This window comes from Paenibacillus solani (assembly GCF_001277345.1).
Lineage (GTDB): Bacteria > Bacillota > Bacilli > Paenibacillales > Paenibacillaceae > Paenibacillus_AQ > Paenibacillus_AQ solani.
In genome coordinates this window covers 124,155-181,825 of the sequence record NZ_LIUT01000008.1, presented here as the reverse complement: position 1 = coordinate 181,825, position 57,671 = coordinate 124,155, and the positions used below count along the sequence as shown (strand labels likewise).

Sequence of the window (57,671 nt, the reverse complement as noted above, 5' to 3'; positions counted from 1 at the left end):
CCGAGGGAGCTGCTGTTTCGGATCAAGGCGCTGCTGCGCCGATATCAGATGGTCAGCGCCGATAAGATCCATCTGAACGAAACCATCATCGACCGCAAAAGCTATGAAATCCAGGGACACGGGAAAGTGCTGATGCTGCCGATGAAGGAATTTGAGCTGCTCTCGCAGCTTGCAAGCTATCCTGATCGAACATTCTCACGGGAAGAATTGATTGAGCTCATCTGGGGTTCCGACTTTGACGGAGATGATCGGACCGTAGATGTTCATATCAAACGGCTGCGGGAACGCTTCGCTGACCGCACCGGGGATTTCCACATCCGAACCGTCCGTGGGGTGGGGTATAAACTGGAGGCGGGGCCGCAGTGAAAACTCTCTATTCACGCATCGTCCTTACAACCATTGCCATCATGGTGGTTAGCAGCTTTATTGCTTTTGTGCTGTCAAATCTCTACTATCAATACAATCTCAAACCTTTCAATGATCAAAAAGTAACCGCGATGGCCAAGGATATCGGACATTTCTATGACAGCCACCCTGAGATCGATATTCATGAATATCTCCATCATCTCGGGCAGCTCGGCTATCAATTCTATCTGGTGAACGACCAAGGGAAAGAATGGCTTTATGGAGGCATTTTCCGTAAGCAGGACCTCCCTCGTGAGACAGTCCAACAGGTTCTCGGCGGCACCGTCTACCATGGTATCGCTGAGTTCCCGTCGGGGCTTTTCATTACCGGGTTTTTTGACAATGTGCTAAGCAACTCCATCGGCATTCCATTGCAGGTAGACGGCACACCGCAGGCGCTTTTCATCAGGCCCGATATCACGGTTCAGTTCGGGGAGATGCGCATCTTCTTCTCCATTATCATGGTGATTGCTATCCTGCTGAGCATTCTGCTAGTCGGTATCATTACGCGCTTTATCGTGAAACCGATCGTGAAGTTAACCGAGGCGACCCAGAGCGTTGCACAGGGTCAATACAACATCGAGCTGAATGTCACGCGGCGGGATGAGCTGGGGCAGCTCGCGGATCGTTTCTCTCAAATGGCCAAAAGCCTGGCACAGCTGGAGCAGATGCGCCAGGAGTTTGTGTCTAATGTATCGCATGAGATCCAATCGCCGCTTGCCTCGATTCAGGGCTTTTCGCAGACCCTGCAAACCAAGCGCTTGTCTGAGGAACAGCAGCAGCATTACTTATCCATCATCGAAGCGGAAAGCCGCAGGATGTCCCAGCTCAGCAAACAATTGCTTATGCTGGCATCCCTGGATAAGGAAGAGAACATTTTGGAGAGGACCACCTTCGACGTTGCCGAGCAAATCAAGCAGGTATTGTTCCATACCGAATGGAGCTGGCGCAGCAAGGATCTCACCATCGATATGTCGCTGCCCTCCACCTATATCTATGGTGATCAGCAGATGCTGCATCAAGTATGGACGAACCTCATCACCAACAGCATTAAATTTACGCCTGCGGAAGGCGTCATCTCACTACGTATTTCCGAGCAGAACAAACATTGCCGCATTGAAGTTTCCGATACCGGTATCGGGATTCCGCAAGAACATCTGCCCCATATCTTCAATCGCTTCTATCGTGTGGATGAAGCTAGGGACCGCTCCGAGGGCAGCAGCGGACTGGGCTTATCCATCACATTGAAGATTGTAGAGCTGCATGGCGGACACATCGAAGTGACAAGTGAGCCGGGCATGGGCACCACCTTCACGGTGACCCTCCCGATCATTTAATGCCCCACTGCTTCAGTTCATGCTCTGTTCATATTCCATTCCTATACTTGAGGCATGTCCCGCTAGATATAAAACCAAGGGATAATTTGCAACCATTACAGGAATGGAGATGAGACCCATGTTTCTTGCATTGCGTGAATTTCGACATGCGAAGCTGCGCTATCTGTTGATCGGTTTTATTATGGTACTGATCGCCTGGCTCGTCCTGTTCGTGACGGGACTGGCTCAGGGACTATCCTCTGATAACGCCTCTTCCATCCAAAATATGAAGGCCGATTACCTCGTGCTTCAGGAAGAGTCCGACCATCGGATCAACCGATCGGTGCTTACAGACGAGCTCTGGAACGAAGTCCGTAGTCACCCCGGTGGAAGCGATGCTGCTCAGCTGGGCGTGCATATGAGCACCTTGACTCAGGAAGGCTCCTCCACCAAATTCGATGCGGCCTTTTTTGCTATCGATATGGAGAGCTTCCTGGCTCCCAAGGTTGTGGAAGGCTCCCGGATTAGCAATACAGATGCAGGTGTTGTCATGGCCGACAGTTCTTTGAAGGATGATGGCTACCGTCTGGGCGATCGGATTGTCGATCAGGCTTCTGGCACATCCTTTGAGATCGCGGCATTTACGGAAGGACAATCCTTCAGTCATGCACCGGTCATCCACATGAATTTCGAGGGCTGGAAATCCCTTCAGCCCGGCAGCTCGAAGCACGGCGCCATCTATAATGCGATTGCTTTGAATGGCAGCACGGAGCAGATGGAAGCCCTCGTTTCGGACATACCCGGCATCGAGCTCATAACTAAGAAGGAAGCACTGCAGGGCATCCCCGGTTTCCAAGAAGAACAGGGCTCGCTCATTATGATGATTGTTTTCTTATTTGTCATCGCAGCTTTTGTGCTCGCTGTGTTCTTCTACGTCATTACGATTCAAAAAATGAACCAGTTCGGCGTCCTGAAGGCGATTGGAGCTGGAACCGGATACCTGGCGAGGAATTTAATACTTCAAGTCCTGTCCCTCACTCTGGTTAGTCTTGCGATTAGCATCGGGCTGACGTATGGGGTTTCCTACCTGTTAGCCGGCGTTGTACCGTTTTCGCTAACCCCGTCTGTTGTTCTGCTCTGTTCTTTACTGTTCCTGGCGGTATCCCTCTTGGGGTCGCTATTGTCGCTCTATCGGGTCATCAAGATTGATGCAATTGAAGCTATCGGGAGGGCTGCATAATGACACAATCCAAACTGTTGCTTGATCAGGTAAGTAAAGAATTCGGTGATGGCGATACATCCGTGAAAGTGCTGGATCATATATCGCTGGATATCAAAAGTGGGGAGTTTGTCGCGGTCGTTGGACCTTCAGGCTCGGGCAAGAGTACCTTTCTCTCCATCGCAGGCGCGCTGTTATCCCCTTCGAAGGGGCGTATATGGATGTATGATCAGGAGATCACCAAGTTATCCGCTAAAAAAATGAATCAGCTGCGGCTGAGCCATATCGGCTTTATCTTCCAATCTTCCAACCTCATCCCGTATTTAACCGTTCGCGATCAGCTGCTCTTGATGGCCAAGCTTGCAGGCCAGCATGGTCAGGAGCCGAAGCAGCGGGCAGATGATCTGCTCCACCGGCTGGGTTTATCCCACCGCAAGTCTCATTACCCTGAGAGCCTGTCCGGCGGCGAGCGTCAACGCGTTGCCATTGCTCGGGCATGGATGAGTGATCCAGAGCTTATACTGGCAGATGAGCCTACAGCAAGTCTGGATTCCGAACGGGGTCGAACCGTTGTCCAAATGCTCGCCGATGAGGTAAAGCTGCGCCAGAAAGCTGCCGTCATGGTTACGCATGACCAGCGTATGCTTGATCTGTGCGACCGGATCGTCTATATCGAAGACGGCAAGCTCTCCGAGCAGCCGCGGCCGATTCAGCTATAACAACAAAAAGACCGGATTTATCCCGGGTACCTGAGTACCTAAACGGATGAATCCGGTCTTTATTCATGATTATAGAATTTATACCTTTCCAGTATAGCTGAAGCTCATTCGATAATCGCAAGTGAAGCTACCATATTAAACGGTATGGCTTCTGTCCCTCCTAAGTGAATCTGACTGCATCATACGCTGTCTTTAGCCCCAATTCCAAATGTTCAGCGTGCTGTCCTCTATGTCTCTTTCCATTATAGGGTTCATGGACGGTTTACTTAGGGATAATATTGTGAGGAGCGGGGACAAATTCGTCCAAAAAAGAAAACCCGCCGACTCCATGGTCAGCAGGTTGAGCGCAAAACTTAGGGTATAGGTTAGGGGGCGAACCCTTCTTATCCTTATATCTTAAATTGATTTATTTCTCATAGATCGGAAGCACCTGATTGGTCTGCTCCCGGTTGCGGCCGACGGAGAAGATGGCAATTGGAATGCCGGTCAGTTCGGATACACGTTCTACATAACGACGCGTGTTCTCTGGCAGGTCCTCCAGTATCTTCGCTCTCGTAATATCTTCACTCCAGCCTGGCAGCTCTTCATAGATGGCTTCGCACTCGGCAAGCATTTTCAAGCTTGCTGGGTAATGCGTAATTTCCTCACCGCGGAATTTATACGCAGTACAGATCTTAACCGTCTCCAGTCCGCTGAGCACATCCAACGAATTCAGGGACAAGCCGGTAATTCCGCTTACGCGGCGGGCATGGCGAACAACGACGCTATCGAACCAGCCAACGCGGCGGGCACGCCCTGTTACCGTACCATATTCATGTCCTTTTTCACGGATATATTCGCCGATTTCATTATCCAGCTCTGTCGGGAAAGGTCCGTCTCCTACACGCGTTGTATAGGATTTAGCCACACCGATGACCTGCTGAATCTTCGAAGGTCCCACCCCGGAGCCGATACATACGCCACCAGCCGAAGGATTCGAAGAGGTTACGAATGGATACGTACCTTGGTCGATATCCAGCATAACGCCCTGCGCGCCTTCGAATAGAACTTTTTGATTCTCATCAATCGCATCATTCAAGACAACGGAAGTATCACGCACATATTTACGAATAACTTCAGCGTGCTCCAGGTATTGCTTCAGGATTTCTTCAACATCAAGTGCTTCTCCCCCGTACACCTGAGTAATCACCTGGTTCTTCTCCTTCACCAGATGGCGAAGTTTAAGCTCGAACTCTTCTGCATCCATCAGATCTGCGATCCGGATGCCGTTACGTGCTGCTTTATCCATGTAGCAAGGGCCAATCCCCTTGCGCGTTGTACCGATTTTGTTCGGACCCTTGCGGTCCTCTTCAAGAGCGTCCAATACCATATGATAAGGCATGATAACATGAGCACGGTCGCTGATCACCAGATTATCTGTGCTAAACCCGTTGTCATGAATATAATTAATCTCTTCAATAAGTGCAGCCGGATTAACGACCATACCGTTTCCGATTACACAAGTTTTATCTTTATAGAATACTCCGGATGGAATCAAACTAAGCTTGAATTTTTTACCGTCAATCAGAATGGTGTGGCCGGCATTGTTGCCGCCTTGGTAACGGGCTACCACGTCAGCGCTTTCCGCCAAATAATCCGTGATTTTCCCTTTCCCTTCATCTCCCCATTGTGTTCCCACAACGACTACCGTTGACATATTCATTCCTCCGCCCGGGCTTGTTACACCCTTTAGATTTCATCAAACAATCTTTTAGATAAGTCTGTACATATTGATTAACCAATATCCGCCGCATAAGGCAGCAATTAAAGTGTAACAGTCCCTTTTTTTAAAGTCAAACACAAAAACGAACAATCGCACACCACTGTGTGCGATTGTTCGGGAATAGGACGAGATTATGGAATGATAACCGTAGTTTTCGGGGACTTGCCATATGAAATGCCCTATATTTACAGCGAGCGGCAAGTGTTGGCATAATCTCCGAACGTTACTTTAGGAGCTTCCTGTTTCGTTAAGTAACTACGAAAGCCCGGCCAAGGGCGACTACCGTTGCTATCCAGCAGCAAAGGCATCGGCATGCGTTCGCTCATAATTGACGAATTTATTGAAGTTCTTCAGGAAGACCAATTCTACCGTACCTACAGGACCATTACGCTGTTTGGCAATGATAATCTCGATGATATTCTTCTTTTCGGTTTCCTGATTGTAATAATCATCCCGGTAGAGGAACGCAACAATATCGGCATCCTGCTCGATCGAACCGGATTCCCGCAGGTCACTCATCATCGGACGCTTGTCCTGACGCTGCTCCACGCCCCGGCTAAGCTGTGACAGTGCAATAACCGGCACTTCGAGCTCACGTGCAATCTGCTTCAGTGTACGCGAGATCTCGGATACCTCCTGCTGCCGGTTCTCCCCAGGCTTGCCGCGCCCATGAATGAGCTGGAGGTAATCGATCAGAATCATGCCAAGCCCCTTCTCTTTCTTCAGACGGCGGCACTTCGCACGAATATCGGCTACCGTTACACCCGGTGTATCATCAATATAAATCTCCGCTTCGGATAGAGCGGCGATGCCCATCGTAAGCTTGGACCAATCCTCATCGCCTTTAAAGTCACCATTCCGCATTACGCCTGCATCCAGGTTAGCCTCCGCACAGATCATACGCTGAACGAGCTGCGGTGCGGACATCTCCAGACTAAAGATGGCTACCGTTTCTTTGGCGCGTATGGCCACATTCTGGGCAATATTCAACGCGAAGGCTGTTTTACCTACGGAAGGACGGGCAGCCACGATGATCAAGTCATTGCGCTGGAATCCACTTGTCATTTTATCTAGATCCACAAATCCGGAAGGAATACCCGTTGTATTCCCCCGGTTCTGATGCAGAACCTCCACCTTCTCGAATACTTCCATCAGCACATCGCGGATCGCAATAAATCCACTGCCTGTGCGTCGATTGGAGATCTCCAGAATGCGGCGCTCCGCCTCGCTGAGCATACCGGATACATCTTCTCCTCCGGTATAACCTTCACTGACAATCTGCGTTGCCGTTCGGATCAAACGCCGCAGCATCGACTTCTCTTCGATGATTTGGGCGTAATAATCCACGTTCGCAGCCGTCGGAACGGCATGGGCCAGCTTCGCTAAATAGCTGACTCCACCGATCTCTTCCAGCTGCCCTTTATCTTGCAGAAGAGATGTAAGGGTCACCAGATCGATCGGCTGACTGCCTTCCCCGAGCTGCACCATGACTTCATAAATCATCTGATGCGACTTGTCGTAGAAGTCCTCGGATTGTACCCGCTCCATCGCTGTGATCAGCGCTTCACTTTGCAGCAGAATGGCACCCAGCACCGCCTGTTCTGCTTCAAGGTTCTGTGGAGGGACCCGATCGAAATAGAGTTCTCCTCCCATATTACTCCTCCGTAATTTGAACCTTGAGCGTCGCCTTGACGTCAGGGTGGAGCTTCACCGGAATCTGGGTCACGCCCAGGCTGCGGATCGGATCGCTAAGTTCAATTTTGCGTTTGTCGATTTTGATTTTCTGTGCGGCCAATGCTTCAGCAATTTGTTTGCTGGTGATCGCGCCAAACAAGCGGCCGCCCTCTCCGGCTTTGGCTTTGAGGACTACCGTCATCTCTTCCAGCTTTTTACCTAACGCCTGTGCATCTTCCTTCTCTTGCGCTTTGCGCTTATCCTCTGAAGCCTGCTGCTGTTCGAGCGTCTTCATGTTGCCGTCCGTTGCCGGGCGGGCAACGCCTCGCGGAAACAGAAAGTTCGTTGCATACCCTTCCGATACTTCCTTCACTTCACCTTTCTTGCCTTGACCCTTCATATCTTTAATGAAAATAACCTTCATTCGAATAACCCCTCTTTCGCTTCAATGTCCTTCAGTACCTCCATCAACATCTCTTCCGCCTTCTCAGGCGTTGTGTCGAGTTGTACTGCGGCATTCGTCAAATGTCCGCCTCCCCCGAGACGTTCCATAATCATCTGAACATTCATCTTGCCCATGGAACGGGCGCTAATGCCAATCTTGCCGTCCGTGCGCTGACCAATAACAAATGATGCCTGCACATCCGTCATATTCAGCAGCATATCCGCTACTTGAGCGATGAGCAGCTGCGGCATAGGCTCCCCGCTCTTCGATACCGCAATAGCGATATGGCCATATACCATTTTAGCATGTTTCACGATTTCTGCCTTGGCTATAAATTCTGTCAGATCTTCCTTCAGCACCCGCTGAATCATCATCGTATCGGCTCCGTGACGCCGCAGGAATCCGGCCGCTTCAAACGTTCTTGATCCTGTATGAAGGGCAAAATGCTTGGTGTCCACCGTAATACCAGCCAATAATGCCGTGGCCTCCACCGGGGTAAGAGATACCCGCTCGTGAATATATTGCAGCACCTCGGTCACCAGCTCGCAGGTGGAGGAAGCATACGGTTCAAGATAGATCAGCACCGCGTCATTGATAAACTCTTCGCCGCGCCGGTGATGATCCATGACAACGACCCGGCTTGCACGCTGCACCAGCCTGGGCTCCATCGTCATGGAAGCTTTATGCGTATCCACGACCACGAGCAGCGTATGCTCTGTCATCATCTGCATCGCTTGCTCTGTCGAGATGAATCGGCTAATCAAGGCCTCGTCCTTACGGACCTCTTCCATGATTCTTGAAATGGACGGATTCATTCCCTCCATCACGATATAAGCTTCCACCTTAAACATACGAGCAGCTTTCAATATGCCGATTGCTGCGCCGACGACATCCATATCCGGCAGTTTGTGACCCATAATAATCACATTGTCGCTCTCCTGCATCAGATCACGCAGCGCATGAGAGATGACGCGTGCTCTTACGCGCGTTCTTTTCTCGACTGCATTGGATTTACCGCCATAGAAGGAGAGCCTCTGACCTGCCTTCACAGCTGCCTGATCGCCGCCACGGCCCAGGGCCATATCGAGGCTGGATTGTGCCAGCTGGCCAAGCTCGTTAATGTCGTCTGAACCGAAGGCGAGCCCTACGCTGAGCGTTAGCGGCACCTTCAGATCCGCGGTCATTTCCCGAACTTCATCCAAGATAAGAAAGCGGCTGTTCTCCAGCGCTTCGAGCGACCTGTGATTCAACATCATTAAATAGCGATCGGAAGAAAGCCTCTTTAAATAGACATTGAATTCACGAGCCCAATTGGTGATTTCACTGGTCACTTTTGCAATCAATGCCGTCCGCTGCTGATCATCCATACCCTGTGAGGCTTCATCGATGTTATCCATCATGATAATGCCCAGAGCCAACCGCTCATCTTCATACCGCTGTCTCAGCACCACCAGCTCGGTAATTTCATCCAGATAGATCAGCCGCTCATCCGGGATGACCGTAGCTCCATAAAACTTATCCTCATGGGAAATTTCAAGTCGAATCTCCTTCGGCAGCTTATCCTTGGGGTCCTTCTTCTCCTGGCCTTCCTTCATCGCTGCCACCAATTGAGGGAATAGTTCCTGTAAGGACATGCCTACCAGCGACTGATGCGGAAACATGTTGACCACGAAGCGGTTATGCCATTCGACCGTCTTGTCTTCGCTGTACAGCACAATTCCGAATGGAAGCACGCTGACCGCTTCACCTTCAACCCGCTGAATTCGAAACGACAAATCCCCGATATAATCCACCAGATCGCGGCGGAATTTCATCTCTGCCCTCAGCATGGCATAGCCGCCTACCACCGCAAGCAGCAGTCCGACCAGTCCGAGAATCGTATTGTAATACGACAGGAAAATAACTAGCAGAAGCACCAGCGCAAACGCCCAGACGGTATGATAGCCGTGCCAGCGTTTCTGCAGGAATTTAGGCATGACTCCTCACCCTATCTTTTGTTTTTACTAAATGCCTGGCGAAGTGGAAACGCCAGATCCAGGATTCCGATAATCATAGCCGGCGGAAACAAAACAATCGGTATGGCTGTCAATAGAGGTACAATGGGATTCCATTTCCGCTCATGAGCGAGATAGTAGAAGAATCCCAGCGCTTGGATCATAAAACAAATCTGAAGCAAAGGTGTGGCATTAGCGACGATTGTCTTCATGAAAGCATTGTCCGATTTGTAGGTAGCTATATTGATGAAGAATATCAGCAGATAGTACCAGAACAGGGAGCGCGGCAGCATCCATTCTCTGGCAGGCTTCAACCGTGGTACAGACAACCCCATGCTATTGAGTGTGGGCCGTGCTATAGCATGGGTCACCACAGTCATGAGGAATGAACTGATGATCATCGCAAATGGAACCAAGCGCATCGTCTGGTCTTTGATTAGCTGTGTATCGAGCTCGCCGCCAAGAAACTGACCGCCAATGCCTCCTTCAACGCCCATGCCGCTAAGCGGTGCTGTCGTCATCTGCACAATTTCATCCACATATTCCGACAGGTTCATTTGGAAGAAAGCTGTGCTGACCATCAGCAGAACGAGCATTTCAACCAGCATAACAGCCATTCCATACTTCAACACTTGCATGGCAGCTTTCCGCTTTCGATATAAATACCCCATAACGATCCCCGGAATCGCAAAATAGATTGCGAGCAGCAAATAAATGGGATGAATCAGAAGAGCGATCAGCCATACTGGCACAATATGAATGATAAAAGACTTTGTATTCAAAGCCGTAAATAGAACCGCAACGGGTACAACCAACAAGAATGCCGTTACGATCGAAAAGGGTGTGAGCAGTGATAGCAGCAGAAGCAAATATATAACGCTCCATGCCGCTGTAGTCCAGCGCAATTTCAATAGGTTCACCTCTTACGCAAATGTTCTTCGAGCGCGGAAATATCCTGGTACCAATCTTCCAGTTGATGTCCTTCCTGCTTATGCTTCTTCAATTTCTCTAACAAGAGATCATCCAAATCCCGATAGGTCAAGCCGAGCCTTCGGCCCAGTATGTACGAGCTCATCATCAGGCTTACCAAACTGTCTCCAACCTTTGTAGTGCTGCCTTCCCATAGAGCTTTGAATAACCGGGATACATTGTCAATTACTTCGGTTTTGAGCCATTCAATTACTTTGGCGCGTTTAGCTACGTCCAAGTCCTTCGGCATATTTGGCATTCCCATCTCTCCCTGAAAACAGCTTTATTCTCCATTATAGCATAAAAAAAAGCCGCTCACACAAAGGCCGGGGGGACCCCGTCTCCCCCTTAAGACCCAGTGGAGCAAGAGTCGAGCTTTGCTAAAACCTTCTACATCCTATGATGTTAAGAACAGGGCATGTTACCCCGCAGTTCTCGTGGTCCCATGCCCTGAATTTTTACATCTCACTATAGATTATGATGCCCCGTGCGACTCCATTGTCTCCTTGGAGACAAACCGTTCACAATACTCAATAATCAGGCTTCTGCGTACAATCCCGATGAAGCGGTTCATGTCGTCTACGACAGGGACAAAGTTTTGCACCTTAGCCAGATTAATGAGATCCTCCATCCGGGCATCAATCGACACCGGCTTGATATCCATACGGAATGGGACATCCTTTAACAAAAATTTAGAAGCGTTCTCAAAAGTGATTTTGCCTTCGGAATTCTTCATATGCCACAACAGATCACCCTCGGTCACTGTCCCTGCATACTGACCGTTCTTGTCGAGTACTGGCACAGCCGTATACCGGTGAAATTCCATCCGTTCCAGCGTCTGCCTTAGCGTCGAGTCCAGCGTTAAACAGATCACTTCCTGTTTGGGCAATAGAAAAAAAGCGATATTCATAATGCATTATCCTCCTTATGACTCCATCGTTATGCAGTCATGTTAAGTAACCCTCTGATATTAGTCCTTAAGTGTACAGGTTACTCCTTCCCCTATCCATACTCATACATACGTTGACATCGTCATTCTGATTCCCTTGTATAGGGCACAAAATCAGCAGCCTGGCAATCCGGACTGCTGATTGAGATGAAGCAACGTACTATGACAACATCCGGGCTGTGCCGGGTTTACTTATTTCAACTTCTGCTTCTCTGCATCTTGAGGCTGCAGCAGCTGGTCTGCCGGCGTATCCGGGTTCATCCAGTTGTCAATAAGATCACGGGCTTCCTGCACATCTTCCATGTCAGGATCACTATAATAAACGCCTCGAATCTTCATATCTTTTCCCATAATCGTGTAGCTGGTCATATCCACCTTGCCGCCAGTCAGCATCTGTTTCGCCAAATCAATGATGAACTTGGGCGGCATATCCGTCTGGAAATTATCCCCCATGATCTCAATCAGTTCCGGCACCTTGCCGATCTGATCCAGCTTCATCACCCGTTTGGCCGCTACATCCAGGAACACCTGTTGTCTCTTCGCTCGATTAAAGTCGCTATCTTCCCGATAACGAACATAATTCAAGGCTTCTTCCCCATTGTATATTGGCTTGTTCGCCTTAATCGTAAACTTCTCATGGTCTTTGCCTTTATTGACGATATCCTTGCCGATCGGAAGCTCTACCCCGCCAATAGCGTCAACAACATCCTTCAGTCCCTGAAAGTTAATGGAAGCATAATAATCAATTTCTTCATCGAAAAAAGCCTCCATCGTATCTTTGGCCATTTGGTGGCCGCCAAATGCATACGCGTGGTTAATCTTGTCTTTACGGTCCTTGCCGACAATGTCGACATACGTATCCCTTGGAACCGAAACCAAGAGCACTTTGGATTCCATGGGACGTACAACCGCATAGATCAACGTGTCCGAACGCGCTGGTTCATCCTTCCGCTGGTCGCTCCCAAGCAGCATAACCGAGAACGGCTTGCTTTGAAGTACGACCGGTTCAGGCGCCTTGTCTCCCTGAAGCGGCTTATATGATTTTTGTAATGATTCCTCTACATCCTTTGCCATAAACAGGTCAAAAGCCACGACCGCAAGCTGCGTTCTAAACAAGAATGCGCATGAACCCAGCAATATGACAACGGCAAGAGTAATATATATTGATTTCCTCTTCATGAGTTCAATTCCTTCTTTATTATAAAATTTAATTAATGTTGGGATAAGTCAGATCGTCAAAAGTACCTGCATGTACCTGAAGCTACTTGGCTCACCCTCCTTTCCTTATTAAACGGGAAGCCGCCCTGTTGACTCACTTCCGCCTCGAAGGCCAGTTTAACCCATGATCTATTGTAAACCAGATGATTGCCAAATGTGAACCCTTCACGTACAGTTCTATAAAACTACCATATTTCACACTAACGATTATGCCCGCTAATTATACAAAAGAGCAGCTGCGGTTTCCGAGAATTGAAACCAGTCATCCAGCCGCTCTTTCCATGTTAAGGTTTTGGCGAATCCGTAGTCAAACAGCTTTCGCGTCTCTTCAAATCTTGCTTCTCTGGACTCCGTCCCCATGACGACAGCAATAAGCCTGCTGCCTTGCTTCTCCGCTGTTCCCGTGAAGCAGTATCCTGCGCTTGCCGTATACCCTGTCTTTAATCCATCGGTTCCTTCGTAGGAATAGGGGCCTCCCAGCGAGGGGAGCATCCAATTCGTATTGCTTAAATATAAATTTCGTCCATTGATTTTCGTCTGTGTCTTGCTCGAGGTATTCAGAATATCCGGGTGGCTCTTGATCAGATGCGCTGCCAGCTTAGCCGTATCTGAGGCAGTCATTACGGTTTCTCCATCGGATGACCAAGCTTCATTGTTGGACGTTCGCCTCTCTACACCCGAAGCGTTCACAAAGTGAGTCCCCTGGGTTAGGCCAATCTCTTGTGCCTTGGCATTCATCTTCCGGACGAAGGCCTCTTCCGAGCCAGCAAAATGCTCAGCGAGGGCAACAGCTGCATCATTGGCTGAATAGACCGTTATGCTCTGAAACAATTCACGAACGGTCAGCGTATCACCGGATTTCAGAGCGATCCTCACCCCACTTACATTCGTAGCATGATCGCTTATTTTTACTTCGTCGTCCCAGGATCTCTTTCCGGTCTTAATATCGTCCAATATCACCAGTTCGGTCATCAGCTTGGACATGCTTGCAGGCGGCAAAGGCACATCCCCATTCTCGCTGAGCAAAATACGCCCGGTGTTTAAGTCCATCAAGACAACCGCTCGCGCGTCCACCCTGGGCTTAAACCCCGCTCGTTCAACATTTCCTATGATAACCGACCCTACGGGTACGGTAATTAGCAACAACATGATTAACCAAAGCCACCGTTTTCGCATAGAATTTAGCCCTCCATAATAATAGACGGATGAAAAGGGCTTTTGGTCTGCTTTTTTTTGAAAATATTTATCTAGAAATTTCTGTAAGCTCAATTACAGCACATCAAAATAACGAAAAGGACCCCGCCCGTCCGCAGACGGAGGAAGTCCTCTTATGAATATGATAACTCTAGTACTCTATTATCCCATTTACAACCTGGGTCAGAAGAATCCTATTACGCGTAGTGACAAGCAACAAAGTGGTCATTGCCTACATCGCGGTATTCCGGCACTTGCTGTTTACACAGGTCTGAAGCCAGCGGACAGCGAGTATGGAACTTGCAGCCAGATGGCGGATTCGCCGGGCTAGGAATGTCGCCCTTGAGTACGATCCGATCGCGCTTCAAAGTTGGATCCGGTACCGGCACCGCTGACAGCAGTGCTTTGGTATATGGATGCAGCGGATTGCGGAACAATTCTTCCTTGCTAGCCATTTCTACCATCGAGCCCAGATACATAACCCCAATTCGGTTGCACAAATGCTCAACCACGCTGAGGTCATGAGAAATGAACAAGTAGGTCAGCTGCTTCTCACGCTGCAAATCACTGAGCAAGTTGATGATCTGCGCTTGGATCGAAACATCCAATGCAGATACTGGCTCATCCGCTACAATAAATTCAGGGTTCAGAATCAACGCACGGGCAATCCCGATCCGTTGGCGCTGTCCACCAGAGAACTCATGCGGATAACGATCATAGTGATAAGCGGCAAGACCGCAAATCTCAAGTGTTTCGATAACACGGTCTTTAAGTTCCCGGCGGTTAACCAAGCCATGGTCGATTAATGCTTCACCGATAGCCTCGCCTACCTTAATTCTCGGGTTCAGGGAACTGAATGGATCCTGGAACACGATCTGCATCTTGGGACGCATTTCGCGCATTTTGGTCTTGGATAATGAATGGATATCCTGACCGTTAAAGATCACTTTACCTTCCGTCTTCTCCAGCAAGCGAAGGATCGTCCGTCCAATGGTGCTCTTGCCACAGCCGGATTCACCTACAAGCCCGAAGGATTCTCCCTTGTTGATGGAAAAGCTGACCCCATCAACGGCTCTGACATTTCCGACCGTCCGTTGGAAGACGCCGCCGGTGATGGGAAAGTATTTTTTCAAACCGTCAACTTCAATTAATGCCTGACTCATTATGCTTTCCCCTCCTCTTCATACAACCAGCAAGCGACCTTGTGGCCGTTAGGATCGGTACCGAGCGGAGGCGTTTTCTCTTTACAGATCTGCATACAGAACTCGCAGCGATCATGGAAATGACAGTTGTCTCCAAGATCCACCGGGTTTGGTACCTGTCCCGGAATGGAATACAGTCGTTCCTGTGTCTGATTAATGACCGGCTTCGCTTTCAAAAGTCCCTTCGTGTATGGATGCTTCGGCTCCTTGAAGAGCTCAATAACAGGTGCTTCTTCAATAACCTTCCCAGCATACATAACAACAACATAATCCGCCATCTCGGCTACAACACCAAGATCATGCGTAATCAGCATAATGGACGTATTCAGCTTTTCTTTGATATCCCGCATCAGATCTAGGATCTGTGCCTGAATCGTAACGTCCAGCGCGGTTGTCGGCTCATCTGCGATCAGCAGCTTCGGATTACAGCTGAGCGCAATAGCGATCATGATCCTTTGGCGCATACCGCCGCTGAGCTCATGCGGATAAGAATCGAAAATCTTCTCCGCACGCGGAATGCCGACCAGATTGATCAGATCGATGGCGCGTTTTTTGGCCTCTTTCCGATCAACAAGCTGATGCAGCAGAATAGGCTCAACAATCTGCTCCCCGATCGTTAATACCGGGTTGAGCGAGGTCATCGGCTCCTGGAATATCATAGCGATATCATTACCGCGTATAAAACTCATCTCGCGCTTGCTCATCTTGAGCAGGTCTTTGCCTTCGTACAGTATTTCTCCGCCTACCGGAGGCGTATCAATTAAACGCATAAGAGACATGGCTGTCACACTCTTACCACAGCCTGACTCGCCTACCACGCACAGTGTTTCACCTTCACGGATGGTAAAGCTTACATCGTCGACGGCTTTCACGGTACCTGCGGAGGTTTGAAAATGCGTTTTTAAATTACGAAATTCTACTAAATCTTTTGCCATATTCGCATCTCCTACTTCTTCATTTTCGGGTCAAGCGCGTCGCGAAGCCCGTCACCGATCAAGTTAATCGCAACCACGGTAACAAGAATACACATCCCTGGTGGAATCCATAGCCATGGCCGTTTGCGGAAGTCAATGAGATTGTTGGCGGAAGAGATCATATTTCCCCATGACGGTGTAGGTGGAACAACACCGATTCCAAGAAAGCTTAGTGAAGATTCAAAAATAATCGCCCCTGCTACCCCTAAGGTTGCCGATACGATAATGATCGGAATCGTGTTAGGAAGCAGATGACGGAAGATTTTCCGGCGATCTTTGAGCCCTAAAGCTTCGGTCGCTTGCATAAACTCCTGCTCGCGGAGTCCTAAGATTTGACCGCGAACGAGACGGGATATACTACTCCAGCCGAGCACCCCGATAATCAGCATCAAGTAATAGATACGATCCGATGGCTCCACCTTCAGGTCCGACAAGATCGCACCTAGGATAATCAGGATCGGCAGTGTAGGCAGTGCCATAAAAATATCAGCAATACGCATAATCAGCGTGTCCACCCATTTACGATAAAAACCCGCTAAAGCTCCCATGGTTGCTCCGATGATGACCGAAATGCTTGTCGCAACAAGCCCCACCAAAAGAGATATCTGGCCTGCAAGCATCATGCGCAGCAGGATGTCGCGCCCCAGCTTATCGGTGCCCAGCCAATATTTCGAGCTAGGAGGCAAGTTCTTATCGAGCTTATTGTAATCGTACAGATCATAAGGTGAAAAATGTGGGCCAATAAAACAGAGTAAAAACATAAATACAACGATAAAAAGTCCGATAACAGCAAGACGGTTTCTGGCAAAACGGCGAATCGCAATTCGCCACGGGGAATCCGGCCGCTTCTTCGGAACTGGTAGATTCGTTTTTAATGGTGCAGTCTCTGCGGACAATTGAATCTCCTCCTACTTTAAGCGAATTCTTGGATCAGCAGCTCCATACAGAACGTCAGACAACAGGTTGCCCAGAAGTGTCAGTACGGATATGAATACTGTGAAACCAAGCATGAACGGATAGTCCCGCATATTGATCGATTCCAGATAAACTTGACCGACCCCAGGCCAGATGAAAATCTTCTCCATGATGATAGCTCCGCCAAACAAGGACGGGAGTTCAAAGCCCATGAGAGTTATTGCAGGCAGCATCGCATTGCGAAGCGCATGCTTGAATATTACCGTACGTTCCTTCAATCCCTTTGCACGGGCTGTTCGGATGTAATCCTGACGGATAACCTCCAGCATGCTTGTACGGAAATATCGCGTCAAACCGCCTGTGCTCAGCATCGTAAGCACAGTAACTGGCATGACCATATGCCATGCAATATCGACCAGTTGATCCCATGTGCTTCCATTCAATCCTGAAGTCTTCATGCTGCCAACAGGGAACCATCCTAAATCCAAGGCAAAAAACTTGATGAAGAGGAGTCCGATAAAGAAAGAAGGCAGTGACATACACAAGAAGATTACCAGAGTTACGATCTTATCGAATAATGAGTACTGAAACTTCGCCGAGAAGACCCCAGCAAATGTAGCTATAATCCAACTGAAAATTAAAGCGAAAATCGCAATAAAAAATGAATTCCATACGTAATTATTCATTACGGTTGTAACCGGTTGTTTGTGCACAAGGGAATCTCCGAGATTACCCTTTAACATATTGCCAACCCATGTAAAATAACGTTCTACAGGGGGCTTATCTAAACCATAAATTTCCCGAAGCTGAGCTGCTTTTTCAGCAGTCATCGTCGGGTTATCCACTGCAGTGATATAATCACCTGGCACTAAAGATGATATGGCAAATATGATAATCGAAATCCCGATCAAGGTCGGGATGATCTGCAGCAGCCTCCGGATAATGTACTGCTTCATAATATTCCTCCCGGCTTATAAGTGCATATGCCCAGCTCTTGCGAGCTGAGCATATGGTTCCTGATGCTATTGTTGAATTTCTGCTTTGTACAGATCAACTGCAAAGTTTTTGTAAGGTGTGATATCAACGCCGCTCAATCTGGAGTTGATGGTCCATGCGTCACGTCTTTGATAGATCGGAAGATCCGGAACGTTCTTGTTCAGCGCTTGATATGCTTCTGCATAAGCCGCTTTACGCTCTTCCAGGTCAAAGGCGTTCAGACCTTTCTTCATAGCAGCATCATATTCAGGGCTGGAGAATCCAATGTCATTTTGCTGTCCGTCCGTAATATATACGGTGGAGTCTGGATCTGGAGTCAAGCCCCATGCAGCAAAGAACATTTCGAACTCGCCTTTATCCTTTTTATCCATGATCGCATTAAAGTCCAGAGTCTCTGTTGTCAATTTGATACCGAGTTCTTGGTAGTTCTGTGTCATGATCGGAATCAGTGCATCTATTACCGGGTTGTCAGCCGTTGCAGAGAAGTGAATATCGAGTTTCTTGCCGTCTTTTTCGCGAATGCCATCCGCACCTGGTACCCAGCCTGCTTCATCAAGAAGCTGCTTCGCTTTCTCGATATCAAATTCATACGGTTCAATACCTTCATTTGTGTAAGCCCATGATTCACTGGATTGTGGAACATTGATTACGTTCGCATATGGGCCATAAATGATTTCAACAATTTCAGCACGGTTCAAACCGTAGAGCAGAGCCTGACGAACTTTAACATCTTGGAATTTAGGATCTTTATGGTTCAGTGCAACATAGCCGTAGCCATTCGTTGGGAAAATATTAATATCCAAGAAGCCCATCTCTTTCAAAGCTTCTACATTATCTTCGTTAACAGTAACCATATCCATATCGATTTCACCGGATTGGAACATAGCCAATTTGGTTTCATCGGTTGTAGTCTTGTAGATGACGTTCTTAATTTTTGGTACACCCAAGAAATAGTTAGGATTAGCTTCCAATACTACCTCTTGTCCAGGAGAGAAGTTCTTCAGTACATATTGACCACTGCCGACTGGCTTGGCATGCAGGTCTTTCATGTACTCCAGGTTGCCTTGCTTGTAACCTTTGCCATAAACGGATTCTGGAGCAAAATACACAGTACCCAGATTATCCTTGGTCATTGCATTCGCTTCTGTAACTTCGATTTCAATGGTATTGTCATCGATGACTTTAATACCGGAGATATCGTCCGCTTTGCCTTCGTTATACTCTTTTCCGCCTTTAATGTGAACGGACAGTAGGTCAGATTGACCGTCGTAGCTCTTGTCATGATAAACTTTCATAGCGAAAGCATAGTCTTTTACAGTAACTGGGTCGCCATTAGAGTAAGTCACACCTGGCTTCAGTTTGAACGTGTATTTCAATTTGTCTTCGGATACTTCAACACTCTCAGCTAGGCGATTACTATAAGTTCCATCCCCGTTCAGAGCGAAGAATTGATCAAAGATAGCGTCTACAACATAACGGTCGTAGGCTGTTTGCATGTAGAATGGATTAAATACCCCTTTGGGTGCTGTCATACCAACTACAAGCGTATCTTTACGATTTAATGCTGCTTTTGGGTTAGCAGATGGATCTTCTGCTTTGAAATAACCTTGGCCTGCGTCTTCGCCTTCAGCTGGCGGTTCTTTAGTCTCTTCGCCATTGCCTTCAGCTGGTGGTGTTTCTTGCTGCTCCCCTTGACTTGGTGGCTGTTCTGCTGTTTTCCCGCCGCCGCATGCTGCTAGAACCGTGATGGTCAGAAGCATGAGAGCCAGCAGGAGTGACATTCTTTTCTTCATGCGAATCCTCCTCTTAAAAAGTGTTGTTGCATATAAATTATCAGGACGAATATTGAAATCATCCTTAAATAATTTCGGTATTTGCTCTAAAACTTCTCGGGTGTCATCGCATGATGAAAGAACTTGAAAGTTTTACAGAAAATATACCATTGGTCAATTAGTGCCAAAGTCTCTAGCATTATCTACTTGCCTATAAAATTAATGTTATGATACGTGTAAATTTAGGTAACGTCAATTACTTTTTTTCGTTTTTCTCAAAAATCTTGTTTTTAATGTCGTTTTCGTGGTTAATTATTTAGTTTCTTTCCGTGGGATATCCTCTGTTTACTGAAAATGTATGTAATATTCATAAATATTAACAATTTATTTCCATAAACGCTCAATCCTTTGCCACAATTATGTAATGATCAATCACATTATTTACGCATTTACTTTGAATTCCCTTTCGAAACGGCTTGAAATGCTGTATATATGTAATAAAATATAACACGGATGCTACCTGTTTCCTTAAATAGAGGCCGGATCGTTTTATTAATGTAATATATTATCTTAACCATATGCCTGCTATAGTGTATAAATGACGGATTTTCCATGCTGGCTATTTTCCCCTACGCTCCATCTACCGTCCTATAGCGAATAATCAATTCCTCACTGCTGCATTTTTCAACTAAGACGATTTCCTCATTTTGATGTTTCTCCTGGAAGAGATAGAGGTCCCAGCATTTATCCTCCCTTCTCATTGCAACAAAAAAAGCAACCCGAACTTCCATTCCGGATTGCTTTCATGTTCAATTTTATCTCTGACCGATCAATCGGGTTCCCTTGGCTGTGGCGGGCTACAGACTCTTGACCCAAGCAAGTTTTAAATCCATTTCTTCAATGCACTGCTGATGATCATGAGAGTCATCTGCCACTAGCGGAGTCACTGGATAGATCCGCATCTGTCCCCGGTAAGGGTTAAGCAGTGAATAAAGCGATTGTATGCCCTGAAGCTCAGGGTCGAGCCATTTATTCACCTGGTCTTCGGACAGAATGGCCGGCATCCTTGTTTCAAATTCCCGAATCGCTTCATTGGCTTCCGTCATCAGCACAGTACAGGTTCTCATCTCGTTTCCTCTGGCATCCCGCCAAGTCTCGTACAATCCCGCCATACCGAATATTTCATTATCTCCAATCATGGTCCTTACCGCATAACTTCGTTTACCAACCGTTCTCCAGTAGTAGAGACCGTTGCAAGGAATTACACAGCGTCTTCTGTCAATCGCTTTTCGGTAGGTAGGATTCTGATCAACTGTTGTAATATCCGCATTAACCGAATTCTTCCCCCAATAGGGAACAAGCCCCCAACGATATTCATCGAGTACTCGCTCTCCCTGTTGCTGAATGATAACAGGCATGGTTTGAGTCGGACTGATGTTGTATCGGCTCTTATAGTAATACATCACCCGGTTGATTTGAAAACGCTCATTTACTTCCTCGAGTGCTGCGGACAGCGAGAATCTTCTGCACATACAAACGTCCTCCTTTTTCCCTTATCGTTTGGATAATGGAGGAGGAATATGCATAATATGAAGTCCAAATTTCAGAATGAGATTAGATTAATAAGTGTATGTCAGTGGTGGACACCACTACGCTTTAGGGTTTTATCCTTTTTTATTATTTGCTTGTTCTCTGTGGTGCCCCCGGCGTCATCGCGCGCGTTCATTATGTATGTATCAGATAGACATCGTTTTTCTTAAGGAAAGGATCGTTTAAGCTCTGCAAACCATCTTATTATTGAATTATTGCTTCATCTATATTGATTAAAGAAGGAACAGGCCTTCCTTCTTTTCAAGGCATCTCTAATAAGTACCTATATATAATAGAAGAAACTTTTTTCGTCCACCTCGTTTTAAGGTCGATCCGGCATTATTTTTAACTCATAAATGCCCTACATGATATTCACTCATGTATTGCTTACAATAGACAATGTCCACTTATTACAGACAAGAATTCATGACTTTAAAACTGGAAAGCTTTACTCTATTATCGTATTATGTATGATTTATAAGTTCTGTATTTGTCCACTATGAGGAGACATGATTCTTCTGTAGAGACACTCCGATTCAGCTTTGGATTGAAACAAAAAAACAGCCCAGCCTTTTATGGCTGGGCTGCTTGCACACAAGGATTACTCCGTTGTGTATGGAAGCAATGCGATTTGACGGGAGCGTTTGATCGCAATCGTCAGGGCACGCTGATATTTAGCGCTAGTACCTGTTACACGACGAGGCAAGATTTTTCCGCGCTCGCTGATGAATTTCTTGAGCAGGTCTGTATCTTTATAGTCAATGTGAGTAATTTTGTTCACAGTGAAGAAACATACTTTACGACGCTTGTTGCGGCCGCCACGGCGTGCCGGTCTTTTGTCGTTGTCTCCGCCTTCTCTTTGTTTAAAAGCCATGTGTTGTCAGTCCTTTCCGTATTAAAATGGCAAATCATCATCCGAAATATCGATCGGTTTTCCTTCATCGGAAAAAGGATCCTGATTGTTGTTTCGCGAGTTGTTATTGTTCCCACGGTTTCCGCCACTGCTATTGCTTCCTCCGCTAAGCGATGATTCCTCACGATTTCCTCCGCCACCGCTTGTTTCACGGTTTGACTCCAAGAAGCGAACATTATCGGCAATGACTTCGGTGACGTATACACGCTTACCTTCGTTATTCTCGTAATTCCGCACTTGAATGCGCCCTTCTACAGCCGTCAGACGGCCTTTACGCAGATAGTTTGCACAAGTCTCCGCAAGCTGTCTCCAGGTCACGACCGGAATGAAATCCGCTTCGCGCTCCCCGCCTTGTCCAGTAAACGGACGATCGACAGCAAGTGTAAATTGCGTTACAGCAACACCTGAAGGAGTATAACGCAGCTCGGGATCCTTAGTCAGTCGGCCAATCAAAATGACACGGTTCAACAATCCAATCCCCTCCTTAGAACGAAATCAATTACAAAGTTTTTTTCACGTATTAAGCAACGTCGTTCGTGATGAGATAACGAATAACTTCGTCAGAAATCTTCATGAGACGCTCAAGTTCAGCTACAACTTCAGGTGTTGCGTTGAAGTTTACCAGAACGAATACGCCATCACGGAATTTCTTGATCTCATACGCAAGACGGCGTTTACCCATTACGTCATGCTTTGTAATTTCTCCGCCGTTGGAGATGATGCCTTGGAATTTATCGACTGCAGCTTGAACAGCTTCTTGTTCAATATCAGGACGAATAATGTACATCACTTCATATTTGCGCATATGTTTCACCTCCTTATGGACTTCGGCCCTCAATCTCAGTTGAGAGCAAGGAGCGAGTCTAACTCGCACCATAATACTATATCAGAACGGATGATCGGATGCAAGTTTCTTTTCCATTGATCATAGTGGCCTCTTCCCTTTATTCCCGCGTCTTTCTCACATTTCCTGCGATGATTTCAAGACCCATGGGGTACGATAATACATGCAATCCATCCATCATCCTGAGGAGGCATTCAACAATGGGAGAACAGACCGAATTTCGTGGCGGAGACAAAGCGCCCAACAACGGCATTTATATGGAAGTGGGCGTCAGAGACCATATCATGGGTATCGAGAACCCCCAGCAAATCAAGATGAGCAAGGGCGACACATTTCCCGAAACTCAGAATGATGACCGGGTATGGCTGAATAAGCGCCGGGTGCAGCCTAAATAAAGGTTTAAAGTAATCTAAGCTCTATAGATTATTCAGAGTTCTGTGTATCTGCCGGACACTGTGCGTAGGTCAAGTATGACTAAGCTGGTTGCCGTCCAATGAATGATTGCTTCACTTTAATCTTGAACACGTCATCCATTAAAATTAGCATGTATACAAACAGACGTTAATGCGCACATTATAATTAGGCGGTGCATGAGAGAGGTGTGGTTCCGTTGAACGTTATAATTGAACGACGCATGAGGTTTCAGATCATCACACGAATTGCAAGCTGAGGAAATGAGCCGAATGCTTGACCTCTAGGACAAGTGAAGCTATTGACAAGGTTCGCAGAAGTGTTGATAAAATGATTCCAATTCACAAGCACCGCCTAACCAGAAGGAAGGACCCGATTGGGTCCTTCTTTTTTATATATGCAGCTAGTGGATACATATTTGATAGTGATCCATTACAATCTCTACAAAAAACAAAAACACCCCCACAGAGGTTGTCTGCCATGAGGGTGTTTATTTCTGAACACTCTGGAAATGGAGTGCCTTAGCTTATGCTATGTAACGATATCGTCTATATCCATAACAGCGGAACTTTAAACGATTGGTGGCGGAAAGGGTGGGATTCGAACCCACGCACGCCTTGCGACGCCTAACTGATTTCGAGTCAGCCCCCTTGGACCTCTTGGGTACCTTTCCACAGCAGAATTGATTATAGCACGAATACGCTATTTAGTCAATAGCTTGCTCCACTCGTCTTATGCCTGCCACCTTCTCTAACCTTCCGGAGAGGAGATATTATTGTTCATCTCCTGCTCCTTCCGATTCCTGAGCCGATCGCAGCACCTTTTTCATATTTTTCTCAAATTTCAACCTTGGAATCAACACGCTGTGCTGGCATTTGGTGCACTTAATCCGAATATCCATCCCCATGCGGATAATTTCCATCTCATTATTCCCACAAGGATGGGGTTTCTTCATCTGCACGATATCCCCTAACTGAAATACCTTGCGTTCCATGTGACCGCTCCCTTTTCCTAATCGCTTCCTATTACCTATTATATATCATTGCGTCTAAGGTAAGATCAACCCTCAGCTTGCTCTTTGAACGTTTGCTGTGCTTCTATGGCTTGTTTGATATCGGTAAAAATTTGGCGCTCCACATCTTCCCTTGCATTTGGATTGCATTCAGCCACAATGCGTACCGTATACTCCGATGTATTCAGCGTTTGAACTCCCAGCACATCAGGTGCCCGGTTTACTTCCGGTCGGCGTTCTTGTATATCACTAAGGGCCGATTGAATCAGCGCTACCGTGTCCTTCACCTGCTGATCATTTTTTACGGGCAGATCCACGATGGCTATGGAATTTGAAAGAGAATAGTTGGTGACACTAGTAATCATTCCGTTAGGAACAATGTAAACTTCCCCATTCAATCCTCTGATGCGCGATGTGCGAATCCCGATCATCTCTACTGTCCCCCGGTAATCGCCACTCTTGATGACGTCCCCTACGGCAAACTGATCTTCAAATATAATGAAGAAACCAGTAATCACATCCTTCACCAAGCTCTGTGCCCCAAAACCAATCGCCAGCCCAAGGACTCCCGCACTGGCCAACAAGGGGCCCAGGTCAAAGTCGAGCTCCGACAGAATGATCAAGAGCATGACAAAGTTACATGTGACAGATGTTACATTTTTTAACAATCCACCTAAGGTAGCAGCCCGTCGCACATTAACTTGAACTCGGCTCTTCTCCTCCCGACCCAGAAACTGATCAATCATTTTATACACAACTCGTATAACGATCCGTGTCAGGATAAAAATAATGATAACCCGAATGCCGGAGGACAGGATATTCATCCACATATCTTCATTCGTTAACCAGCCCCAGAACTTGTCCTTCACCTCTTTTGCCCCCTCGGTCAAATTACTCAGATCATTCGGGTCCGTCTCCCCGGATAAGTAACCAAAACCCATCAATTCCGATGCCTCCCTACTCTTCGTTGATGCTGATATATCTCTTGTTGTGGTCTAACGCAAAGATGCCGCGGATCTCCACATGTTCCTGCCGGATGATCCCTTGAACATCTTTTAACGCATCGGGTGGGAATTGAATCGATAATGCACAGCCTGCGGTGATCTCTTTCGGTGTGGGAAAAAGATCAATTTCGATATCCGCGTACTCCAGCAGCATCTCTGCACGAAGTGCCTGTTGGGTTGAATCAAATGCGATCAGCATCGCTCCCTCCACTGCCCCATCCTCCTCTAACATGCCTATCATCTTTTTATATCTATCTCTATTCATTTCCTAACTATCAACTCAGAGTTTTATATCATATATCCCTTTGTAATAAATGTTTCATCGCTATTTAGGCAAATCCCCGAGTATAAAAACAGTCTTTCATCCATATACTGATACTACCAAATGCAGACGAAAGGAAGATTCTATGAACCGTCTAACTAAAATCACGTCGCGTCCTGAAGCCTCAAGCTTAAAATTACCACACACCGATCCGAATATCCATTCTGCTATTATACACCGTTTGCTCTTCCATCTCTCTGAAGCTCGTATTCAGCATCGGCCGCTTGTCATTGTCTGCATCGGTACCGACCGTTCTACGGGCGACTGTCTGGGGCCGCTGGTTGGCACCTCACTTGCCCGTTATAACAGTCCCCTGTTTCATCTCTATGGCACACTGGACGAGCCTGTCCACGCCATGAATCTTAAAGATACGTTAACTACCATAAATGAAACGTTCGATAATCCTTTTGTCATCGGGATTGATGCTTGTCTGGGCCAATCTTCAAGCGTAGGTTCTATTCAAGTTTCTGATGGACCTTTAAAGCCTGGAGCTGGTGTACATAAAGAATTACCGCCGGTCGGCGATATCCATGTAACAGGTATCGTCAATGTCGGCGGCTTTATGGAATACTTCGTATTGCAGAACACTCGCTTGAGCTTGGTCATGCGGTTATCTGATATTATTGCAACCTGTCTCTTTGCGGGCATAAAAGAATGGAATCGTTCTACCCTTCTTGCAGCGCAAGAGTAACAGCTTCTTTTTCTTCTGGAGACAACGGATATTTCGATTGACCATCCTTCAGCGGTTTCGCATACACATAGGAGCTCTCCCGGTTATGAAGGCCGGTTAGAATGACCCCTTCCTCTTGTTCACTGAGAATAGCCAGGGAGAAGCTCATTTCATTTCCCCGTTCACCAAACGCATTATAACGGACAATACCAACCTTTGATTTCATTCCTTTTAAACGGCCACTGATGGTATCCAGCATTTGTTGATGACTGGCATGTCCTTCTTCAATCTCATCCATTTGAAGCTTTAGCTGAACCAACAGCGATTCGATATCCTCTACCCCGCTGCCTGCCATCATCGCATCGTAGCGACGTCTCATTTTACGAAGTTTAGCCCCTTGAACTATCAATGTTAACCATAAGATCAAGATGATGATGACCATTCCGACGACAAACCAATGAAGCTGTTCCATGATCAATTCATTTAATTCAGACATGCTTTCTTCCTTTCTCTTCTCCATCTTGATCAGTTTGTTTAACTATGAATTTCTACCATTGCCTCTATCATCCGTTCAACTTCATCACGGCGAGTAGACATTCCTACGCTTGCTCTCACTGCACCTGTCTGCGCGGTTCCTGAAGCCATATGCGCAAGCGGCGTACAATGAAATCCTGCTCTTACGGCAATCCCATATTCACGATCTAATCGGAAAGCCAGTTCTGATGAGCTGTATCTCTCTGACACAAAAGCCACGATACCCGTCCGAGCTATTCCAAGTCCCGGTCCAAGCAACCGAAGGTCGTTTATCTGTTGCAGACCCTCCATCAAATATTGCGTCAGCTCCCATTCATGCTGGTAGATTTGCTGCGGTGTCCATTCAAGCACCTGCTCAACTCCTGCCCGCAGCCCCGCAAACCCAATCGTATTCGGCGTTCCTGCCTCATATCGATCAGGACGAACTGTAGGCTGTTCAATCGCCTCTGATTGACTTCCTGTGCCTCCATGCATGAGAGGTTCCAGTTCTATATAGGGTGAGATATACAACCCGCCTGTTCCCTGAGGCCCCAAGAGACCTTTATGCCCCGGGAAAGCCAGCATACCCACATGCATATCTTCTACGTGAATATCCAGCATACCAGCACTCTGAGCGGCATCTACGAGCAGCACAGCCCCCTTCTCCTTGACGATTCTCCCCAATTCCATAAGCGGGATAATCGAGCCTAGCAGATTGGAACTATGACTACATACAACCAACCTGGTGTTAGAACGAAAAGCACGCTCAATGAGTTGCAAATCAAGCTGTCCCACTTCATCCACTGCCACATACTCCACCTGAATTCCTCGTGTGCGTTTCAAGTATTCCAAAGGTCTACGCACTGAATTGTGTTCAATCATGGTGGCTATCACATGATCTCCCTCACGCAGATACCCTTTGATCGCTAAATTGAGCGCTTCGGTTGTATTCGATGTCAGTGCGATATCATTAGGATTATTCACTCCGAACAAATCCGCTAGCATCTTTCGAGTGCCATAGAGCACACGTGATGCTTCCACAGCCATTCGATGACTCCCACGGCCAGGGTTCGCCCCCGCCTCATCCATCGCTTTCCTCATTGCCTCCAATACCTTGGGCGGCTTTGGCCATGATGTAGCTGCGTGGTCCAGATAAATGATCGGTTCCATGTTGTTTCCCCTTCATCTTCTTCGTAATGAATATGGCCTAATGAATTCCAAGTGAATAACACCTTTTGCCATTCCTATTCCTGGAGCCAAGCCTATCCAGTTAAATAAAGACATATCTTATTCCTCTTACAAGGACGTCGACATGTCTTTTGTTTTTAATTACTGAAACTCTCTATGCAGCCCTTCATTCCAATTAGCTCTTCTATGATCCATTAACTTTCCAAAAGCCTTATTGAAGAAGTTCCAACAACCGTTCCAAGTCCTGTTTACTATAGTAGTTAAGCTCAATCTTTCCTTTGTCCTTATTGTGCTTAATCTTCACGGTCGTTTTAAAGCGTTCCCTCAGGTCTTCTTCCAGATGATCTATATAAGGGTCTCTTTTCTTAACCTTCACCTTGGCTTTATCGGCCGGCTTGCGATCAAGATTCTTGACCGCTTCCTCCAACTCGCGCACACTCCACTCTTGTTCCACACATTGCTTAGCCAGTTGTTTTACAAGGATCGGATCTTTAATCCCTACAATCGCACGGGCATGTCCCATAGACAATGTTCCACGTGAAACATTTTCCTTCACTTCTTCCGGCAGAGCCAAGAGCCGCAGAAAATTAGCGATATGGGATCGAGACTTGCCTACCTTTAGGGATAATTCTTCCTGAGTCAAGGAAAATTGTTCCATCAACCCTTGATAGGCTACAGCGATTTCCATAGCATTTAGATTTTCACGCTGAAGGTTCTCAATAAGGGCGATTTCCATCACTTGTTGATCGCTAAATGAGCGAACCACCGCTGGAACTGTCGCTTTACCACAATATTGAGATGCTCGGAACCGACGCTCTCCCGCAATGATTTCATAGCCTTTCAGAACACTGCGAACGATGATCGGCTGAATAACTCCATGCTGGCGGATCGATTCGGCCAACTCTTGAATTGCTTCATCATTGAAAGTCTTGCGTGGCTGATACGGATTCGCTCGTAATTGGCTGAGCGGAATTTCCACTACCTTGTCATCATCATGAATAGACAAAGAAGGAATAAGCGCATCCAGCCCTTTTCCCAAACGTTTACTCATAAGAGATCACTTCCTTTGCCAACTCCAAGTATACTTCCGCTCCCTTGGAACGAGGATCATATGTAATAATCGACTGCCCATGGGATGGTGCTTCACTTAATCGAATATTTCTTGGGATAATCGTTCGGTATACCTTTTCCTGAAAATACTTTTTCACTTCCTCAATCACCTGTATGCCAAGATTGGTACGCGCATCCAGCATCGTCAGCAGCACACCCTCAATTTTGAGAGATGTGTTCAGATGTTTCTGAACGAGTCGAACCGTATTCAACAGCTGACTCAAACCTTCGAGAGCGTAATATTCGCATTGAATTGGAATGATAACGGAATCGGCGGCAGTCAATGAGTTGATGGTTAAAATACCAAGCGATGGAGGACAATCAATCAAAATATAATCATACTGGGGTTTGATTAATTGGAGTGATTTTTTCAATCGCACCTCACGGGAAATCGTAGGAACCAATTCAATCTCAGCTCCCGCTAATTGAATAGTTGCCGGAATGATATCCAGTCCGTCCACTTTTGTCCCGCAAATGGCGTCTTTCGGGTGCACCTCGTTGATGATAATATCATAAATGCAATTTGCAACATCTGCTTTGTTAATGCCTACCCCGCTCGTCGTGTTTCCTTGGGGGTCTATATCCACCAAAAGCACCCGTTTGCCTAGCGAAGCCAATCCTGCTCCCAGATTGACGGATGTCGTTGTTTTCCCGACACCGCCCTTTTGATTAGCTATGGCAATTATCTTTGACACTCATTTCACCTCAATGTAGGAAGACTCTTCTAAGTAGTCGCAATAGATGACATACAGCGATGATCTGTGTATGAATTTAAGTACGATTCCTGGAATTTGAACGGGATGACCAGGATTATCGCCGATGAAAATGAGTAATCTTACAATTACGTGTTCTCTCTATAACATGATTCCATCTAAGAGATTCCTCCTGCTTAAGAATCAAGACTATAGAATACATGCATTCTCATCTCATACTCATCAGAAAAAGCGGTACGATGTATACCGCTTTACACCATGTGTTAACGTTTAGGTATTTTAATAACGATTTCATAATGATCCTCATGATCATTTTCCGTGGTTTTGATAGCCATTCCCGAACCGGATACCATATCAATTGATTGACGAATCGTATTCAGAGCCAATCGAACATCCTTGCTGTAAGAGATTCGCTTAGACTTCTTCATGGTTGTTACTTCTTTATAGAAGGCAATACGTGCTTCCGTCTGTTTCACGTTCAATTCCTTGGTGATGATTTCATCCAGCACCTTGAGCTGAGTTTCCTCATTATCCAATGAAAGCAGTGCACGAGCATGACGTTCTGTCACTTTGCGTTCCATCAATGCAACTTTGGCAACTTCAGGCAGCTGCAGCAGACGGATTTTATTAGCAATTGTTGACTGGCTTTTGCCTAGTCTCTGTGCCAAACTTTCCTGTGTTAACTGATGAAGATCGATCAGCTTCTGATAAGCTACCGCCTCTTCAATCGAAGTAAGACCTTCACGCTGCAAATTCTCGATCAATGCAATCGAAGCTGCCTGTGAATCATTGAATTCCCGAACAATGGCCGGAATCGTGTCCAGACCCAGCTTCTTAACCGCACGCCAGCGACGCTCCCCTGCAATGATCTCATATACGCCATTGCGGACACGAACGACGATCGGTTGAATGACTCCATGTGTTTTAATCGTCTGGAGCAGTTCATCAATCTTCTCATCATCAAATATCGTTCGTGGCTGGTATGGGCTGCTGACAACCTCGTCTACCGGGATCTGTTTCACTTCATCCCCTTGGTTACGCTCTGCAGCTAAGCCAAACAATCTCGAAAATTGTTCTTTCATTCCGTATATTACCACCTAATTTCATGATAGCACGGATAAGCCTCCGGAATGTCCGGAATCGATGTCAGCGATTGGCTGACCACAAGAGGAATATTTTATGGATATACTAGCATCCAATAAAATCCAAATAATTCAAGCGACATTCCTGCTGAAATCCTCTGTGGGGCCAGGCATTTCCCTGCAAAAACATATTCATGCAGTTAGAGAACATCACCCGTTGATGATCATCGTATCTTCTCTAATTTTATAAACCGCTGCATGAAGCGGTTGCTTCTTGAGAGATATAACTAGAGATCCTATCATGATGCTTAAGAAACATCGATATCTCACAAGTGGTATATATGTTTGCAATTTCTTGCAAGAGCCACAACCTCTGTATAAGCATGGCATCCTCCACCAACAGCACCCCTATAAATCTAGTGGTTCACTGTCATGAAGCAAGGGTGAACAGGTCGCCTTGCCAGGAAGTATCCTCTCTTTAATTCCCTGAAAGATTCGGGTGTAATACCCGATAGATTCGAGTGGATACTACGATTCTATTCTACCACTTTTTGTCCTATAACTCTATTCTCCAATATCACCTTTTTTCCTGCATTTCTCGCTTGATTTATGCCTGATTTGTGCACAGCTCCAAAGTTACTCCCTTAAATATCGGGAAGAAGCATGGTTTTTCACAGTTTTCTCTTTCAAATGAGACGAGCATACCTATTCATTGTGGGAAATGCTAATTCATTGATTATTCATGCGAATGTGCAGAAACAGCAATGAAACCTTGTAATATATCTCATTCGTGTAGCATGACCCCTATACTCCTCTATGGTTATGAACGGCTTTAATTAATCACATATTAGGGATGATCGTACAGAAGGACACTCGAACATCGGCAGTCTCTCTCCTTATGATTATTTTATATCTAACTGCTATCAAATGTTTCACGTGAAACATTTGGACTAAACAGATCAGTTTTAACCTATAAAGCCAGCTCTATTTGCAAGGCAAAAGACAGGAAATGATTCAGTTATAAAATAACTAGATCATAAAAGTGCTATGAACGAACACATAAATGGTTATATAATATGTCAAACGCAAACACATAAATGACGAACTGATAATGCATAGGGTTCAACCTATTAACTGTTTTATCACTGATACTGATTTTTCTAAGTCAATAAAAAAAGGACTCCGTAGAGTCCTTTCCAAACATTTATACAATTGGAGTTTTAGTCGCTGTCCCAGCCTTGCGAGGATACTTGGAAGGCGTAGCTCCCTTTTTGCCAATAATCACAATATGTCGGTCCGATTCCTCGATAGGCAAAGAGAAGGAATGAATGGTATCCAATTCTCCGCGCAGCTCTTTCAAGCTGCGCCCCGCCTCCTTCACCTCTGGGGCAGGATCACTGCCTTTCATAGCAGCGAATCGTCCTCCTACCTTGGTAAAAGGCAGGCAGAACTCGTTCAGCACTGCCATCCTCGCAACGGCCCTTGCGGTGACCAAATCGAAGCCGTCACGGTAACCCTGTTTGCGAGCTACCTCTTCTGCACGTCCATGAATCAGCTCAACCCCTGAAAGCCCGAGAGAATCAACGACATGCTTTAAGAAGTTAATCCGCTTATTGAGTGAATCGACAATCGATAATTTCAAGTGAGGAAAACATATTTTTAGCGGAATTCCTGGAAATCCAGCGCCGGAACCAATATCGGCCATCGTGCCGACTTTGGTCATATCAACGTAAAAGGCAAGTGTGATCGAGTCGTAAAAATGCTTCGTATACACCTGTTCACGCTCGGTAATACCGGTTAAATTCATTTTCTCATTCCACTCCACCAGGATTTCATAATACGACTCAAATTGTTGGAGCTGTTCCTCTGTCATGGTTATCCCATGTTCTTGAAGCCTGTCTACAAAAGCCTTCTGAATGTTGTCCATTCCTTATCCTTTCGCTGCGGTCACCCGGTTATAGTGTTCCAAGTAAACGAGAAGTATCGAAATATCGGCTGGGGTTACGCCAGCGATACGCGATGCTTGACCGATCGAGATGGGACGGATTTTATTCAGCTTCTGCCGCGCTTCCATGGCCAGCCCGTTGATCCCGTCATACACGATATCTTCCGGAATCCGCTTCTTCTCCATCTTCTGTAGCTTCTCTACATGCCCCAGCTGTTTCTCGATATAACCCGCATATTTGATTTGAATTTCGACCTGTTCTCTCATATCCTCATCCAGATCATAAGGGGATGGCGAGAATGCATCAACCATTGCAAACGTAACTTCCGGACGACGCAGAATCGTCAGCAGATTACTTCCATCCACGATCGGTGCAGAACCGGCTGCTTCAAGCATAGGGTTGATCTCAACCGGTTTCACCTTCGCTTGACGAAGACGTTCGATCTCCTGCTCGACGAGCTGCTTTTTCAAAACGAATTTGGCATAGCGTTCTTCCGAGATCAGTCCAATGTCATGGCCAATTTCCGTAAGACGCAGATCAGCATTGTCATGGCGAAGGAGCAGACGGTATTCTGCACGGGATGTAAGCAGTCGGTAAGGCTCATTCGTTCCCTTCGTTACCAGATCATCAATTAATACTCCAATATAACCTTGGGAACGATCGAGGACCACCATCTCTTTGTTCTGCACTTTACGCGCTGCATTAATTCCTGCCATAATCCCTTGAGCCGCTGCTTCTTCGTAACCCGAGGTACCATTAATCTGACCAGCTGTGAATAGTCCCGGCAGTTTCTTTGTTTCCAGAGAAGGCCACAACTGGGTTGGCACCATCGCATCGTACTCGATCGCATAGCCGTTACGCATCATTTCAACCTTCTCCAATCCTGGAATGGAGCGAAGCATCTTGATCTGAACGTCCTCAGGCATGCTGGTAGACAGCCCTTGTACATAATACTCTTTCGTATCTTTACCTTCCGGTTCAAGGAAAATCTGATGTTTCGGCTTGTCGGCAAATCGAACGATTTTATCCTCAATGGACGGGCAGTAGCGCGGCCCTGTACCTTCAATAATACCGGAGAACATCGGTGCACGATGAAGATTATCATTAATAATCTGATGTGTATCGATCGATGTATAAGTCAGCCAGCACGGAAGCTGCTCATTATCTGATGATTTGGTTTCATAAGAGAAAAACTTAGGATGTTCATCCCCAGGCTGAATCTCCGTTTTGGAGAAATCAATCGTATCCTTATGCACACGCGGCGGCGTGCCTGTCTTGAAGCGAACCAGATCAAAACCAAGCTCACGCAGATTTTGTGCCAGTTTGACTGATGGCTGTTGATTGTTCGGACCGCTCTCATAGGTAAGTTCACCCATAATAATCTTGCCGCGCAAATACGTACCTGTCGTCAGCACAACCGCTTTGGCACGGTATTCTGCGCCTGTCTGTGTGACAATCCCTACGCATACGCCATCCTCAACGATAATCTCATCAACCATTCCTTGGCGCAGCGTCAGTTTATCTTCCTTCTCCAGCATTTCTTTCATCGTATGTTGGTACAAGAATTTATCGGCTTGAGCGCGAAGCGCATGAACAGCTGGCCCTTTACCCGTATTCAACATTCGCATCTGGATAAAGGTTTTATCGATATTGCGTCCCATTTCTCCGCCTAATGCATCAATTTCCCGGACGACATGCCCTTTTGCCGGGCCTCCAATTGACGGATTACATGGCATAAAAGCGACCATATCCAGATTAATTGTTACCATTAACGTCTCGGCACCCATACGTGCTGATGCAAGCGCCGCTTCACAGCCGGCATGACCTGCACCGACGACAATGACGTCATAAGTGCCACCCATATAACTCATAGCTCACCATCCTGTTCTATTATTATGTTCTATATGTCACCATAAGGCATCCCTCTCAGGGATAACCTTGTCATTGCAAAGTGGTTCCTACTATATATAGTAATCCCTTGAGCTTATTTACCCAAGCAAAATTGCGAAAAAATCTGATCAATCAGCGAATCACCAACCGCTTCACCCAAAATCTCGCTTAACTGTTCCCATGCCAATCTCACATCGATTTGGATCATATCGATCGGAATGAACTGCTCAGCAGCATCGTAAGCATCTTGGAGCGACTGCTTGGATTTCTTCAGCAAGGCGATATGCCGCACATTGCTCACATAGGTTAAATCCCCGCCTTCAATCTGGCCGCTGAAGAACAAGTTCGATATGGCCTCTTCCAGCCGGTCAATCCCTTCCTCGGCTTTCACCGACATCGGAACGATCAATTCATCGGGGTAATACCGATGCAGAATATCCAGATCAAGCTGGGACGGTAAGTCCATTTTATTCATTATGACGATGCATTGTCTACCGCGTATTTGTTCCATCAATTCCAATTCGTCCTGATGCAGCGGCTCGCTGGCATTGAGCACCAGGAGAATCAGATCTGCCTCGCTTACGGCATGCTTCGATCGCTCAACACCAATCTGTTCGACCACATCCATCGTCTCCCGGATGCCGGCCGTATCCAGCAGCTTCAATGGAATATTATTAATGGTGACAAATTCCTCAATCACATCGCGAGTCGTCCCTGGAATATCCGTAACAATGGCCCGGTTATCCTGAGCAAGCGTATTAAGCAGCGAAGATTTACCCACATTAGGCCGACCGACAATGGCGGTTGTAATCCCTTCGCGAAGAATTTTTCCTTCTTGGGCCGTCTTTAACAGCTTATCGATCTCATCCATCACAAGCTTGCTTTTCTCTCGAATAAAGGCTGAGGTCAATGATTCCACATCATGTTCCGGATAATCAATATTGACTTCGATATGAGCCAGGGTTTCCACCAAAATATGACGGAGCTCATTGATCTTACGGGATAACGATCCTTCCACTTGCTTGAGGGCAACGGAGAAGGCCCGATCGGATTTCGAGCGGATCAGGTCTATAACGCCTTCGGCCTGTGACAGATCGATCCGGCCATTCAAGAAGGCGCGCTTCGTAAATTCTCCCGGCTCCGCGAGGCGAATGTTCAGTTGAAGCAGCAGATCCATGACCCGCTTCACAGAAATAACACCGCCATGGGCACTAATCTCGACCACATCCTCCGTCGTAAAGGAACGCGGGGCACGCATTACGGTGACCAGTACTTCCTCCAGATTCTCTCTAGTTTCCGGATCAACAATATGTCCATAATGAACGGTATGCGAAGCCACTTGCGTTAATTTGTTTTTGCTATTGAATATACGCTCCACTTCCTGAACAGCATCGGGACCACTCACGCGAATGATCGCTATTCCGCCTTCACCGACAGCTGTTGAAATGGCAGCAATCGTATCACTAAACATGGATTCATTCACCTCTTTCATTAAAAACCACCGTGGATATATAATCGCTCATAAAATAAAGCGCTCATGCACTATGTTCAGAGACACTTCATCCAGCATTATATCGGATAGATCTATAGGTCTTTGTAAAAAACAATGACTCCCTCTTGAAACATAAGGAGTCATTGTTTGTATATACTCTTCAACTCATTTAGCGCGGCTTGGCGTAATGACAACCCGGCGATTCGGCTCTTCGCCCTTGCTGTATGTCTTCACGACTCCATGGGATTGGAGTTTGGCGTGAATCACCTTCCGTTCAGCAGCAGGCATAGGCTCCAGCACAATCTCTTTCCGGGTCTTCTGCACCCGTCCCGCCAAGCGGTCCGCCAAATCCTCCAGCGTCTTCCTGCGGCGGTCACGGAAGTTCTCAGCATCAAGGATGATACGAAGATAGCTGTTAGAATACCGATTCGCTACGATATTCGTTAAATACTGTAATGCATCCAATGTCTGACCTCTGCGGCCAATCATCAGGCCAAGTCCAGCACCGGATATTTGAAGCGTCGTATAATCTTTTCCCTTCTCAATCTCCACGGAGATATCAAGCCCCATGGCTTGTCCGGTTTCGATGAGAAAGGCGATGGCTTCCTGGTAAGGGTCCTTGCCTTCCAAGGCATCTACTTCAGCGTCCACCGCTTCCATGCTCGTAGCTGCAGGCTCCTGTGTCATTATAGGAGCATGAGCGATCTGAACCTCTTTAGCGGGGACACCATGCATGCCTGCAGGTGGGACTTCCTTGCCAGATAGTTCGCCGCCAGCACCGTCAGGCAGGAGCGTTAGTTCAACTTTCGCTTCCTTGACCCCGAACAGGCCCAGGAATCCTCTTGATGGCTGACTCAATACTTGAACCGATACACGGTCTTGACTTACACCCCATCGGGCCAGCCCTTGTGCGACAGCATCTTCAATGGTTTTTCCTGTTGCGACGATTTTACTCATCTCGATTTTTTGGCTCCCTTCGAACCTTTTTTCCCGCCTTTGCTCTTCTTCCCGCTCTTATTACCGCTTTTATTCCCCTTCTGACTATCGGTTGCACTTGCTACGTTCGCTACGACAGCAGTCTTGTCATTGTTGCGGTACAAGAAGTAGTTCTGCACAATCGTGTAGAGGTTACTGTAGAACCAGTACAACGGAAGTGCGGAAGGGAATTGGAAGGCCATTACAAAGATCAAAATCGGGTAAACGAACATCATGAATTGCATCATCCCCATTTGTGGAGATGGATTCATCTTCATCATCATTTTCGTTTGCAGGAAAGTGGTTGCAGCAGCGAGTACCGGCAAAATAAACAGCTTGTCCGGTGAGCCTAGTTGCAGCCACAAGAACTCATGCTCACGAAGGAGTCCGTTGTAGTAAATCGAATGATAGAGTGCGATAAATATTGGCATTTGTACGATCAGCGGCAAACATCCCGCCATCGGATTAACCTTGTTCTCCTGGAAGAGCTTCATCGTCTCCATTTGAACTTTCTCAGGTTGGTCTTTATATTTCTCGCGGATTTTCTGAATTTCAGGCTGAATGGCCTGCATTGCCTTCGAACTTCTGACCTGTTTCAGAGTCAGCGGTAAAATTAAGGTACGAACGATAAGCACCATGACGAGTACGGACAACCCGTATTCCCCGTTGAACCATGTAGCAAAGGTATCAAGTGCCAAAGTAAAATAATAAACAACGTTGCTCTGCCAAAAGCCCCCATTTTTCAAATCTTCAATGGTGCGCGTTTGGTCGGCTCCAGGCGCACAACCTGATATAACGGCCACTGCAAGAATTACAGCGGCGAGGAGGAACCATTTTCCTCGTCTTGTCTTCATGAACGACACTTCAAAACCCCTCTCTTCGCCATTCCATTCCACGGTAAATCATAACATATTTATATGGACAAATAAACACATGGTTCAGCCCCTCTTCGCTTTCAAAAGAGACGATTTTCTTAATACATGCAGTACGCTTTTCTCCAGCTCCTGATAGGACTTATCGAGCGCTCCTTTTCTGACGATGAAGATCAGATCGATATGCTCGATAATTTGATGCTGGTGATGCCTGACAATCTCCTTAACCAGCCTTCTCATTCGGTTGCGGACCACCGCATTGCCGATCTTTTTGCTGCATGAAACGCCAACGCGAAACTGCTCTACCTCTTTTTTGCGTGACCAATAGACAACAAACTGATGATTGGCGAAGGATTTGCCGTGTCGATATACTCGGCTGAAGTCAGCACGATTCCGTAAACGAAGTTTTCTATGCACAAGTTTCTCCCGCCCTGCCGTTAATCAAGTTCAATACTTCTACTCATGCCCCGGCATCTCTTCCATTATAATAGTATAGTCATGCCGAAACTGCGATAAACACCTCAATTGGGGATGATTTTATAAGATCATCATGCACGCTTAAACCGCCATTTTATAGGAAACTCCTCACAGTCCCAGGAGATATTACGAAAAAAAGACCACCTCGGTGGTCTTCGTGGCACAATATTAAGCGCTCAGTACTTTTCTGCCTTTTTGACGGCGGTTAGCCAATACTTTGCGTCCGTTCTTCGTGCTCATTCTTTTACGGAAGCCATGTACCTTTTTGCGTTTGCTCACATTCGGTTTGAAAGTCGGTCTCATGAATTAATGCACCCCCTTACAGGAATCTCACTTGCTCGTATTTTAAGACGAAACGTCAATCGACGCACTTTCACGGAAGAATAGACCGCGATTTGATGAACCGACGTCTACGGACGTATCTCTTGTAAACAGACCGCTAATGTCCAGCGGATAATGTTCTCATCTTCACAGAAAATGCCTTTATACATTTAATCACGTTCGAGCCCAAAAGTCAATCCAAACTTCACTCTCCTCGCCTCATAAGTTTTCCACAAGTAGTCATTATTGCAAGTTTTGAATTATCCACATGGGGATAACCTATTGATACAGCCTGTGGATGTCTTTTTTCACTGTATTCTAGCCCCTTCAGAACATCCAGTACATGAGAGGCCCCTGTATTTACACCAGCCTTATAAAGGAGTAGTATAAAAATTGAATTTTAACTTGTATACAAGTATACATCTATGAAGGAGCTGCATTAGATTATGAAAATAGGCATGATCGGACTAGGGAAGATGGGTCTTAATCTCGTACAGAATTTGATTCATCATGAACATCAGGTCGTAGCTTACGATTTAAATTCGGAATTGGTCACTCAGGCTGCCGCAACCGGCGCCGAAGCAGCATCTACAACGGAAGAGCTCGTTGCCAAACTGACTAAACCCCGCATCGTATGGATGATGGTGCCTGCCGGCAAGATCGTGGATTCTGTCATTGATTCGCTTACCCCCCTGCTTGAGCCGGGTGATATATTGATCGACGGTGGCAATTCACATTATAAAGATTCTATCGCCCGTGCAGCACGCCTGACAGAGCAAGGCATTCATTATTTCGATGCCGGTACTTCCGGCGGCATGGAAGGCGCGCAGAGCGGAGGCTGCTTTATGATCGGTGGCAACCGCGACGTCTTTAACAGCATCGAACCTCTGTTTAAAGATATGGCGGTCGAGAACGGTTATTTATACGCCGGCGCAAACGGCAGCGGTCATTTTCTGAAGATGGTTCATAACGGAATCGAGTACGGCATGATGCAATCCATTGCGGAAGGCTTTGAAGTATTGGAGAAAAGCGCATTTGATTTTAGCTATGAGGACGTTGCAAGAGTATGGTCCAACGGTTCAGTCATTCGCAGCTGGCTCATGGAACTGACGCAGAATGCTTTTTCCAAAGATCCGAAGCTCGAAGGCATCAAAGGCGTGATGAATTCCTCCGGCGAGGGAAAATGGACCGTTGAAACGGCACTAGAGGTTCAAGCCAGCGCACCCGTCATCGCCATGTCGCTATTCATGCGATATCGCTCGCTTGACCAGGATACGTTCCATGGTAAAGTCGTGGCGGCGCTTCGTAATGAATTCGGCGGCCACGCAGTGAATAAATCGGAATAAGCATAACGAATCGGGGAATCCGTACCGGATGGGAGAATTAAGGCTATGAAATTTCCATCAATCTGGCTTCAGGGGGCTTCTCTCGGAGAAGCCATCGCCAGTGAATTAAGATTGCAGATTATTAGCGGCACCATAAAACGTGGAGAAATCCTCTCCGAGAATCGGATCGCAGGCGAATTCGGCACCAGCCGATCCCCTGTGCGCGAAGCGATGAAAACGCTGTCCGGTGAAGGATTGATTCAATTGGAGCGCATGGGAGCTGTTGTCATGGGCTTGTCGCTCAAAGATGTTGAGGAATTATACGATGTACGTTATCTGATTGAGAGCTTTGTTCAGGGACATGTATTTATGAATCCGCAGCCGGAACTCATCCAGCATTTGAGACAAATTGTCGATCGGATGGAGCTTGCCGCCAAGCATGGGGATCCGATTGAATTTTCTTATCAAGATTTAACGTTTCATGAACGAATCATAACGGAAGCGAATCATAAACGAATTCTTCATTTATGGAAGAGCATTCGTCCGATTGTTATTACGGTTATGTTCATTACAACAAAGCAGGTGTTCAGTGGCGGAGGCACCAGAGTCCGCCATGTGATGGACAAACATCTGCAGCTCATTGGGGAGATGGAATCTCTGGATGAGGCAAGGATTCAAACGGCTGTACAGCGTTATTTCGATGATTCCCGTCAGACGCTGCATCTTAGTTTTCCGGAGGGTTAGTGCAATCCTCCCTTCCTCTGTCTTCTAAGCGGCCTATGCACGCTCTAAGTTGTCGACAAGTATACTATGAAATTCGCTTTTGTTTTGGGCATACTACCGCAGAACAGCAGATATTTACCATTCTCCCCACACAAAAACGGGTACAAGTATAGGAGGAAGCTACACATATGAATTCATTATTCGGTCTCAGTCCTAATGCGACTTTAATGATCTGGACCCTGCTGACGATTGTTTTCCTGATCGTACTGATATCTAAATATAAATGGAATCCTTTCGTAACGCTCTTGATCTCTGCGCTGATCCTTGGTCTGTTGACAGGCATGCAGCCCGCAGATGTCATCACTTCCATTACAAGCGGCTTAGGCGGAACACTTGGAACGATAGCCATCGTTATTGCTCTGGGAACCATGCTCGGAAAAATGATGGCCGAATCCGGCGGAGCTGAGCAGATTGCCACGACTCTTGTCGATCGCTTCGGTGAGAAGCGCGTCCACTGGGCGATGATGATTGTCGGCTTTATTGTCGGCATTCCCGTATTTTTCGAGGTTGGCATCATTCTGTTGATTCCCATCGTGTATACCGTCGCGCGTAAAACCAAAATGTCCCTGCTCCATATCGGCATTCCGATTCTGGCCGGATTGTCCACTGTTCATGGTTTGGTGCCTCCGCATCCAGCTCCGATGATAGCGATTAAAGCGTATGATGCAAACCTGGGCATGACCATTCTATACTCATTCCTGGTCGGAATCCCCGCAGCCATTATTGCGGGACCCGTATTCGGTAAATTCATTGGTAAACGTATCAAAACAGACCCACCGGAAGAGCTAGCCGAACAGTTCTCCATCAAAGCTGAGCGGAAGCTGCCCGGCTTCGGCATCACACTGTTTACGATCTTGCTGCCCGTCATCCTGATGCTCATTGGATCTGCAGCCGATATCATCGATCCCGAATCCACCAGCCCGTTGTCGGTGTTCTGCAAATTTATCGGCCATGAAATTATTGCTCTGCTCATTGCTGCGGTCTTCTCCTTCTTCTCGCTGGGATTTGCCCGCGGTTTCAATAAACATGATATCTCTCGTTTCACCAGTGAATGTCTGGCACCGATTGCAACAATCGTCCTGATCATTGGGGCAGGCGGCGCATTCAAGCAGGTTCTCATCAACAGCGGTGTAGGGAATGCTATTGCCGAAATCGCCACCGGTGCCCATATTAACGTGATCCTGTTTGCATGGCTTGTCGCTGCGCTGATCCGGGTCGCAACCGGTTCTGCAACCGTAGCAATGACAACCGCGGCAGGCATTGTCGCTCCTGTGCTGGCCATGACGCCAGGCGCTAATGTAGAGCTGGTTGTACTCGCTACGGGAGCAGGATCCATCGTCTTGTCTCATGTCAACGATGCCGGCTTTTGGATGGTAAAGGAATTTTTTAATATGACCGTAGCTCAAACGCTGAAATCATGGACTGTGCTGGAGACGCTCCTATCCGTAACCGGACTGGTGTTGGCTCTTGTTCTGAACGTAATTGTATAATATAGCCATAGGACACATGAAGGCTCCCGTTAAGCTGACCTCCTCAGCAGCCAGGTGCCTTTACGTAGAAAGAAGGTATGTCTCTTGAGTACACAAAATTATATGATCGGTGTAGATATCGGAACCACAAGCACCAAGGCGGTGCTGTTTAAAGAAAATGGCGAGGTTGTAGCCAAAGCGGGAGGGGAATACCCGCTGCTTACCCCTACTCCCTCTACGGCTGAGCAAGATCCCGAGCAGATCTTTCAGACCGTCATTGCCTCGGTCCAAGGAGTCATGATGGAGAGTGGGATTGATCCAGCTCGAGTACTGTTCGTTTCATTCAGCGCGGCCATGCACAGCGTCATTGCCGTAGACAGCAGCGGTATCCCCCTGACTCGCTGTATTACCTGGGCGGACAACCGCAGCGCAGCCTGGTCTGCCAAGCTCAAAAAAGAACTCGGCGGCATGGAATTATATCTCCGAACCGGAACCCCGATTCATCCGATGTCGCCTGTTACCAAGCTGATGTGGATGCATCATGAGCTGCCGTCTGTATTTCAACAAACAACCAAGTTCATTTCCATCAAAGAATACGTCTATTTCAAGCTGTTCGGCACCTATGTTGTAGACCATTCCATTGCCTCCAGCACCGGAATGATGAACCTGAACACACTGACATGGGATCCACAGGCGCTGGAGCTTGCCGGCATCAGCGAGGACCATCTGTCGACCATTGTGCCGACTACACATATCATGGAAGGCTTAAACAGCGAATATGCCGCGGCCATGGGACTCTCCGCCTCGACGCCGTTCGTGCTTGGAGCTGCCGACGGCGTTCTCTCTAACCTGGGTGTGAATGCTATAAAGCCGGGCGTCGTTGCCGCTACGATCGGTACGAGCGGAGCGATCCGTACGGTCGTCGACAAGCCGATGACCGATCCGAAAGGCCGGATTTTCTGCTACGCGTTAACCGAAAAACATTGGGTCATCGGCGGGGCTGTCAACAACGGCGGTATGATTTTCCGCTGGGTTCGCGATGAATTTGCGGCTTCCGAGATTGAAACGGCCAAGCGGCTTGGAATCAATCCTTATGATGTACTGACCAAAATCGCGGACCGTATTCCGCCAGGATCGAACGGCCTTCTATTCCATCCGTATCTGACCGGAGAACGCGCGCCGCTATGGGATCCGAATGCCCGCGGATCGTTCTTTGGGTTGACCCTTAATCATAAAAAAGAGCATATGATCCGCTCGGTATTAGAGGGCGTAATCTTTAATATGTACACCGTATTGCTGGCGATGGAGGAACAGATCGGCCGACCGGCCAAAATACACGCCACTGGCGGCTTCGCCCGTTCTCCGATTTGGCGGCAGATGATGGCAGATATTTTTGATCAGCAGGTCATCGTTCCGGAGAGCTATGAGAGCTCTTGCCTAGGCGCTGTTGTACTAGGGCTGTATGCCACTGGCAGAGCGGAATCGCTCGACATTGTCGAAACGATGGTTGGCGGAACCTTTGAACATCATCCGGTGGAGGAAAGCGCGGATATATACAAGGCACTGCTCCCCATTTTCATCCGCATTTCAAGAAAGCTGGAAGAGGATTATGAAGCTATAACCACCTTCCAGCAGCGTTTTGAGCAATCGTAAGATTACTATAGTAGAAAAAAGTAGAGTAAAGTAGAGAAAAGCCCGTTTTCGCTGGATCCGATCCATGACGAAACGGGCTTTTATTGTTATAGTGCATGCGCGAAAAATATCCACAACGAGAACCCCATACCGAATATCCCCCCTACTTTGCACATAAAGAAATAGAAATCGCTAGGCTCCGGATTAACGATCATCCAATTTGAAGACGAAATATGAAACAAAAAGCGTTGAAAGGCTTCATAACGAAATCCGCACCAGGCGTAAATCAGCATTCCAAGCGCCAATAGGAAAAATCCGATACTGCCGTTTTGAACATGAAACCACGCATCGGCTGCCACAACAAGCTCTGAGGGATCATAACGAGGTTGCGCAGGATCTGAGACATCATCTTGTCCTATCCCCCCGCTAATGATTCTGAAGCCGGGCAGCACCCTCTCCCCCTTTTCATCATAGGTGAGAAATCCCTTGTCCCCAAACGGCTTTACAAGGTAGGTTTTGCCTTCAGGAAAAATGACTTCATATGAAGCCCGCTGCCCTGAATCGACTCCACGTGGCCGAATGTCAAACACTTCACCAGAAATCACAACGCGCTTAACATCTTCCCCAGTCTGAACATAAATGGGCTCTCCGCGGTTAAGAAAAGCTCTGTATTCGAGCCTTCCCTGTCCCAAATCGGCATATTGGGTGTATTTGATGCCCTCCACATAGAACACTTTCTTCGAATAATAGGCTTGCGCCCAAACGGTGACCAGAACGAGTACGGCAATCAGAGCGAACAGCAACCCTATGGTTCTCCATGACAAGGCCTTCCCTTCTGTCCGCATCCACCATTCCCCCGTTTCGAGTTTTCTTATAATACGGACCCGTTCTAGGAAGGTTGCAGCATAACATATCGGTTGTGCTGTGAATTCATTATTCGGTCTCAGTCCTAATACGACTTTAACGATCTGGACCCTGCTGACGATCGTTTTCCTGATCGTACTGATATCTAAATATTGGCCTCTTATTAACATCTTCTTCATCGTACGCCCTGCTCCACCATGTGTGGTTCAGCATACTTGGATGGCTGGTGGCCCGTATGGGATTGCTAGGAAAATTGTATAAGATTCGGCCGGTAACATTGCATCCAAAAAAGTCCTCCATTTGGAAGCCGACCGGCTCCAAAGGAGAACTATCCACAGCTCATATTTAGCTTCAGCCGATGAATCGGCTGCTAGAACATTCAACCAAAAGTTATGAACAGCTGGTGAGGGAAGAAAAATCTGCTGGCGAATCGGACAACCTGTGAATAGTTTTTCTCGTAATAAGACCAACGATGTCGAATGTCGAACAAATTATAAACAATATATAGTGGTGTGAATAATAATTATGCACAACGTATTGAATTTGTGGATAAATTAGCGACATACATTGAAAATAAGGCCTTCTTTTGCTATGATGATATTACTTTTGGTTGTGAATATGTGAATGATGTTATAAAATTATCAACAGGCTGTGGATAAAGTTGTGAACAATTTCAATTTATCCATATTTTTTTGTTTCCACAGGCGTGAGTTCTGGGGATAATTTAGACACCATTCATTTTTTTTCGACATTCCACACATGGCTCTAGCCACATTTGGAAGATTTAAAGGAGTGACAGTTTTGGAAAGCCATACTTCCGAATTATGGCAAGAAATTTTATCGATCATACAAACCAAGCTGAGTAAACCGAGTTTTGACACTTGGTTCAAAGCTACCAAGGCATTGACCATCAACGATCACTCCGTCGTCATTTCCGCACCGACCACGTTTGCTGTGGAATGGCTGGAGAGCCGATACACCAAGCTGGTTAGCGCAACGGTATTGGAAGTGGTGGGCAAGCAGGTTGATGTGCGCTTCGTGATTGAGGAGGCGAAAGGACAAGAACCTGCTCCGCAGCAGCCATCGCCGCCGCTTGAAATATCCGGGGAAGAAATTCAATCCCATATGCTGAATCCCAAGTACACATTCGACACGTTTGTCATTGGTTCAGGCAACCGTTTTGCCCATGCCGCCTCACTCGCTGTCGCCGAAGCACCGGCTAAAGCGTATAACCCATTATTCTTATATGGTGGAGTAGGGCTTGGAAAAACGCACTTGATGCATGCCATCGGTCACTACATTTTGGAACACAATCCCAGCAGCAAAGTCGTGTACATTTCCTCCGAGAAATTCACCAACGAGTTCATCAATTCCATCCGGGACAACCGCGCGGAAAGCTTCCGCAACAAGTACCGCAGCGTCGATATTCTGCTGATTGACGATATTCAGTTCTTGGCAGGCAAGGAGTCAACGCAGGAAGAGTTCTTCCATACGTTTAATGCCCTGCACGAAGAACGAAAGCAGATTATTATTTCCAGTGACCGTCCTCCCAAGGAGATACCAACGCTGGAGGAACGGCTGCGTTCCCGGTTCGAATGGGGTTTGATCACCGATATTCAACCGCCGGATCTGGAGACAAGGATCGCCATCCTTCGCAAGAAGGCCAAGGCCGAGAATCTCGACATCCCGAACGAAGCCATGATGTATATCGCCAATCAGATCGATACGAATATTCGTGAGCTCGAAGGTGCCCTTATCCGTGTCGTCGCTTATTCCTCCCTGACCAATCAGGACGTTACAACACATTTGGCAGCCGAAGCCCTGAAGGATATCATCCCGTCCAGCCGGCCGAGAATCATTACGATTCAGGATATCCAGCAGAAAGTCGGCGAGTATTACAATCTGAGATTGGAAGACTTCAAAGCCCGCAAACGGACCAAGGCCGTCGCGTTTCCGCGGCAAATTGCCATGTATTTATCCCGCGAATTAACCGATTACTCCCTGCCCAAGATCGGAGAGGCATTCGGAGGCCGGGATCATACTACGGTCATTCATGCTCATGAGAAGATCACCCAATCATTGAAAAATGACCAAGAGCTTTTCAAAGTGGTCAATAATCTTACAGAAAAAATCAAAAATCCAACCTGAACAAGTTCAAAGCCTATGCACAATCTATACACATGTGGATAGGCTTAATTTTATGCCTTTTCAGGGGCTTATCCACATATTCAGTGCCCCTATTACTATTACTATAAATAATTAATAAATAATTTAACCATAAAGAGGGGCATCCTCTTGGCATTCGCCAAGTGAACAAACCCCCTCTCATTTTTCCGTAAGGAGTGAAATTGATGAAAATCAGCATATTAAAAAATGTATTGAACGAATCCATCCAACACGTATCGAAGGCGATCTCCAGTCGAACCACCATTCCGATCCTCAGCGGCATTAAACTGGATGTCACGTATTCGGGTGTCACATTGACAGCAAGCGATACTGATATTTCCATTCAATCGTTTATTCCTGCGGAAGATGAGAAGCATACCATTGTTCAGGTAGAACAGCCCGGCAGTGTTGTCCTTCCGGCAAAGTTCTTCGTTGAAATCATCAAGAAGCTTCCTTCCCAAGAAATTCAGATGGAGGTTAAAGAGAACTTCCAGACCTTTATTTCTTCAGGAGCTACAGAAATCCAAATGGTCGGCTTGGATCCCGAAGAATTTCCGGTATTGCCGAATATCGAAGACAGCCAAACCGTTTCATTGCCAGGAGATCTGCTGAAAAACATGATCAAGCAAACCGTGTTCTCCATCTCCACCCATGAAACAACACCTATACTGACAGGGGTTTTGTGGAGTCTAAACGACAATGAACTGAAATTTACCGCTACGGACCGCCATCGTCTGGCTACCCGCTCTGCGCAGCTTGACAATACGCAGGATGTCTCGTTCAACAATGTGGTCATTGCCGGTAAAACGCTGAATGAGCTGAGCAAAATCATTCCGGACCAAAATACGCTGGTTGATATCGTTGTCGCGGATAATCAGGTATTATTTAAAATCGATCGTGTTCTGTTCTATTCCCGTATATTGGACGGCATTTATCCCGATACTTCTAGAATTATTCCAACAACGCATAAAACAGAACTCGTTTTGGACACAAAAAAACTAAGCGAGTCGATCGACCGCGCCTACCTGCTCTCCAAAGAGGAGAAAACGAATATTGTTCTCCTGCAAACGATGGAGCATGGCGGCATTGAGATTTCTTCCAGCTCCTCCGAGCTAGGTAAAGTGCGTGAAGAATTGGATCTGATCGATTTCAAAGGGGAATCGCTGCGTATCTCGTTTAACTCAAAATATATGCTGGATGTGCTGAAGGTGGTTGAAAGCGAACAGCTGATGATTGCATTCATGGGCGTTATGAGCCCGATCATCCTGAAACCGCTCGATGACAGCAAGAGCCAATATATTATTCTGCCGTACCGTACGGCCAATTAAAGTTATCCCCATGTTGATAGGGATGAAAGGATGAAGTCATGAAACAAATATTTATCCACAGTGAATATATCAAGCTAGATCAGTTCTTGAAGCTTTCAGATTGCGTATCCACAGGTGGAATGGCGAAGGCACTGCTGCAAGAAGGAGCGGTTCTGGTCAATGACGAGAGGGAAGAGCGTCGGGGACGCAAGCTGGTTCCTGGCGATATCGTGAAGGTGGAGGACTGCGGGACGTTTCAGGTAGCAGCCCAATAGACAGCCTCCCGCAGCCGCTTTGGCGCTAAGCGCGGAAGACGAGGGAGAGGATAAGCTTGTTTGTCAAAAATGTCAGTCTGCAGCATTATCGAAACTATGAGAATCTGCAGCTTGAGTCGTTTGGCGATGTCAATTTGATTATTGGCCGCAATGCCCAGGGCAAGACGAATCTGATGGAGGCGCTCTTCGTGCTCGCTTTAACGAAGAGCCACCGGACCTCCAAGGATCGCGAATTGATTGGCTTCGATCGAACCAGTGCCTATATATCAGCTGAGATCGACCGCAAGTATGGCGCACTAAAACTGGAGCTAAGCTTGTCTCAACAGGGGAAGAAGGCTAAAATCAATGGACTTGAGCAGCGTAAACTTAGCGATTTTATCGGTTCGCTCAATGTCGTGATGTTTGCGCCAGAGGATCTGGAGATTGTCAAAGGGACGCCGGGGGTTCGCCGCCGGTTTCTTGACATGGAGATCGGGCAGGTAGCGCCAAGCTATCTGTTTCACCTGCAGCAATACCAAAAGGTGCTTGTGCAGCGCAACAATCTGCTGAAGCAGCTATGGGGGAAAGGCAGCACCGAATTAGCGATGCTGGACATATGGAACAGCCAATTGGTAGAGCATGGTGTTAAAATCGTCAAGAAGAGGAAACAATTTATAAAAAAACTGCAAAAATGGGCCGAAGGCATCCATCAGGGGATCACCAACGGCCTGGAACAGCTCTCTTTACACTACCTTCCGTCCTTTGCGGAAGCGGAGGAAGAAGATGAAGCTGTCTTATTTGAGACATTTATGATAAAATTATCACAAATGAAAGAGCAAGAAATACGGCGTGGTATGACATTGGCAGGTCCTCATCGAGATGATCTGGCTTTTTATATTAATGGCAAAGAAGTTCAAACGTATGGGTCCCAAGGTCAGCAGCGGACAACGGCGCTATCTTTGAAACTGGCTGAAATCGAGCTGATACAGGAAGAGATCGGTGAATATCCGGTGCTGCTTCTGGATGATGTGCTCTCTGAATTAGATCCGTACCGACAGACACAGTTGATCGAAACATTCCAGAGCAAAGTGCAGACATTCATCACGGCGACGGGCATTGAGAGTTTGAATACCGACAAATTGAAGGGTGCCAGCATTTTTCATGTCCATGACGGACAGGTGGGCTCTTAAGGAGTGAATCCATAATGTATATACACTTGGGCGGAGAAAAGATCATCCGTTCCTCAGAGCTGGTGGGGATTTTCGATATTTCGATTGAGAAGTCTTCAAAAATCTCCAAACAGTTCGTCACGCATGCCCAGCAGCATAAAGTCGTGGAGTTGATAGGGGAAGAGGATCCCAAATCGATCGTGGTGACGAAATCCATCGTGTATTATTCTCCAATCTCCTCTGCAACGCTTAAGAAGCGAGCAAATCATTTTGTAGCTCAGGCATAAACAGAATCTGTAGAAGTAGGTGAACGCATGTCTATGAATCAACCGACATATGATGAGAATCAGATTCAGGTACTGGAAGGATTGGAAGCCGTTCGTAAGCGTCCGGGGATGTATATCGGTTCTACCAGTACCAAGGGTTTGCATCATTTGGTATGGGAAGTTGTGGACAATAGTATTGACGAAGCGATGGCGGGAATATGCGACCATATTGAGATCATTGTCCATCAGGATAACAGTATAACCGTTGTCGATAACGGCCGCGGAATACCAGTAGGCGAGAACACCAAGCTTAAGAAATCAACACTGGAAGTGGTTATGACCGTTCTGCATGCCGGCGGTAAATTCGGCGGCGGCGGTTATAAAGTATCCGGTGGTCTGCATGGCGTCGGTGTTTCGGTTGTTAATGCGCTGTCTGCCAAAGTTGTAGTTGAAGTCCGTCGTGACGGACATATTTATCAGCAGGAATATCACCGTGGAGTTCCCCAGTATGACATCAAAATCATTGGCGATTCCGACGATCACGGCACAACGGTAACCTTCCTGCCAGATCCGGAAATCTTTACGGAAACGACGGAGTATGATTACACCACGCTGCTCACGCGGATTCGTGAGCTGGCGTTTCTGAACAAGGGCATAGCCCTTACATTGACGGATGAACGTACAGGGGCCTCCGACTATTTTAAATACGAGGGCGGCATCATCGAATACGTTAAGTTCCTGAATGAGAAGAAGGAAGCATTGCATGAAGACCCGATCTATGTCGAGGGTTCCCGCGATAATATTCAGGTTGAAGTATCGCTTCAGTATAACGATAGCTATACCGAGAATATCTATTCCTTTGCCAACAACATCAACACACATGAAGGTGGAACGCATGAATCCGGCTTTAAGAGTGCGCTCACTCGGATTATTAACGACTATGCCCGCAAAACGGGAATGATCAAAGATAATAGCAACAATCTGTCGGGTGACGATGTGCGTGAAGGCTTGACGGCCATTATCTCCGTTAAGGTACCGGAGCCGCAGTTCGAAGGCCAGACCAAAACCAAGCTCGGCAACAGTGAAGTCCGCGGTATTGTGGAATCCCTGTTCGCTGAGAAGCTGCAGGAATTCCTGCAGGAGAATCCGTCGGTTTCTCGCCGCATTCTGGAAAAAGCACTCCAGGCATCGCGTGCTCGTGAAGCTGCGCGTAAAGCCCGCGAGATGACGCGCCGGAAGAGTGCACTTGAGGTCAGCGCTCTGCCAGGTAAACTGGCGGATTGCTCCTCCAAGGATGCCTCCATCAGTGAATTGTACATCGTCGAAGGTGACTCTGCCGGCGGTTCTGCCAAGCAGGGACGCGACCGGCATTTCCAGGCTATTTTGCCGCTTAGAGGTAAGATCCTTAACGTGGAGAAGGCACGGCTTGACCGTATTCTCTCCAACGCGGAGATCCGGGCGATCATCACGGCTCTGGGCACGGGAATTGCTGAAGATTTCGACTTGTCCAAGGCACGTTATCACAAAATTATTATCATGACCGATGCCGATGTGGACGGCGCGCATATTCGGACCTTGCTGCTGACGTTCTTCTATCGTTACATGCGCAAGCTGGTAGAAGCGGGATATATCTATATTGCTCAGCCGCCGCTCTTTAAGGTCGAGCGCAATAAAGTGGTCCGTTATGCTGGCAGTGAGAGAGAGCGCGACGAGATCATCAAGGAATTCGGCGAGAATGTCAAAATCAATGTGCAGCGCTACAAAGGTCTCGGCGAGATGAATGCCGGGCAGTTGTGGGAGACAACCATGGATCCGGAGAGCCGGACGATGCTTCAAGTGACCATTGAAGACGCCATCCTGGCTGATACGTTGTTTGATACCCTTATGGGTGACAATGTAGAGCCAAGACGTGACTTTATCCAGGAGCATGCGAAGTCGGTCCGCAATCTAGATGTGTAATGAATTAGAGTAAAGCCAAGCAGGGAGCATTCCTAGGCCTGAGAAGGCCTCAGGGATGCCCCTTTATTTTTTTGCGGCAAATGCTGTAGATATGAGCTCTCATCGTCTGAAAGGAATGTGGCCCGGGTCGGGCTAACCTGTTTTTTTGGCCTTTTTCTTGCTGGACAGATTGCGTCCATAAGCGGAGGCATATTTTTTTACCTGTTTATAGATGTTCGGATCTTTGAAGAATTTCTTGAATGGGAACAGGGCAGGTTTGGTATTTACCTCCAGGATCCAGATGCTCCAGCGTTCGTCAATCGCTACATCCAGGCCAATTTCCTTCAGATTGGGGTACGACTTTTGCAGCTGGGCTGCAACATGTACTCCCAGCGTATTTAATTCTTTACGAATGTCTTCGGCTTCCTGTGCCGTCATATGCTCCAGCATGAGTGGTTTATAGTGTTTAACTGTGCCACCGCTGTGGTGATTCGTAATAATTTTATCTTTGGCTGCCACCCGGCCGATAATCCCGGTGCTCACCCACTGACCGGAGGGGCTTTTCTGAGTTAATACCCGAAGATCAAAGGGACGACCCATATAATGCAGCAAATGAATACCTTGCTGGATCAGAAATTGCTGATCATGGAATAAAGCGCTCAGTGTTTTATGGAGGCTCTCGAGTGAGGTAAACACTCGGGTTTCTTGCTCATAACGGAGTTTGTAGGAAGCAGCAGGGGTTTCTGTAGGATCGGTAGTTGGAGGATGGAACTGCTCGACCGACATAACGCCGATGCCGTAGGTCCCTCGATCAGGCTTAATATACACAAGCGTATAGGTGCTAAGCATGTCTTGCAGCGCTTCAAACGTATACTCGCGAGTTGGAGGAACATAAGAGGCGAGGCCTTTATTTTTCAGTAGAATTTTTGTTTTCGCCCATTTGCTTGCAACGCGTTGAATAGTCAACCATTTTCATCCTTTCCAGCGGTATGATGTGAATGACAGGGAGATCCCTGTCTCGTAGCACCAATCCATGTGGTTCCGGTGGATTCGAAAGATTCGGGTACACTCTGACATGAGAGGCTGTGCCCCGAAAACATAGGACAAGTATGACAAACAGTGGTATAATATAAAGATGTGATGATTCGAAAAACTCTTGCAATGCATTGTATGTGAAAAGGGGCACGGAGGACAGGGCGTATGTCCCGGTTTCCGGGCAAAAATCATGCTTTCACTCATACTTGCCGTGTTTAATTGTGCGCGGTTTGTGAAAGTAATATAATAAAGGTTAGTGCGTTTTTAGGTTTCTGATCACTATTCTGCTTTTTTCACATAGATCAAGGCATGGTTGATAGGAAAATGAAGGAGGTCCAGCATGGCGGAAGAAAATTTCTCCCAAATCAAAGATCGTGACATTGGTACCGAGATGCGCGAGTCCTTTATGGACTACGCGATGAGCATCATTGTCAGCCGGGCTTTGCCGGATGTACGGGACGGAATGAAGCCAGTACACCGTCGTATTTTATATGCGATGTCTGAACTTGGAATGGCCCCGGATAAACCGCATAAGAAATCGGCAAGAATTGTTGGCGAGGTTATCGGTAAGTACCATCCTCATGGTGATTCCGCAGTTTATGAATCTATGGTTCGGATGGCGCAGGACTTCTCCATGCGTTATATGCTTGTTGATGGACACGGAAACTTCGGTTCCATTGACGGTGATATGGCAGCGGCTATGCGTTATACCGAGGCTCGTTTATCTAAGATTGCTATGGAAATGCTGCGTGATATTAATAAAGAGACTGTAGACTTTGCTCCTAACTATGACGGTGAGGAACAGGAACCGGTCGTTCTTCCTGCGCGTTATCCTAACTTGCTGGTTAACGGCGTTTCCGGGATCGCGGTAGGGATGGCGACCAATATTCCGCCACACAATCTGGGTGAGGTCATTGATGGAGTTCAGGCAATGATCCGCAATCCCGACATCACACCGATGGAGCTGATGGAATATATTCAAGGCCCGGATTTCCCGACAGCGGGATATATTCTGGGACGTGAAGGGATTCGCCAGGCTTATCGTACAGGCCGTGGATCTGTCACGATGCGGGCGAAGGCAACGATTGAAGAGAACAACAACAAAGCGCGCATCGTCGTTCACGAGATTCCGTATCAGGTGAACAAGGCTCGTTTGGTTGAGAAGATCGCAGAACTGGTTCGCGATAAGCGGATTGATGGCATTACGGATCTCCGCGACGAGTCGGACCGTAACGGTATGCGGATTGTTATTGAGCTGCGCCGGGACGTCAATCCGAATGTCGTTCTGAATAACCTGTACAAACATACGGCCATGCAGTCTAATTTCGGTATTAACATGCTGGCCATCGTAAACAATGAGCCGAAAATTTTGAACCTGCGTGACGTGCTGTTCCACTATTTGGAGCATCAGGTCGTCGTTATCCGTCGCCGGACCGAATTTGAACTGAAGAAGGCGGAAGCTCGGGCTCATATTCTCGAAGGTTTGCGGATTGCGCTGGATCATCTCGATGAGGTTATTGCCCTCATTCGCGCGTCACAGACCACAGAGGCTGCTCGCGAAGGCTTGATGGAGCGTTTCGGTCTCAGTCATGAGCAGGCACAGGCCATTCTGGATATGCGCCTGCAGCGCCTGACCGGACTCGAACGAGAGAAGATCGAGAACGAATACCAGGAATTGCTTGCCAGAATCGCGGAACTTCGTGAGATCTTGGCTAATGAGCATCTTGTGCTGCAGATCATCAATGATGAGCTTCAAGAGATCAAGGAGCGCTTCGCGGATGAGCGCCGCACTGAAATTACGGTCGGGGAAGACAGCATCCTCGATGAGGATCTGATTCCGCGCGAGGAAGTGATTATCACCATTTCGCATACGGGTTACATCAAGCGTCTGCCTGCGAACACCTATCGCAGCCAGAAGCGTGGTGGACGCGGCGTGGTGGGGATGGATACGAAGAGCGAGGACTTTGTCGAGCATCTCTTCGTCACGAACTCACACCATTATCTCATGTTCTTTACGGACAAAGGGAAAGCGTACCGGTTGAAAGCCTATGAGATTCCAGAGCTCAGTCGTACGGCCCGCGGCACGCCGATTATCAACCTGATTCAGATTGAACAGGGTGAATCGATCAACGCCGTGATTCCGGTAGAGAATTTTGACAGCGATAATTTCCTGTTCTTTGCCACACGCCAGGGTGTCGTGAAGAAGACTCCGCTTGAGGATTATGTAAATATCCGCAAGGGTGGTCTGATTGCGATTAATCTGCGCGAGGACGATTCCCTGATCGAAGTGAAGCTGACAGACGGTCAGCAAGAGATCATTGTGGGAACGGCCCAAGGCATGTCTATCCGCTTCAAGGAGAGCGATGTCCGCTCCATGGGTAGAAGCGCGACAGGAGTAAAAGGGATTACGCTGGATGATAATGATGAAGTGATCGGGATGGATGTGGTCGATCAAGAACTCGATATCCTGATTGTAACCACCAAAGGCTATGGCAAGCGGACGCCTGCTAGCGACTACCGGAGCCAGACCCGCGGCGGTAAAGGGATTAAGACCATTAATATCACCGAGAAGAACGGGCCTGTCGTGGCGCTGAAGGTCGTGAAGTCGGAAGAGGATCTGATGATCATTACGGCTAGCGGCACGATCATCCGTACGAGCATGGAAGGTATTTCTACCATGGGCCGCTATGCTCAAGGCGTCAAGCTGATCAACATCCGTGAGGATGATTCCGTAGGTACTGTGTGCCGGGCGGATAAGAGTGATGAGCCGGAAGCGGATGAAGAGGAAGAAGGCCAGGAGGGCGTAGACTCGATAGAGTCGACAGAGCCAATCGAGCCAACGGAAGAATAGGGAAGTTAAAGAAGGGCATGGATGATGATTTTCATCCATGCCCTATTTTTGTTTCACTCAGATCTCAGATTACAAATTCAGGGAAATGGTATTGTACAGGCTGACAAAGTCGAACTATAATATGTATATTACAAGAGAGCTTGCTGTCTTAGTACAGCCTATAGATGGAGAGGGTTGATCATGACGATCAAAGCCGTGAATGAAATGGAGGCCGGTGTGAGGTTGGCCAAAGATGTGCGAACGTCTCTTGGAGGCCTTTTGTTCCAAAAAGGGAAGGTCTTACTTCCGCGCGATCTGGAAGTGCTGAAAGCGTTCATGGTCGAACATGTTGCAATAGAAGTCGTTGAAGCAGACAGTACGAGAATACCGACTATAAAATCTGCCGGCGAGAAGCCATCGCTTATTTTTGCGGGGAGTCAACAAGGAAGTGGGAGCGAAGAGGTCCCTGCCCGAAAAGACTTAGCCCTGCACGAAGAATACGATAAAACTATGATCTTGATTAAGAACTGTTATCAATCTGCCATAACAGGCGAGCTTCGAATGTATGAGGTTCGCAATCAACTGAATAGATTGTTAGAGCACCAACAAGAGTATCATGTTCTTAAATTTAATCCCCGTATGACGAATCGCCACGATTATCGTTACCATAATGCAGTGCTGTGTGCTCTGTCTTCTTATAAGCTGGCGCAGTGGGTGGGACTTCCGCAGAAGGATTGGATGCAGGTGGCTTTTGCCGGACTGCTTCATGATATCGGTAATGCCAAGATCGATCCGATTCTGCTAAACAAACCTTCCAAACTGACAGAAGAAGAGAATGAAGAGGTACGTCAGCATACGACCTATGGTTACCAGATACTTAAGAATGTGGCGGCAGTCAATGAAGGCGTTCGTCTTGCGGCTCTGCAGCATCATGAGAAGGTAGACGGTTCAGGGTATCCGTTGCGACTGGAAGGGAACAAAATCCACATTTACGCCAAGATCGTCGCCATTACGGATATATTTCATGCCATGACACTGGACAAGTTCTATCGCAGTGCCCAGTCCCCTTATGTGGTATTGGAACAGATTCAGTTAGAGGCTTTTGGCAAACTGGACCCCAAGATTGTTCAGACTTTCATCCAGAAAGTGACGGCCCTGCACTCAGGTACACAGGTGCGATTAAATAACGGCACTTCAGGGGAGATTATATTTACCGACAGCCAGCATCCAACCAGGCCGATGGTGTCTGTACAAGGTGAGATCATCAATTTAATGCAGCAACGACAACTATATATAGAAGAAGTCATTTCTTAATTCAAAAAAAGGATTGACTTAAGTTAGATAGCTGTGATATATTATTTCTTGTCGCTTCTTGGAGGCGAATATATCACAGCTTTCAATTAAAAAATAGTTTTTGAAAAAAAGCTTGCTAAGTAATTGATAGTGTGTTATATTATAAGAGTTGCTGATGCGAACGAGATTCGCCGACAACGAAGAAGTTGATCTTTGAAAACTGAACAACGAGTGAGTAAAACGGACCGCTTAGGCGGGACGTTGAAATAGAG

The 57,671-nt window shown here is 47.1% G+C and carries 54 protein-coding genes and 1 tRNA gene (1 of these 55 only partly in view); 19 read left to right on the top strand and 36 right to left on the bottom strand.

What is annotated here, in order from left to right; translation table 11 throughout:
- The 4 genes from AM231_RS24945 to AM231_RS24930 all read left to right on the top strand — a co-directional run.
- Window positions 1-366, top strand: partial view of a response regulator transcription factor gene (locus tag AM231_RS24945; protein ID WP_054405088.1) — the 3' portion only. 312 nt of this gene lie to the left of the window's left edge; only the last 366 of its 678 coding nucleotides appear in the window; the start codon falls outside the window, past its left edge; it ends in the stop codon at window positions 364-366.
- Complete coding sequence (locus AM231_RS24940; RefSeq protein ID WP_054405086.1) at window positions 363-1,742, top strand: sensor histidine kinase; 1,380 nt, start codon at window positions 363-365, stop codon at window positions 1,740-1,742. Before AM231_RS24945 ends, AM231_RS24940 begins: the two co-directional genes overlap by 4 nt.
- Window positions 1,743-1,860: 118 nt before the next feature.
- The gene (locus tag AM231_RS24935) at window positions 1,861-2,961 is read left to right on the top strand and encodes an ABC transporter permease (RefSeq protein WP_054405084.1); all 1,101 of its coding nucleotides are present in this window, start codon (window positions 1,861-1,863) and stop codon (window positions 2,959-2,961) included.
- Window positions 2,961-3,659 carry an ABC transporter ATP-binding protein gene (locus AM231_RS24930; RefSeq protein ID WP_054405082.1) on the top strand — a complete coding sequence of 233 codons (699 nt, stop codon included), beginning with the start codon at window positions 2,961-2,963 and terminating at the stop codon, window positions 3,657-3,659. Before AM231_RS24935 ends, AM231_RS24930 begins: the two co-directional genes overlap by 1 nt.
- Window positions 3,660-4,065: 406 nt before the next feature.
- Here the strand turns inward: AM231_RS24930 and AM231_RS24925 are convergent, their stop codons facing one another.
- The 18 genes from AM231_RS24925 to rpsF form a co-directional block, all read right to left on the bottom strand.
- The gene (locus tag AM231_RS24925) at window positions 4,066-5,355 is read right to left on the bottom strand and encodes an adenylosuccinate synthase (protein WP_054405080.1); all 1,290 of its coding nucleotides are present in this window, start codon (window positions 5,353-5,355) and stop codon (window positions 4,066-4,068) included.
- A gap of 354 nt (window positions 5,356-5,709) precedes the next feature.
- Window positions 5,710-7,074, bottom strand: coding sequence for a replicative DNA helicase (gene dnaB / locus AM231_RS24920; RefSeq protein WP_053490771.1), 1,365 nt, complete (start codon window positions 7,072-7,074; stop codon window positions 5,710-5,712).
- Between the two features lies 1 nt (window position 7,075).
- Entirely contained in the window at window positions 7,076-7,519 is a 444-nt protein-coding gene (gene rplI, locus AM231_RS24915; protein WP_053490770.1) for a 50S ribosomal protein L9, read from the bottom strand.
- Window positions 7,516-9,516, bottom strand: coding sequence for a DHH family phosphoesterase (locus tag AM231_RS24910; RefSeq protein ID WP_054405079.1), 2,001 nt, complete (start codon window positions 9,514-9,516; stop codon window positions 7,516-7,518). The genes rplI and AM231_RS24910 overlap by 4 nt, the downstream gene beginning before the upstream one ends.
- A gap of 11 nt (window positions 9,517-9,527) precedes the next feature.
- The gene (locus tag AM231_RS24905; RefSeq protein WP_242615302.1) at window positions 9,528-10,454 is read right to left on the bottom strand and encodes a DUF2232 domain-containing protein; all 927 of its coding nucleotides are present in this window, start codon (window positions 10,452-10,454) and stop codon (window positions 9,528-9,530) included.
- On the bottom strand, window positions 10,451-10,753 hold the full coding sequence (locus AM231_RS24900) for a MazG-like family protein (protein WP_174819218.1): 303 nt from the start codon (window positions 10,751-10,753) through the stop codon (window positions 10,451-10,453). The genes AM231_RS24905 and AM231_RS24900 overlap by 4 nt, the downstream gene beginning before the upstream one ends.
- 225 nt (window positions 10,754-10,978) lie before the next feature.
- A complete protein-coding gene (locus tag AM231_RS24895) occupies window positions 10,979-11,413 on the bottom strand; it encodes a CBS domain-containing protein (protein WP_053490767.1) in 435 nt (144 codons plus the stop codon).
- Between the two features lie 231 nt (window positions 11,414-11,644).
- Window positions 11,645-12,631 (bottom strand): LCP family protein, encoded by a 987-nt coding sequence (locus tag AM231_RS24890; protein ID WP_054405077.1) that lies wholly within the window; start codon window positions 12,629-12,631, stop codon window positions 11,645-11,647.
- Between the two features lie 255 nt (window positions 12,632-12,886).
- A complete protein-coding gene (locus tag AM231_RS24885) occupies window positions 12,887-13,846 on the bottom strand; it encodes a D-alanyl-D-alanine carboxypeptidase family protein (RefSeq protein ID WP_054405075.1) in 960 nt (319 codons plus the stop codon).
- A 215-nt stretch (window positions 13,847-14,061) separates the two neighbouring features.
- On the bottom strand, window positions 14,062-15,027 hold the full coding sequence (locus AM231_RS24880; RefSeq protein WP_054405072.1) for an ABC transporter ATP-binding protein: 966 nt from the start codon (window positions 15,025-15,027) through the stop codon (window positions 14,062-14,064).
- On the bottom strand, window positions 15,027-16,001 hold the full coding sequence (locus AM231_RS24875) for an ABC transporter ATP-binding protein (protein WP_054405070.1): 975 nt from the start codon (window positions 15,999-16,001) through the stop codon (window positions 15,027-15,029). The genes AM231_RS24880 and AM231_RS24875 overlap by 1 nt, the downstream gene beginning before the upstream one ends.
- Window positions 16,002-16,012: 11 nt before the next feature.
- Complete coding sequence (opp4C, locus tag AM231_RS24870) at window positions 16,013-16,936, bottom strand: oligopeptide ABC transporter permease (RefSeq protein ID WP_054405068.1); 924 nt, start codon at window positions 16,934-16,936, stop codon at window positions 16,013-16,015.
- Window positions 16,937-16,948: 12 nt separating this feature from the next.
- Window positions 16,949-17,911, bottom strand: a complete 963-nt coding sequence (locus AM231_RS24865; protein ID WP_054405066.1) for an ABC transporter permease — start codon at window positions 17,909-17,911, stop codon at window positions 16,949-16,951.
- Between the two features lie 66 nt (window positions 17,912-17,977).
- The gene (locus AM231_RS24860) at window positions 17,978-19,744 is read right to left on the bottom strand and encodes an ABC transporter substrate-binding protein (protein ID WP_054405064.1); all 1,767 of its coding nucleotides are present in this window, start codon (window positions 19,742-19,744) and stop codon (window positions 17,978-17,980) included.
- An 836-nt stretch (window positions 19,745-20,580) separates the two neighbouring features.
- Window positions 20,581-21,255, bottom strand: a complete 675-nt coding sequence (locus tag AM231_RS24855) for an SOS response-associated peptidase (protein WP_054405061.1) — start codon at window positions 21,253-21,255, stop codon at window positions 20,581-20,583.
- A 659-nt stretch (window positions 21,256-21,914) separates the two neighbouring features.
- Window positions 21,915-22,187: a 30S ribosomal protein S18 gene (gene rpsR / locus AM231_RS24850; protein ID WP_006207333.1), complete on the bottom strand. Its 273-nt coding sequence runs from the start codon at window positions 22,185-22,187 to the stop codon at window positions 21,915-21,917.
- A 21-nt stretch (window positions 22,188-22,208) separates the two neighbouring features.
- Window positions 22,209-22,697, bottom strand: a complete 489-nt coding sequence (ssb, locus tag AM231_RS24845; RefSeq protein WP_054405059.1) for a single-stranded DNA-binding protein — start codon at window positions 22,695-22,697, stop codon at window positions 22,209-22,211.
- A 49-nt stretch (window positions 22,698-22,746) separates the two neighbouring features.
- On the bottom strand, window positions 22,747-23,031 hold the full coding sequence (gene rpsF / locus AM231_RS24840; protein WP_036640509.1) for a 30S ribosomal protein S6: 285 nt from the start codon (window positions 23,029-23,031) through the stop codon (window positions 22,747-22,749).
- A gap of 239 nt (window positions 23,032-23,270) precedes the next feature.
- Here rpsF and AM231_RS24835 point away from each other — a divergent pair, with 239 nt between their 5' ends.
- The gene (locus AM231_RS24835; protein ID WP_054405057.1) at window positions 23,271-23,465 is read left to right on the top strand and encodes a YjzC family protein; all 195 of its coding nucleotides are present in this window, start codon (window positions 23,271-23,273) and stop codon (window positions 23,463-23,465) included.
- A gap of 598 nt (window positions 23,466-24,063) precedes the next feature.
- Here the strand turns inward: AM231_RS24835 and AM231_RS24830 are convergent.
- The 4 genes from AM231_RS24830 to AM231_RS24815 all read right to left on the bottom strand — a co-directional run bounded on the left by AM231_RS24830 (window position 24,064) and on the right by AM231_RS24815 (window position 25,696).
- Window positions 24,064-24,154, bottom strand: a tRNA-Ser gene (locus AM231_RS24830).
- 99 nt (window positions 24,155-24,253) lie between these two features.
- Entirely contained in the window at window positions 24,254-24,475 is a 222-nt protein-coding gene (locus AM231_RS24825; RefSeq protein ID WP_054405055.1) for a DUF951 domain-containing protein, read from the bottom strand.
- Window positions 24,476-24,540: 65 nt separating this feature from the next.
- Window positions 24,541-25,437: a mechanosensitive ion channel family protein gene (locus AM231_RS24820; RefSeq protein WP_106406122.1), complete on the bottom strand. Its 897-nt coding sequence runs from the start codon at window positions 25,435-25,437 to the stop codon at window positions 24,541-24,543.
- A gap of 13 nt (window positions 25,438-25,450) precedes the next feature.
- Complete coding sequence (locus AM231_RS24815; protein ID WP_423212950.1) at window positions 25,451-25,696, bottom strand: putative Se/S carrier protein; 246 nt, start codon at window positions 25,694-25,696, stop codon at window positions 25,451-25,453.
- Between the two features lie 208 nt (window positions 25,697-25,904).
- Between AM231_RS24815 and yyaC the strand changes: the two genes are divergently transcribed.
- Window positions 25,905-26,510: a spore protease YyaC gene (gene yyaC / locus AM231_RS24810; protein WP_054405049.1), complete on the top strand. Its 606-nt coding sequence runs from the start codon at window positions 25,905-25,907 to the stop codon at window positions 26,508-26,510.
- Here yyaC and AM231_RS24805 read toward each other — a convergent pair.
- The 12 genes from AM231_RS24805 to rpmH all read right to left on the bottom strand — a co-directional run bounded on the left by AM231_RS24805 (window position 26,485) and on the right by rpmH (window position 39,050).
- Window positions 26,485-26,985 (bottom strand): DUF4446 family protein, encoded by a 501-nt coding sequence (locus AM231_RS24805; RefSeq protein ID WP_053490751.1) that lies wholly within the window; start codon window positions 26,983-26,985, stop codon window positions 26,485-26,487. The two genes, yyaC and AM231_RS24805, sit on opposite strands and share 26 nt — an antisense overlap.
- A 38-nt stretch (window positions 26,986-27,023) precedes the next feature.
- Window positions 27,024-28,172 (bottom strand): aminotransferase class V-fold PLP-dependent enzyme, encoded by a 1,149-nt coding sequence (locus AM231_RS24800; RefSeq protein ID WP_054405047.1) that lies wholly within the window; start codon window positions 28,170-28,172, stop codon window positions 27,024-27,026.
- A 229-nt stretch (window positions 28,173-28,401) separates the two neighbouring features.
- The gene (locus AM231_RS24795; RefSeq protein ID WP_053490749.1) at window positions 28,402-29,241 is read right to left on the bottom strand and encodes a ParB/RepB/Spo0J family partition protein; all 840 of its coding nucleotides are present in this window, start codon (window positions 29,239-29,241) and stop codon (window positions 28,402-28,404) included.
- Window positions 29,234-29,995 carry a ParA family protein gene (locus AM231_RS24790; RefSeq protein ID WP_053490748.1) on the bottom strand — a complete coding sequence of 254 codons (762 nt, stop codon included), beginning with the start codon at window positions 29,993-29,995 and terminating at the stop codon, window positions 29,234-29,236. Before AM231_RS24790 ends, AM231_RS24795 begins: the two co-directional genes overlap by 8 nt.
- Before the next feature lie 281 nt (window positions 29,996-30,276).
- Window positions 30,277-31,095, bottom strand: coding sequence for a nucleoid occlusion protein (gene noc / locus AM231_RS24785; protein ID WP_053490747.1), 819 nt, complete (start codon window positions 31,093-31,095; stop codon window positions 30,277-30,279).
- A gap of 1,204 nt (window positions 31,096-32,299) precedes the next feature.
- Window positions 32,300-33,022 carry a 16S rRNA (guanine(527)-N(7))-methyltransferase RsmG gene (gene rsmG / locus AM231_RS24780; RefSeq protein WP_054405045.1) on the bottom strand — a complete coding sequence of 241 codons (723 nt, stop codon included), beginning with the start codon at window positions 33,020-33,022 and terminating at the stop codon, window positions 32,300-32,302.
- A gap of 3 nt (window positions 33,023-33,025) precedes the next feature.
- On the bottom strand, window positions 33,026-34,912 hold the full coding sequence (mnmG, locus tag AM231_RS24775) for a tRNA uridine-5-carboxymethylaminomethyl(34) synthesis enzyme MnmG (RefSeq protein ID WP_054405043.1): 1,887 nt from the start codon (window positions 34,910-34,912) through the stop codon (window positions 33,026-33,028).
- Window positions 34,913-35,025: 113 nt separating this feature from the next.
- Entirely contained in the window at window positions 35,026-36,402 is a 1,377-nt protein-coding gene (gene mnmE, locus AM231_RS24770) for a tRNA uridine-5-carboxymethylaminomethyl(34) synthesis GTPase MnmE (RefSeq protein ID WP_054405505.1), read from the bottom strand.
- A gap of 186 nt (window positions 36,403-36,588) precedes the next feature.
- Window positions 36,589-37,380, bottom strand: coding sequence for an RNA-binding cell elongation regulator Jag/EloR (jag, locus tag AM231_RS24765; RefSeq protein WP_054405040.1), 792 nt, complete (start codon window positions 37,378-37,380; stop codon window positions 36,589-36,591).
- Window positions 37,377-38,261 (bottom strand): YidC/Oxa1 family membrane protein insertase, encoded by an 885-nt coding sequence (locus tag AM231_RS24760; protein ID WP_053490743.1) that lies wholly within the window; start codon window positions 38,259-38,261, stop codon window positions 37,377-37,379. The genes jag and AM231_RS24760 overlap by 4 nt, the downstream gene beginning before the upstream one ends.
- Before the next feature lie 75 nt (window positions 38,262-38,336).
- On the bottom strand, window positions 38,337-38,687 hold the full coding sequence (rnpA, locus tag AM231_RS24755; RefSeq protein ID WP_009591465.1) for a ribonuclease P protein component: 351 nt from the start codon (window positions 38,685-38,687) through the stop codon (window positions 38,337-38,339).
- Window positions 38,688-38,915: 228 nt separating this feature from the next.
- Window positions 38,916-39,050, bottom strand: coding sequence for a 50S ribosomal protein L34 (rpmH, locus tag AM231_RS24750; protein WP_006207379.1), 135 nt, complete (start codon window positions 39,048-39,050; stop codon window positions 38,916-38,918).
- A 464-nt stretch (window positions 39,051-39,514) separates the two neighbouring features.
- On the opposite strand from rpmH, the gene gnd reads away from it, so the two are divergent.
- From gnd to gntK, 4 genes are all read left to right on the top strand, one after another.
- A complete protein-coding gene (gene gnd / locus AM231_RS24745; protein ID WP_054405038.1) occupies window positions 39,515-40,414 on the top strand; it encodes a phosphogluconate dehydrogenase (NAD(+)-dependent, decarboxylating) in 900 nt (299 codons plus the stop codon).
- A gap of 45 nt (window positions 40,415-40,459) precedes the next feature.
- Window positions 40,460-41,137, top strand: a complete 678-nt coding sequence (locus AM231_RS24740) for a GntR family transcriptional regulator (RefSeq protein ID WP_054405036.1) — start codon at window positions 40,460-40,462, stop codon at window positions 41,135-41,137.
- 167 nt (window positions 41,138-41,304) lie between these two features.
- Window positions 41,305-42,666, top strand: a complete 1,362-nt coding sequence (locus tag AM231_RS24735; RefSeq protein WP_054405034.1) for a GntP family permease — start codon at window positions 41,305-41,307, stop codon at window positions 42,664-42,666.
- Between the two features lie 102 nt (window positions 42,667-42,768).
- Window positions 42,769-44,298 carry a gluconokinase gene (gene gntK, locus AM231_RS24730; RefSeq protein ID WP_054405504.1) on the top strand — a complete coding sequence of 510 codons (1,530 nt, stop codon included), beginning with the start codon at window positions 42,769-42,771 and terminating at the stop codon, window positions 44,296-44,298.
- Window positions 44,299-44,384: 86 nt separating this feature from the next.
- Here gntK and AM231_RS24725 read toward each other — a convergent pair whose 3' ends face one another.
- Entirely contained in the window at window positions 44,385-45,320 is a 936-nt protein-coding gene (locus AM231_RS24725; RefSeq protein ID WP_242615301.1) for a DUF6199 family natural product biosynthesis protein, read from the bottom strand.
- A 333-nt stretch (window positions 45,321-45,653) separates the two neighbouring features.
- Here AM231_RS24725 and AM231_RS29735 point away from each other — a divergent pair, with 333 nt between their 5' ends.
- The 7 genes from AM231_RS29735 to gyrB all read left to right on the top strand — a co-directional run bounded on the left by AM231_RS29735 (window position 45,654) and on the right by gyrB (window position 52,262).
- On the top strand, window positions 45,654-45,800 hold the full coding sequence (locus tag AM231_RS29735) for a hypothetical protein (RefSeq protein ID WP_207383686.1): 147 nt from the start codon (window positions 45,654-45,656) through the stop codon (window positions 45,798-45,800).
- A 142-nt stretch (window positions 45,801-45,942) separates the two neighbouring features.
- Entirely contained in the window at window positions 45,943-47,289 is a 1,347-nt protein-coding gene (gene dnaA, locus AM231_RS24720) for a chromosomal replication initiator protein DnaA (protein ID WP_053490739.1), read from the top strand.
- Window positions 47,290-47,492: 203 nt separating this feature from the next.
- Complete coding sequence (gene dnaN / locus AM231_RS24715) at window positions 47,493-48,635, top strand: DNA polymerase III subunit beta (protein ID WP_054405032.1); 1,143 nt, start codon at window positions 47,493-47,495, stop codon at window positions 48,633-48,635.
- Window positions 48,636-48,673: 38 nt separating this feature from the next.
- The gene (yaaA, locus tag AM231_RS24710; protein WP_053490737.1) at window positions 48,674-48,889 is read left to right on the top strand and encodes a S4 domain-containing protein YaaA; all 216 of its coding nucleotides are present in this window, start codon (window positions 48,674-48,676) and stop codon (window positions 48,887-48,889) included.
- 56 nt (window positions 48,890-48,945) lie between these two features.
- A complete protein-coding gene (recF, locus tag AM231_RS24705) occupies window positions 48,946-50,058 on the top strand; it encodes a DNA replication/repair protein RecF (RefSeq protein ID WP_053490736.1) in 1,113 nt (370 codons plus the stop codon).
- Between the two features lie 14 nt (window positions 50,059-50,072).
- The gene (remB, locus tag AM231_RS24700) at window positions 50,073-50,324 is read left to right on the top strand and encodes an extracellular matrix regulator RemB (protein WP_007129241.1); all 252 of its coding nucleotides are present in this window, start codon (window positions 50,073-50,075) and stop codon (window positions 50,322-50,324) included.
- A 27-nt stretch (window positions 50,325-50,351) separates the two neighbouring features.
- The gene (gene gyrB, locus AM231_RS24695; protein WP_054405030.1) at window positions 50,352-52,262 is read left to right on the top strand and encodes a DNA topoisomerase (ATP-hydrolyzing) subunit B; all 1,911 of its coding nucleotides are present in this window, start codon (window positions 50,352-50,354) and stop codon (window positions 52,260-52,262) included.
- A gap of 132 nt (window positions 52,263-52,394) precedes the next feature.
- Here the strand turns inward: gyrB and AM231_RS24690 are convergent, their stop codons facing one another.
- Window positions 52,395-53,207 carry a YheC/YheD family protein gene (locus tag AM231_RS24690; protein ID WP_054405027.1) on the bottom strand — a complete coding sequence of 271 codons (813 nt, stop codon included), beginning with the start codon at window positions 53,205-53,207 and terminating at the stop codon, window positions 52,395-52,397.
- Window positions 53,208-53,616: 409 nt separating this feature from the next.
- Here AM231_RS24690 and gyrA point away from each other — a divergent pair, with 409 nt between their 5' ends.
- Together gyrA and AM231_RS24680 are read left to right on the top strand one after the other, a co-directional pair.
- A complete protein-coding gene (gene gyrA, locus AM231_RS24685) occupies window positions 53,617-56,127 on the top strand; it encodes a DNA gyrase subunit A (RefSeq protein WP_054405025.1) in 2,511 nt (836 codons plus the stop codon).
- 180 nt (window positions 56,128-56,307) lie between these two features.
- Window positions 56,308-57,420 (top strand): HD-GYP domain-containing protein, encoded by a 1,113-nt coding sequence (locus AM231_RS24680; protein ID WP_053490732.1) that lies wholly within the window; start codon window positions 56,308-56,310, stop codon window positions 57,418-57,420.
- Window positions 57,421-57,671 lie beyond the last annotated feature (251 nt).

Coding starts and splice junctions, on each gene's coding strand:
- AM231_RS24935 (WP_054405084.1), top strand. CDS start 1,861: ATGTTTCTTGCATTGCGTGAATTTCGACATGCGAAGCTGCGCTATCTG.
- AM231_RS24930 (WP_054405082.1), top strand. CDS start 2,961: ATGACACAATCCAAACTGTTGCTTGATCAGGTAAGTAAAGAATTCGGT.
- AM231_RS24925 (WP_054405080.1), bottom strand. CDS start 5,355: ATGTCAACGGTAGTCGTTGTGGGAACACAATGGGGAGATGAAGGGAAA.
- dnaB (WP_053490771.1), bottom strand. CDS start 7,074: ATGGGAGGAGAACTCTATTTCGATCGGGTCCCTCCACAGAACCTTGAA.
- rplI (WP_053490770.1), bottom strand. CDS start 7,519: ATGAAGGTTATTTTCATTAAAGATATGAAGGGTCAAGGCAAGAAAGGT.
- AM231_RS24910 (WP_054405079.1), bottom strand. CDS start 9,516: ATGCCTAAATTCCTGCAGAAACGCTGGCACGGCTATCATACCGTCTGG.
- AM231_RS24900 (WP_174819218.1), bottom strand. CDS start 10,753: ATGCCGAAGGACTTGGACGTAGCTAAACGCGCCAAAGTAATTGAATGG.
- AM231_RS24895 (WP_053490767.1), bottom strand. CDS start 11,413: ATGAATATCGCTTTTTTTCTATTGCCCAAACAGGAAGTGATCTGTTTA.
- AM231_RS24890 (WP_054405077.1), bottom strand. CDS start 12,631: ATGAAGAGGAAATCAATATATATTACTCTTGCCGTTGTCATATTGCTG.
- AM231_RS24885 (WP_054405075.1), bottom strand. CDS start 13,846: ATGCGAAAACGGTGGCTTTGGTTAATCATGTTGTTGCTAATTACCGTA.
- AM231_RS24880 (WP_054405072.1), bottom strand. CDS start 15,027: ATGAGTCAGGCATTAATTGAAGTTGACGGTTTGAAAAAATACTTTCCC.
- AM231_RS24875 (WP_054405070.1), bottom strand. CDS start 16,001: ATGGCAAAAGATTTAGTAGAATTTCGTAATTTAAAAACGCATTTTCAA.
- AM231_RS24865 (WP_054405066.1), bottom strand. CDS start 17,911: ATGAAGCAGTACATTATCCGGAGGCTGCTGCAGATCATCCCGACCTTG.
- AM231_RS24860 (WP_054405064.1), bottom strand. CDS start 19,744: ATGAAGAAAAGAATGTCACTCCTGCTGGCTCTCATGCTTCTGACCATC.
- AM231_RS24855 (WP_054405061.1), bottom strand. CDS start 21,255: ATGTGCAGAAGATTCTCGCTGTCCGCAGCACTCGAGGAAGTAAATGAG.
- rpsR (WP_006207333.1), bottom strand. CDS start 22,187: ATGGCTTTTAAACAAAGAGAAGGCGGAGACAACGACAAAAGACCGGCA.
- rpsF (WP_036640509.1), bottom strand. CDS start 23,031: ATGCGCAAATATGAAGTGATGTACATTATTCGTCCTGATATTGAACAA.
- AM231_RS24835 (WP_054405057.1), top strand. CDS start 23,271: ATGGGAGAACAGACCGAATTTCGTGGCGGAGACAAAGCGCCCAACAAC.
- AM231_RS24825 (WP_054405055.1), bottom strand. CDS start 24,475: ATGGAACGCAAGGTATTTCAGTTAGGGGATATCGTGCAGATGAAGAAA.
- AM231_RS24815 (WP_423212950.1), bottom strand. CDS start 25,696: ATGCTGATCGCATTTGATTCAACCCAACAGGCACTTCGTGCAGAGATG.
- yyaC (WP_054405049.1), top strand. CDS start 25,905: ATGAACCGTCTAACTAAAATCACGTCGCGTCCTGAAGCCTCAAGCTTA.
- AM231_RS24805 (WP_053490751.1), bottom strand. CDS start 26,985: ATGTCTGAATTAAATGAATTGATCATGGAACAGCTTCATTGGTTTGTC.
- AM231_RS24800 (WP_054405047.1), bottom strand. CDS start 28,172: ATGGAACCGATCATTTATCTGGACCACGCAGCTACATCATGGCCAAAG.
- AM231_RS24795 (WP_053490749.1), bottom strand. CDS start 29,241: ATGAGTAAACGTTTGGGAAAAGGGCTGGATGCGCTTATTCCTTCTTTG.
- noc (WP_053490747.1), bottom strand. CDS start 31,095: ATGAAAGAACAATTTTCGAGATTGTTTGGCTTAGCTGCAGAGCGTAAC.
- rsmG (WP_054405045.1), bottom strand. CDS start 33,022: ATGGACAACATTCAGAAGGCTTTTGTAGACAGGCTTCAAGAACATGGG.
- mnmG (WP_054405043.1), bottom strand. CDS start 34,912: ATGAGTTATATGGGTGGCACTTATGACGTCATTGTCGTCGGTGCAGGT.
- mnmE (WP_054405505.1), bottom strand. CDS start 36,402: ATGTTTAGTGATACGATTGCTGCCATTTCAACAGCTGTCGGTGAAGGC.
- jag (WP_054405040.1), bottom strand. CDS start 37,380: ATGAGTAAAATCGTCGCAACAGGAAAAACCATTGAAGATGCTGTCGCA.
- rpmH (WP_006207379.1), bottom strand. CDS start 39,050: ATGAGACCGACTTTCAAACCGAATGTGAGCAAACGCAAAAAGGTACAT.
- gnd (WP_054405038.1), top strand. CDS start 39,515: ATGAAAATAGGCATGATCGGACTAGGGAAGATGGGTCTTAATCTCGTA.
- AM231_RS24740 (WP_054405036.1), top strand. CDS start 40,460: ATGAAATTTCCATCAATCTGGCTTCAGGGGGCTTCTCTCGGAGAAGCC.
- AM231_RS24735 (WP_054405034.1), top strand. CDS start 41,305: ATGAATTCATTATTCGGTCTCAGTCCTAATGCGACTTTAATGATCTGG.
- gntK (WP_054405504.1), top strand. CDS start 42,769: ATGATCGGTGTAGATATCGGAACCACAAGCACCAAGGCGGTGCTGTTT.
- AM231_RS24725 (WP_242615301.1), bottom strand. CDS start 45,320: ATGAAGAAGATGTTAATAAGAGGCCAATATTTAGATATCAGTACGATC.
- dnaN (WP_054405032.1), top strand. CDS start 47,493: ATGAAAATCAGCATATTAAAAAATGTATTGAACGAATCCATCCAACAC.
- yaaA (WP_053490737.1), top strand. CDS start 48,674: ATGAAACAAATATTTATCCACAGTGAATATATCAAGCTAGATCAGTTC.
- remB (WP_007129241.1), top strand. CDS start 50,073: ATGTATATACACTTGGGCGGAGAAAAGATCATCCGTTCCTCAGAGCTG.
- gyrB (WP_054405030.1), top strand. CDS start 50,352: ATGTCTATGAATCAACCGACATATGATGAGAATCAGATTCAGGTACTG.
- gyrA (WP_054405025.1), top strand. CDS start 53,617: ATGGCGGAAGAAAATTTCTCCCAAATCAAAGATCGTGACATTGGTACC.
- AM231_RS24680 (WP_053490732.1), top strand. CDS start 56,308: ATGACGATCAAAGCCGTGAATGAAATGGAGGCCGGTGTGAGGTTGGCC.